50 protein-coding genes and 1 pseudogene (1 of these 51 running past the window's edge) are annotated in these 57,671 nt (G+C 39.4%); 12 read left to right on the forward strand and 39 right to left on the reverse strand.

Annotation, left to right across the window (positions count from 1 at the left end):
• Nucleotides 1–12 precede the first annotated feature (12 nt).
• Entirely contained in the window at nt 13–807 is a 795-nt protein-coding gene (locus IFO69_RS08870) for a LytR/AlgR family response regulator transcription factor (RefSeq protein ID WP_192009702.1), read from the forward strand.
• 74 nt (nt 808–881) lie between these two features.
• Here the strand turns inward: IFO69_RS08870 and IFO69_RS08875 are convergent, their stop codons facing one another.
• The 7 genes from IFO69_RS08875 to IFO69_RS08905 form a co-directional block, all read right to left on the reverse strand.
• The gene (locus tag IFO69_RS08875; RefSeq protein WP_192009703.1) at nt 882–1,211 is read right to left on the reverse strand and encodes a hypothetical protein; all 330 of its coding nucleotides are present in this window, start codon (nt 1,209–1,211) and stop codon (nt 882–884) included.
• A 122-nt stretch (nt 1,212–1,333) separates the two neighbouring features.
• Entirely contained in the window at nt 1,334–2,089 is a 756-nt protein-coding gene (locus IFO69_RS08880; RefSeq protein WP_192009704.1) for a DUF1835 domain-containing protein, read from the reverse strand.
• Nucleotide 2,090: 1 nt separating this feature from the next.
• Nucleotides 2,091–2,435 carry a hypothetical protein gene (locus IFO69_RS08885; RefSeq protein WP_192009705.1) on the reverse strand — a complete coding sequence of 115 codons (345 nt, stop codon included), beginning with the start codon at nt 2,433–2,435 and terminating at the stop codon, nt 2,091–2,093.
• Nucleotides 2,436–2,457: 22 nt separating this feature from the next.
• Complete coding sequence (locus tag IFO69_RS08890; protein WP_192009706.1) at nt 2,458–4,218, reverse strand: arylsulfatase; 1,761 nt, start codon at nt 4,216–4,218, stop codon at nt 2,458–2,460.
• 143 nt (nt 4,219–4,361) lie between these two features.
• The gene (locus IFO69_RS08895; protein WP_192009707.1) at nt 4,362–4,961 is read right to left on the reverse strand and encodes a carboxymuconolactone decarboxylase family protein; all 600 of its coding nucleotides are present in this window, start codon (nt 4,959–4,961) and stop codon (nt 4,362–4,364) included.
• Between the two features lie 34 nt (nt 4,962–4,995).
• Entirely contained in the window at nt 4,996–5,412 is a 417-nt protein-coding gene (locus IFO69_RS08900; RefSeq protein WP_192009708.1) for a response regulator, read from the reverse strand.
• A gap of 147 nt (nt 5,413–5,559) precedes the next feature.
• Nucleotides 5,560–7,350: a PAS domain-containing sensor histidine kinase gene (locus tag IFO69_RS08905; RefSeq protein WP_192009709.1), complete on the reverse strand. Its 1,791-nt coding sequence runs from the start codon at nt 7,348–7,350 to the stop codon at nt 5,560–5,562.
• A 274-nt stretch (nt 7,351–7,624) separates the two neighbouring features.
• On the opposite strand from IFO69_RS08905, the gene IFO69_RS08910 reads away from it, so the two are divergent.
• The 4 genes from IFO69_RS08910 (at nt 7,625) to IFO69_RS08925 (ending at nt 9,520) form a co-directional block, all read left to right on the forward strand.
• The gene (locus tag IFO69_RS08910) at nt 7,625–8,284 is read left to right on the forward strand and encodes a DUF2975 domain-containing protein (RefSeq protein ID WP_192009710.1); all 660 of its coding nucleotides are present in this window, start codon (nt 7,625–7,627) and stop codon (nt 8,282–8,284) included.
• A gap of 1 nt (nt 8,285) precedes the next feature.
• Entirely contained in the window at nt 8,286–8,489 is a 204-nt protein-coding gene (locus IFO69_RS08915; protein WP_192009711.1) for a helix-turn-helix domain-containing protein, read from the forward strand.
• A 160-nt stretch (nt 8,490–8,649) separates the two neighbouring features.
• Nucleotides 8,650–9,066 (forward strand): organic hydroperoxide resistance protein, encoded by a 417-nt coding sequence (locus IFO69_RS08920; RefSeq protein ID WP_192009712.1) that lies wholly within the window; start codon nt 8,650–8,652, stop codon nt 9,064–9,066.
• A 7-nt stretch (nt 9,067–9,073) separates the two neighbouring features.
• Nucleotides 9,074–9,520, forward strand: coding sequence for a MarR family winged helix-turn-helix transcriptional regulator (locus IFO69_RS08925; RefSeq protein ID WP_192009713.1), 447 nt, complete (start codon nt 9,074–9,076; stop codon nt 9,518–9,520).
• Between the two features lie 12 nt (nt 9,521–9,532).
• Here the strand turns inward: IFO69_RS08925 and IFO69_RS08930 are convergent, their stop codons facing one another.
• The 3 genes from IFO69_RS08930 to IFO69_RS08940 form a co-directional block, all read right to left on the reverse strand.
• A complete protein-coding gene (locus IFO69_RS08930; RefSeq protein WP_192009714.1) occupies nt 9,533–9,775 on the reverse strand; it encodes a hypothetical protein in 243 nt (80 codons plus the stop codon).
• 62 nt (nt 9,776–9,837) lie between these two features.
• Nucleotides 9,838–10,689: a metallophosphoesterase family protein gene (locus IFO69_RS08935; RefSeq protein ID WP_225444054.1), complete on the reverse strand. Its 852-nt coding sequence runs from the start codon at nt 10,687–10,689 to the stop codon at nt 9,838–9,840.
• Between the two features lie 144 nt (nt 10,690–10,833).
• Nucleotides 10,834–13,329 (reverse strand): M1 family metallopeptidase, encoded by a 2,496-nt coding sequence (locus IFO69_RS08940; RefSeq protein WP_225444055.1) that lies wholly within the window; start codon nt 13,327–13,329, stop codon nt 10,834–10,836.
• Between the two features lie 277 nt (nt 13,330–13,606).
• On the opposite strand from IFO69_RS08940, the gene IFO69_RS08945 reads away from it, so the two are divergent.
• A complete protein-coding gene (locus IFO69_RS08945; protein WP_192009717.1) occupies nt 13,607–14,941 on the forward strand; it encodes a YfcC family protein in 1,335 nt (444 codons plus the stop codon).
• An 84-nt stretch (nt 14,942–15,025) separates the two neighbouring features.
• Here IFO69_RS08945 and IFO69_RS08950 read toward each other — a convergent pair whose 3' ends face one another.
• The 4 genes from IFO69_RS08950 to IFO69_RS08965 all read right to left on the reverse strand — a co-directional run bounded on the left by IFO69_RS08950 (nt 15,026) and on the right by IFO69_RS08965 (nt 20,038).
• Entirely contained in the window at nt 15,026–17,272 is a 2,247-nt protein-coding gene (locus IFO69_RS08950; protein ID WP_192009718.1) for a S9 family peptidase, read from the reverse strand.
• A 263-nt stretch (nt 17,273–17,535) separates the two neighbouring features.
• A complete protein-coding gene (locus IFO69_RS08955) occupies nt 17,536–17,724 on the reverse strand; it encodes a hypothetical protein (protein WP_192009719.1) in 189 nt (62 codons plus the stop codon).
• Between the two features lie 386 nt (nt 17,725–18,110).
• Complete coding sequence (locus IFO69_RS08960) at nt 18,111–18,488, reverse strand: nuclear transport factor 2 family protein (RefSeq protein WP_192009720.1); 378 nt, start codon at nt 18,486–18,488, stop codon at nt 18,111–18,113.
• Nucleotides 18,485–20,038 (reverse strand): ArnT family glycosyltransferase, encoded by a 1,554-nt coding sequence (locus IFO69_RS08965; protein ID WP_192009721.1) that lies wholly within the window; start codon nt 20,036–20,038, stop codon nt 18,485–18,487. Before IFO69_RS08965 ends, IFO69_RS08960 begins: the two co-directional genes overlap by 4 nt.
• A gap of 122 nt (nt 20,039–20,160) precedes the next feature.
• Between IFO69_RS08965 and IFO69_RS08970 the strand changes: the two genes are divergently transcribed.
• Nucleotides 20,161–21,597, forward strand: a complete 1,437-nt coding sequence (locus IFO69_RS08970) for a cellulase family glycosylhydrolase (protein WP_192009722.1) — start codon at nt 20,161–20,163, stop codon at nt 21,595–21,597.
• Between the two features lie 47 nt (nt 21,598–21,644).
• Here the strand turns inward: IFO69_RS08970 and IFO69_RS08975 are convergent, their stop codons facing one another.
• The 3 genes from IFO69_RS08975 to IFO69_RS08985 all read right to left on the reverse strand — a co-directional run bounded on the left by IFO69_RS08975 (nt 21,645) and on the right by IFO69_RS08985 (nt 26,662).
• Nucleotides 21,645–23,069 carry a DUF5689 domain-containing protein gene (locus tag IFO69_RS08975; RefSeq protein ID WP_192009723.1) on the reverse strand — a complete coding sequence of 475 codons (1,425 nt, stop codon included), beginning with the start codon at nt 23,067–23,069 and terminating at the stop codon, nt 21,645–21,647.
• A 229-nt stretch (nt 23,070–23,298) separates the two neighbouring features.
• The gene (locus tag IFO69_RS08980; RefSeq protein ID WP_192009724.1) at nt 23,299–26,073 is read right to left on the reverse strand and encodes a M16 family metallopeptidase; all 2,775 of its coding nucleotides are present in this window, start codon (nt 26,071–26,073) and stop codon (nt 23,299–23,301) included.
• Between the two features lie 109 nt (nt 26,074–26,182).
• Nucleotides 26,183–26,662: a GyrI-like domain-containing protein gene (locus tag IFO69_RS08985; protein WP_192009725.1), complete on the reverse strand. Its 480-nt coding sequence runs from the start codon at nt 26,660–26,662 to the stop codon at nt 26,183–26,185.
• Nucleotides 26,663–26,824: 162 nt separating this feature from the next.
• On the opposite strand from IFO69_RS08985, the gene IFO69_RS08990 reads away from it, so the two are divergent.
• Complete coding sequence (locus tag IFO69_RS08990; RefSeq protein WP_192009726.1) at nt 26,825–28,486, forward strand: M1 family metallopeptidase; 1,662 nt, start codon at nt 26,825–26,827, stop codon at nt 28,484–28,486.
• Nucleotides 28,487–28,541: 55 nt separating this feature from the next.
• On the opposite strand, the gene IFO69_RS08995 is transcribed toward IFO69_RS08990, so the two are convergent.
• From IFO69_RS08995 to IFO69_RS09095, 21 genes and pseudogenes are all read right to left on the reverse strand, one after another.
• Nucleotides 28,542–28,805 carry a hypothetical protein gene (locus IFO69_RS08995; RefSeq protein WP_192009727.1) on the reverse strand — a complete coding sequence of 88 codons (264 nt, stop codon included), beginning with the start codon at nt 28,803–28,805 and terminating at the stop codon, nt 28,542–28,544.
• A 54-nt stretch (nt 28,806–28,859) separates the two neighbouring features.
• The gene (gene eutB / locus IFO69_RS09000) at nt 28,860–31,175 is read right to left on the reverse strand and encodes an ethanolamine ammonia-lyase subunit EutB (protein WP_192009728.1); all 2,316 of its coding nucleotides are present in this window, start codon (nt 31,173–31,175) and stop codon (nt 28,860–28,862) included.
• Nucleotides 31,176–31,345: 170 nt separating this feature from the next.
• Nucleotides 31,346–32,332: a bestrophin family protein gene (locus IFO69_RS09005; protein WP_192009729.1), complete on the reverse strand. Its 987-nt coding sequence runs from the start codon at nt 32,330–32,332 to the stop codon at nt 31,346–31,348.
• A 155-nt stretch (nt 32,333–32,487) separates the two neighbouring features.
• The gene (locus tag IFO69_RS09010) at nt 32,488–33,648 is read right to left on the reverse strand and encodes an iron-containing alcohol dehydrogenase (protein ID WP_192009854.1); all 1,161 of its coding nucleotides are present in this window, start codon (nt 33,646–33,648) and stop codon (nt 32,488–32,490) included.
• 197 nt (nt 33,649–33,845) lie between these two features.
• Entirely contained in the window at nt 33,846–35,648 is a 1,803-nt protein-coding gene (locus IFO69_RS09015) for an acyl-CoA dehydrogenase family protein (RefSeq protein ID WP_192009730.1), read from the reverse strand.
• Nucleotides 35,649–35,691: 43 nt separating this feature from the next.
• Nucleotides 35,692–36,045: pseudogene (locus tag IFO69_RS09020) on the reverse strand (four helix bundle protein).
• 77 nt (nt 36,046–36,122) lie between these two features.
• Entirely contained in the window at nt 36,123–37,298 is a 1,176-nt protein-coding gene (locus IFO69_RS09025; RefSeq protein ID WP_192009731.1) for a thiolase family protein, read from the reverse strand.
• A gap of 49 nt (nt 37,299–37,347) precedes the next feature.
• Nucleotides 37,348–37,707, reverse strand: coding sequence for a four helix bundle protein (locus IFO69_RS09030; RefSeq protein WP_192009732.1), 360 nt, complete (start codon nt 37,705–37,707; stop codon nt 37,348–37,350).
• Nucleotides 37,708–37,773: 66 nt separating this feature from the next.
• The gene (locus tag IFO69_RS09035) at nt 37,774–40,179 is read right to left on the reverse strand and encodes a 3-hydroxyacyl-CoA dehydrogenase/enoyl-CoA hydratase family protein (RefSeq protein ID WP_192009733.1); all 2,406 of its coding nucleotides are present in this window, start codon (nt 40,177–40,179) and stop codon (nt 37,774–37,776) included.
• Nucleotides 40,180–40,293: 114 nt separating this feature from the next.
• Nucleotides 40,294–40,743, reverse strand: a complete 450-nt coding sequence (locus tag IFO69_RS09040; protein WP_192009734.1) for a MarR family winged helix-turn-helix transcriptional regulator — start codon at nt 40,741–40,743, stop codon at nt 40,294–40,296.
• Between the two features lie 270 nt (nt 40,744–41,013).
• Nucleotides 41,014–41,403, reverse strand: a complete 390-nt coding sequence (locus IFO69_RS09045; protein ID WP_192009735.1) for a DUF1801 domain-containing protein — start codon at nt 41,401–41,403, stop codon at nt 41,014–41,016.
• A gap of 124 nt (nt 41,404–41,527) precedes the next feature.
• On the reverse strand, nt 41,528–42,340 hold the full coding sequence (locus IFO69_RS09050) for an alpha/beta hydrolase (protein WP_192009736.1): 813 nt from the start codon (nt 42,338–42,340) through the stop codon (nt 41,528–41,530).
• Nucleotides 42,341–42,481: 141 nt separating this feature from the next.
• Entirely contained in the window at nt 42,482–43,237 is a 756-nt protein-coding gene (locus IFO69_RS09055) for a hypothetical protein (protein ID WP_225444056.1), read from the reverse strand.
• 655 nt (nt 43,238–43,892) lie between these two features.
• The gene (locus IFO69_RS09060; protein ID WP_225444057.1) at nt 43,893–45,536 is read right to left on the reverse strand and encodes an Ig-like domain-containing domain; all 1,644 of its coding nucleotides are present in this window, start codon (nt 45,534–45,536) and stop codon (nt 43,893–43,895) included.
• A 77-nt stretch (nt 45,537–45,613) separates the two neighbouring features.
• Complete coding sequence (locus IFO69_RS09065; protein WP_192009738.1) at nt 45,614–46,507, reverse strand: class I SAM-dependent methyltransferase; 894 nt, start codon at nt 46,505–46,507, stop codon at nt 45,614–45,616.
• A gap of 1 nt (nt 46,508) precedes the next feature.
• Nucleotides 46,509–48,374 carry a tRNA uridine-5-carboxymethylaminomethyl(34) synthesis enzyme MnmG gene (gene mnmG / locus IFO69_RS09070; RefSeq protein ID WP_192009739.1) on the reverse strand — a complete coding sequence of 622 codons (1,866 nt, stop codon included), beginning with the start codon at nt 48,372–48,374 and terminating at the stop codon, nt 46,509–46,511.
• Between the two features lie 162 nt (nt 48,375–48,536).
• Nucleotides 48,537–48,971, reverse strand: a complete 435-nt coding sequence (gene ybeY / locus IFO69_RS09075; protein WP_192009740.1) for an rRNA maturation RNase YbeY — start codon at nt 48,969–48,971, stop codon at nt 48,537–48,539.
• Nucleotides 48,972–48,974: 3 nt separating this feature from the next.
• Nucleotides 48,975–49,376: an ATP-binding protein gene (locus tag IFO69_RS09080; protein WP_192009741.1), complete on the reverse strand. Its 402-nt coding sequence runs from the start codon at nt 49,374–49,376 to the stop codon at nt 48,975–48,977.
• A 41-nt stretch (nt 49,377–49,417) separates the two neighbouring features.
• Nucleotides 49,418–50,179 (reverse strand): exodeoxyribonuclease III, encoded by a 762-nt coding sequence (locus tag IFO69_RS09085; protein WP_192009742.1) that lies wholly within the window; start codon nt 50,177–50,179, stop codon nt 49,418–49,420.
• An 83-nt stretch (nt 50,180–50,262) separates the two neighbouring features.
• Entirely contained in the window at nt 50,263–50,625 is a 363-nt protein-coding gene (locus IFO69_RS09090; protein ID WP_192009743.1) for a hypothetical protein, read from the reverse strand.
• Nucleotides 50,625–50,972, reverse strand: coding sequence for a carboxymuconolactone decarboxylase family protein (locus tag IFO69_RS09095; protein WP_192009744.1), 348 nt, complete (start codon nt 50,970–50,972; stop codon nt 50,625–50,627). Before IFO69_RS09095 ends, IFO69_RS09090 begins: the two co-directional genes overlap by 1 nt.
• Nucleotides 50,973–51,054: 82 nt before the next feature.
• Between IFO69_RS09095 and IFO69_RS09100 the strand changes: the two genes are divergently transcribed.
• From IFO69_RS09100 to IFO69_RS09115, 4 genes are all read left to right on the forward strand, one after another.
• On the forward strand, nt 51,055–51,747 hold the full coding sequence (locus IFO69_RS09100; protein ID WP_192009745.1) for a ComF family protein: 693 nt from the start codon (nt 51,055–51,057) through the stop codon (nt 51,745–51,747).
• 537 nt (nt 51,748–52,284) lie between these two features.
• Nucleotides 52,285–52,812 (forward strand): hypothetical protein, encoded by a 528-nt coding sequence (locus IFO69_RS09105; protein ID WP_192009746.1) that lies wholly within the window; start codon nt 52,285–52,287, stop codon nt 52,810–52,812.
• Nucleotides 52,813–53,070: 258 nt separating this feature from the next.
• Nucleotides 53,071–53,418, forward strand: coding sequence for a VOC family protein (locus IFO69_RS09110; RefSeq protein ID WP_192009747.1), 348 nt, complete (start codon nt 53,071–53,073; stop codon nt 53,416–53,418).
• A 58-nt stretch (nt 53,419–53,476) separates the two neighbouring features.
• On the forward strand, nt 53,477–54,874 hold the full coding sequence (locus IFO69_RS09115; protein WP_192009748.1) for a sulfatase-like hydrolase/transferase: 1,398 nt from the start codon (nt 53,477–53,479) through the stop codon (nt 54,872–54,874).
• 80 nt (nt 54,875–54,954) lie between these two features.
• Here the strand turns inward: IFO69_RS09115 and IFO69_RS09120 are convergent, their stop codons facing one another.
• Nucleotides 54,955–57,671: the 3' portion of a S41 family peptidase gene (locus IFO69_RS09120; protein ID WP_192009749.1), read on the reverse strand. Its footprint extends 517 nt past the window's final position; the window shows 2,717 of its 3,234 coding nt (coding positions 518–3,234); the start codon falls outside the window, past its right edge — the gene reads right to left on this strand; its stop codon occupies nt 54,955–54,957.

Consider the following 57,671-nt stretch of genomic DNA (forward strand, 5'->3'; position numbering starts at 1 on the left):
CACTTTTAGGATATGGATCCACTTAGCATTATAACTGTAGATGATGACTTGACAGCTCATGTAGTATTCAAAAAACTCTTAAAGAAATGTAATATTCAATTATCAGAATTGAAGCAGTTTTTAAGTCCAGAGTTATTCTTAAAGGACGGGGAAGCGAGAAGGGGTAATTTTGATTTACTATTTCTGGATATAGAAATGAGTCCGGTTAATGGAATTACTTTTTTGGAACAACTTGATGAGCTGATCTCTCATCCAAAATATGAAGTAATTCTATTGACCTCACATGAGAATTTTGCCCTTGAAGCATTCAAACATAATGTGTTCGATTACCTTCTAAAACCCCTTTGTGAGGAAAGCTTGAATAATTGCGTCCAAAAATGGATTTCCCAAAAAAATAAGATCTTAAAATCTGAAGAAGTAACATTGCTCAAGAATCTAATTGATTTGCGAAAACATCATCCCTCAAAGATCGCCATTCCTTGCCTTAAGGGATATGAAATCGTGAATGTCGATGAAATAGTGAGGTGTGAAGCAGACGGCAATTATTCCAAAATTTCAGTACTCAATCACCAAAATAAACTTAACGTGATGCTAGTTTCTCGAAAATTAAAAGACCTTGGTCATATACTTGAAGAAGAAGGTTTTCTAAGGGTTCACAACTCACATCTTATCAATCCAGACCACGTAGTCCGCATTCTAAAAGAACACGGAGGAATATTGGAAATGATAGATGGCACAAAAGTGAGGATCACCAAAAACAAGAATGATGTATTCAATACAATTTTTCAAAAGATTCCAAGACCTTAATTTTCAAGCAAAACTGCTTTAGATATTGACCTTTGCAATACCTTACTATAAATTCATATCATCAGGTTTTTGGTCTATTCGGTAGTTTCCTGGATATTTTGTCCATAAGTATAAGGAGCTGGACTGTCTTCCACTTCCACTTCTATCCCACCTATTTTATCTGAAATAAGATTGTAAATGAGACAACCAATCGCTACAGTAATAAACCCAATCAATCCATAAAAAATAGGCATCATTATAAAGAAAAAACCACCAAGGCCCATACCAGCTATGGGAAAATCAGCAAAGGAAAACATCATCGAAAACAACCCAAATGGCACCAGGAAAATGGCCGATACAATGGCATAAATTAAGCCGGCTACTTTGGCTGTTTGAATAACTCCGAACTTTTTAATTCTTTTCATAAGGTAATATTAATAAAGATCCGTACTAATACTATTCAAGCTCAATATACAACTAAGGCTTAAACAATAGCGAAAATTACAATCAGTTTAATACTATAAATGTGTAAATAAAACCCAAACCATCACGTACTTTCCGTCAATTTTCTCCAAAGCTTCATCACTTGTAAATCCCCAAAACCATAAATACTTTCACGCTTGCAGAACTCTTGGAAAACTGGCCCAAAATCCCTTGTGTCTAAATCCTCCATAATTTTTAGCAAACTCTTTTCAGGTCTCCCCAATTCACCCTCAGAAGACTTTCTGTCTATTTCTGCATTCACAGATGGTTTCAAAAAATCAGCAAAATTGATTGACTCGTTTGCTATTTTCAACAGTTCATTGTCATTTTTGTACTGATAAGCCTTCCATAGCTTACCCAGCACATCAAGTTCACTGTTTTTCAGCTCTTGGCGCCTTTCAAAGTTCGAAATCAATCCTTGTTCATCCAAGCCGGCAAAACCATATTCCAATGATGTAAATGGTCTTACCAAATAAATTTTTCCCTGATGATCCTGTCCCTTCAACCTATCTAAAACATACCAGCAATTAACCTGACAAAACAAGTCATCTTCAAACCATAAATTAACTGTGCTTTGTTTTGGAATATCTTTTATCTTTTCCAATTCTGGAACAGTCATTTCAAAGTAACTCTCAGGTGTAAACTCTCCATATGATCTACTGATAAATGATGCTCGATTTTGGTAAAATTCTTCATCAGATTCCCCGCTTACGTCACCATCTACCAAACATTCTCTAAAAACAATTACATCTCCTTGAAATGCTGAAGGAAATCGGCTCATCAACGCATCCCCATTCAATATATGAAATGTCTTTCCCATTTTATTCCTCCAATGTTTTGATGACTTTACAAGGGTTTTCAAAAGCCAGGACATTATCAGGAATATCTCTAGTCACAACGGAATCAGCCCCAATGGTTACATTACCTCCGATACTTGCCCCTGGCATGATACACACATTTCCTCCTGTCCAAACATTACCTCCTATATCCACTGGCTTGGAAAAAGTTCTGTAAATAGGTTCATTTGGTGATTGCCCTTCAGGTCTTCTAATTCTCTCTGTTGTAAATCTTCTGCGTCCAGATGGATACTTGATCAATCTTCGTGCTTTGTGATATTGTGAGAGCAACTCAGGACTCAAAGTATTGTACAGTTGACCTGCCAGCATCTTTTCTTTTTCTGTTATATTACTAATACGCCATTCTCTCTATTTCCACCCAAAAGGGCATAAGGTTTTTTCCATTGATTGAATAAAATGGTATCAAATCAGCCTCTATAGCATCCAATGGAACTTTTTCCATTACCAAAATATCCTTTTCTTCTCCTATGTGTTTTTGAAAAACATGAGGTCCCAACTCTAAAACCAACTTTCCTCCAGCCGGTACTGGCTTCATAAATTTGAATTTTACACGGTAGTTTCCCGGATTAACCTTTACTGCCCATTTCCCAAAAATTTCCTCTTGATTCCAAATACCCCTTGCCCCACCAGCATCATTTCTATTTAAGAAAGTAATTGGCTCCTTTTCATTCCCTATTTCAATTAAAGGCTGGTTCATTATATTCACTGAATGAACTAAATCCTGATACATTTGATCTAGTTTTACTTTCATGGACCTTACCTGCTCAGGATACTCTTCGCTAAGATCAATTCGCTCAAAAGGATCCTGTTGCTGGTCGAAAAGCTCAAATTCCTTTAAAGGGGCATCATAGGCTGCGTGAGCAACTAAACGGTAATTTCCTTCCTGCAAAGCCATATTTTGGTACAGCTCTGGGTACTTGCGTGTCCAATAAAAGAAAAGTGGCCTGTTGGACCAATCTACTTCTCTTCCTTGCATTAAAGGGACCAAACTCTTCCCATCAATCTGGCGACCCTTAGGCAAATTAGCTTGGCACATTTCAGCCAATGTAGGCATAACATCCATATGAACTGCTGTGATATTGATGTCAACATCACCAAGAAATTTTGCCGGATATTTCACCAATAATGGAACCCTTACCCCACCTCTATACACCTCTCCTTTTTTTCCACGCATACCCGCCAAATACCGCATTTGCTGTGGCCCATTATCTGTCATAAAGACCAAAATCGTATTTTCTGCCAATTCCAACTCCATCAATTTCTGCAATAACTTGCCCACATTGTCATCAATATTGCTTACCATGGCATACACTTTACGGGCATCTCCTTTATCCTTTTGAGTCATCGCTGTGTATGGTTTGACAGATTCATCAAAGCCTACTGAAGGATCTATATCCTTATACTTATTATAATATTCATTTGGAACCTGTAGCGGTGTGTGAGGGGCGTTGAAAGACAAGTAACAGAAAAAGGGTTTATCCGCATTTTTCTCAATGAAATCAATTGCCTCGCCAGCAAAAACATCAGAACAATAACCTTGATAAGCTTCTTGCTCTCCGTTATGCCAAAGTATAGGATCAAAATAACTGCTGTCTCCTCTAAAATAAGTGGTAAAATCACCTACCTGTCCCATGCCCCCTGACAAATGAATTATAGATTCATCAAAGCCCTGATCCATTGGCCTAGAGGGATAATTGTCTCCTAAATGCCACTTTCCAAAAATGCCTGTTTGATAACCTTCTGCTTTCAGCATTTCAGCTATGGTCACTTCTTCAGTGGCCATGATGGCTCCACCATTATAAGTGTCTCTGATGCCCGTGCGGAGAGAATATCTTCCTGTCATCAAACTGGATCGGGTTGGTGCACAAACCGGAGAAACATAGAATTGATTGAAGCGAACGCTTTCAGCGGCCAATCGATCAATATTTGGGGTATTCACATGTGGATTTCCTGTAAAACCAAAGTCACCATAGCCTTGGTCGTCAGTAATAATCAAGATTACATTTGGCCGCTGTGGTGTTTGGCCAATTACATCTACTGAAAAGATTAAGGTGAAAACGCTAAACAATAACAGGTAAGAGGCTTTTTTCATTTGGCTACTCTATTGGGAATCAAATTGATCAGTATCAATTTAAATAAAATCAACCAAAGCCAAAGTAAATCTAAAGACAAACATATAGTAGAAAGGCTCGTATACTTGATTCAGGCCTTTTTCTAAAGTGCTATTGCAAAGTATTATGTTGTTTTCTTTTGCCTTTTTCGGGTGATCATCTTTAGGACAAACTTCCTGAGAAATAAAGGTGGATACTTGTATCCTTTTTTCGCAAGACGCTCTCCCATTGGCAAATACTCCTCTTGATGTGCTGGCAAAGCTGTTCCCAAACCATCCACATAGCGGTTGTACATACAAAAAGCGGCAGCCACCAGTACAGCATCATGAATATCCTCATCGGTGGCCCCTGCCGATTTGGCCAATGCGATATCTTCTGAATTAACCTCCTTGCCACTTTTTTGGACTTTCGCTGCAATCCTCAGGAGTGCTTTCATTTTATTTGAGATGGGAGCAGTTTCTGGGTTTTCAACAAGACAATTTATAGTCTTACCCCCATCCAATAAAATAGCATTGGCTGCAGCACTGTGAGATTGATGGCAAAATTCACAATCATTGAGTTTTGAGACATAGGAAGCAATCATTTCCCGCTCTCCAGATGTCAAGCCTGAAGGTCCTCGCAAAATGGTCTGGGCCAGTTGTGAAAGTGCTTTACCAGTAGGACCTTTATAAAACAGCAATTCAGAAATTCCGGGCAATTCAATTCCTGTATTGAGATAACTCATAGTTAATTGTTTTTAAGTGAAAAAATTTCAATCACTATTCAGATGGATAGCAGTATAAGTTAATGATATTTTGGATCTTATCAGCTGTCAAGGGCTTACTTTCATATCTACAAATCTCCTCGAAAGTTCGAGCCTTAGCATCATCATCCGGATTAAGACTCGTCGTAAGCATAATGATGATATTTTTTACCTTTTGATGTTCGGGAAGTTTTCTATATTCTTCCAAAAATTCCCAACCATTCATTGCAGGCATGTTGATGTCCAAGAATATCAGGTCGGGTTGTAAATTTTTACCTTCTTCAACCCCTATTAGGTAATCTATTGCCGCAAATCCACTTTGCACGGCTACCACATTTTCGGTACACTCCGTCCTCTTGATGATAATCTCATTGATAAAGTTGGTGGGCTCATCGTCATCTACTAATAGAATACATTTTAGCTTATTTTTCATGTTACGTTATCTGATTATCGTCAATATAAGAAGCCTTATTTTACTTATTTAATGGTGATTAGCCCTGATACGTTAATAGGCTTGAATTTAAAACTTTCCTTCAAACTTATTGTTCAATCTTAATACTGGAAAATCATCGTATAGCTTTTAAGTTATCCTTGGTATCGTAAAATAAAATGTACTTCCTTGATTTACTTTTGATTCTACCCAAATATTACCTCCGTGCAATTCAACTATCTTTTGACAATGTGCCAAGCCAATTCCTGTGCCCTCGTATTTGTTTCTTTCATGCAATCGTTGAAATATTATAAAAATCTTTTCTGCATATTTTTCTTCAATGCCAATACCGTTGTCCTTTACAGCAAAAACCCATTCTTCATTTTTACTTTCTGCAGAAATCTGAATCTCTGCCAACACATCTGGCCTTCTAAATTTAATTCCATTGGTAACCAAGTTTTGGAACAGTAATCTCAATTCCGTCTCATAACCTCTTATCTCTGGCAATGGATAAACCGTGAATTGAACCCCTGACTCTTGAATAGTGGAATTCAAATCACTCTGTATCTCTTTCAGTATTTGATTACAGTCTACAGCGTTTAATGCCCGGTCTCTGCCAATTCTACTATAATCCAATAATCCTTGGATCAAATGACGCATTCTCCCAGTTGCTTCTGAGATAAATCGCATGCTCTTTTTTCCTGTTTCATCAAAATGGTGACCGTAGTTCTCAGCCAAAAGTTCCGTAAAACTGGTTACCGTACGTAGTGGCTCCTGCAAATCATGGGATGCCACATAGGCAAACTGCTCCAGTTCTTTGTTCTTAGTTTGAAGCTGTTGGTTGAAAGTTTCCAGCGCCCTTTGGGCTTCCTTTCGATCACTGATATCACGTATCGCAGCACTCACTAAAATCCCTTCTTCTGTTTCCAAGGGGCTAAGGGAAATTTCAACAGGAAACTCTTGGCCATTTTTCCTTAGACCCGCCAATTCCAACCCGGCTCCCATAGGCCTTAATTTGGAGTTGGAAAAGAAACTGTCACGATGCTTAGGGTGCTGAGCTCTAAATCTCTCTGGGATCAATCGCTCGATTCGTTCTCCGATGAGTTCTTCTTTCTCGTAGCCAAATAAGTTTTTTACCTGTGCATTGACGAGCTGGATTTTACCTTCTTCCCCCACGATGACAATGGCATCAGGAGCACTTTCCAATAAACCTTTGAACTTATTTTCTGCCCTTTTTCTATCTGTAATGTTTCGGATAGCAGCTGATACAAATAGTCCCTCTTCTGTATTTAGGGGACTTAATGATATCTCAACAGGAAATGTTTCACCATTCTTTTGCCGTCCACTCAGCTCCATCCCTTTGATCATTTTTCTGCTCTTGGGCTTTTGAATATACTTATCTCTGTATTGCTTATGGTGCTTTAAAAATTTATTGGGAATCAATATTTCTATTTCACTTCCCAGAAGTTCCGTCTTTTTATAGCCAAACATAATTTCTGTTTGTTCATTCACCAAAACAATTTGCCCTACCTCATTGACGATTACCATCGCATCTGGTGCTGTTTCCAATAGAGCCTGGGCTTTATTTCCTGCCTTCTCAAATTGGCTTACTTGTCTTAAAATGGATGAAATACCCAAAATCTTCCCTGCTTCACTCAATATGGGAGAATATTGAACGGAGACAGCCACTTTCGTTTTTTGCTTGCTTAATCGCTCGGTTTGCAGGGGAGCTATGTCTTCATTAAAAAGAATAGCGTCTCTGATTTGATCAAAATTTTCTTCACTATTCGGTGGCAAAAGTATCTTTTGATCTAGGCCTATCAGTTCTTCCTCCCTATATTTTAATAATTTACAGGCAGCAGAATTGCAGTAAGTTATATCGCCTTGCAAATTAAAACAAATAACTGCATCCTTAGCATGGTCAATGATGTCGTTCTTCACTCGTTTGGTCTACATAAATCAAAACTTCATTTCAAAATCAATAATTGAAATATAAATAATTTTCCATTCAATTTAGATCAGCTATTTGATAAAATCATCATATTACTGGGTTCTTTTACAAAATTCATAAAGTGAATCCCGTCTACCAAATGTCCTAAAAAGTACGATGCTTAAAAAAATTTGATCATAAAATTTATTGATTTAAATAAATTATTTATTGATAAACAATAAATAATTACTAAATTTATTTTTATAACCTACAAATCAAACAATTATGAATCAGCAAGACCAAGACCATGGCGTTCAATCCATTGACATATTGATATTCATCTTTCAAGCAATGAAAATACTGATATGGATTTCATTAGTCATGTCTTCCGTTTTAATAATTGTTACATTGATCCCAAATGAAGGAGCGTTGAAAAACATTGTCCCTCCACCCAATTTTGTGGTTTACTTCTCCCTTCCCGAAGAGTTAGGAATTGTGCAGTGGGGAGATGGAAATACTACACCTTTTTCTATTGTATCGGCATTGGGCGTCATCAAAACTTCTTTTGCTCCAAAAGGCTTGGTGCTCTTTTACAGCTTTATGACCATTTTGACCACTTTGTTGATTCTTTTCTCCATTATTTTTACCATTCGAATTTTAAAATCTGTCAAAAAGAAGGCTTTTTTGCTGGTAGAAAATGCTGTCCGGCTAAGGTGGATTGCCCTGCTTGGAATAGGCATTTACTTCACTGATAGGATTACATCTACGGTGACATCTAGCCAATTGAGCAAATACCTTCAGTTTCCCGAAGTGGATTTTACAGGAATCAATTTCTTTGCCTTCCTGAATTTTGAAAGTATTTTCGGCTCAATGTTCCTCCTTGTTATTGCAGAAGTATTTAGAATGGGGGCCCAACTTAAAGAAGAAAACGACTTAACCATTTAAAATGTCCATCATAGTAAATTTGGATGTAATGCTCGCCAAAAGAAAAATGTCTCTCACTGAATTATCAGAAAGAGTTGGAATCACCATGTCCAATTTATCCATTCTCAAAAAAGGTAAAGCCAAAGCTATTCGCTTCAGTACTTTGGAGCTGATCTGTGAAGTCCTTGAATGCCAACCTGGTGATATCTTAGCATACAAAGAATAATAAATTCTCCTCCACTTATAACCAAATTAGTTTTAAAATACTGCAGCCTGAATACGAAAACAATCTGCTAAGAAAAGAAATTTTTATACCCATTCTGAACCAATTTAATATAAATGTGTTTTTATATCGTACACGATTTAATCTTAAAAGATATAATAGCATGAAATTAATGTATGAAGCCGAAGCCAAGGCACAAGGTGGCAGAAATGGACATGTCGTATCTAGTGACAATGTACTGGATTTTGAAGTGAGGGTTCCTAAAAGTATGGGTGGAGAAGGCGGCGCCTACACCAATCCAGAGCAACTTTTCGCAGCTGGATATGCTGCTTGTTTTGACAGTGCCCTCAATTTCATTGCCCAAAAACAAAAGGTAAAAGTTGAAAATACCGAAGTCAATGCCAAAGTAGGAATAGGTCAATTATCAAACGGAGGATTTGGTTTGGCAGTGGAACTATTGGTGAAAATCCCTAACTTGGATAAAGAACAAGCCCAAGCATTAATGGAGGCCGCCCACAAAGCCTGCCCTTATTCCAATGCGATCAGAGGCAATGTGGACGTAAAACTTGAATTAGCTTAAATTAAGCATGAGCCCAGAAGATCATCTAAAGCTGGAAAATCAAATCTGTTTTCCCCTATATGTTACCTCAAGACTGCTAACAAGGGCCTACCAACCCTTGTTAGCAGAACTTGGGATTACCTATCCCCAATACTTGGTACTACTGGTACTATGGGAACAAGATGGCCTAAAAGTAAGTGCTATATCTGAAAAGCTCTTTTTGAACAGTAATACCCTCACTCCTTTGTTAAAGCGAATGGAGCAACTAAATCTACTCACAAGAGTCAGGTCAAAAGAGGATGAAAGACAGGTTGACATTACTTTAACCGAAAAAGGAAAATTAATGCAAAAAAGCGCTAAATGCATCCCCGAAAATCTATTAAAGACCATCAAGCTCCCTGCTGAAGAGCTCATCCAATTTAAAGCAACTCTTCATAAGTTACTGACCACCTTGGAAGAGGCTGACAAGGAATAAATGTACTTTCAGTTAAAGCTTATTGAATTTATTTTGTTTAACTACAAAATCAACTAGCCAAGCGATTCCTGCCAAAACGCCAAACAAAAGGCTGAGTGCATGCAAAATGACCTTATAATTCACCATGTAATAGGTCTCCTTTACTTGAAAATCAATGCTCTTGGTTTCCAATCCTGAGATCAAGGAAACTATCCAACTTAACACACAAAGGATCAAAAAATATAAGTAAGGTTTATTCCAGCTTATCTTGTTCATTTTTTTGCCAATTTTTATTCTTGGTCTTTAACCCAAATTTTCACCTTTTAGTTTAACCTCGATTATACTTGAGCAGCAAACTTAACAGAAGAAGCTCTTTTATATCCCAGTACTTCAATACCGCCATGATCTATTTCAATAATCGAAAAACTACTATTATCTGATCCACTACCATCCACCATAGCATACTGCGTGACATAGTGAATCCCATGTTCTTGTGCAAAACTTTCTTCATGGACATGTCCCTGGAAAACAGCCATCACCTTCCCTGGTTCAACCAGCAGTTTACTTACCTCTTGATAATTGCTTACATGCATTTGACTCCCTCCATGGTCATATCTAAAAAGAGGATGGTGACAAAATACAACAGTGGGGAGCTGGGTAGCTTGAAGATCTGACTTAAGCCATTCCAACTCCGTTTCTGGAATATTTGGGTCTTGCCAATCTGCTCCTTCTTTATAATAATGGTCCCTCCCATCACGGTGGAAATTGGCATCCAAAACTATAAAATGGACACCTTTGTGATCAAAAGAATAATAACTCTTTCCGCTCTGCACCCCAGTATTTTCCACATGCGCTAAAAATTGTTCCTTTCGAATGCTGTCCACATCATGGTTCCCCAAACAATGGTACCTAGGTCCATCAAACTTAGCATAGACTTGCTCTAGGTCTTTCAAAAACTTTAATGTATCCTCCTCACGCTGTTGCTCATCTTGGTCTTTGAAATCTCCTAAGTGAATTACAAAATCCACCTTTTCCTGATTCATCACCTCAACAAACTCTTGCATCTTAGCCAATGATTCCCGGTAATATCTTGTACCTTTTGGAGCTGCATCAGCATAATGTGAGTCTGTCACTAAACCGATTCTTAACTTTGAACTGTTTATCAGAGGGGAAAATGATGTAAGCAGCATACCTCCTGTATAAGGCCTGAAAGTTGAAGAAACTTTCGTCTGTCAAGGTAGTAGGTCGGATTTTTCATGAACAAACTTTTTGCGCTTGGATAAATATAACTAGAATCTGCTCAAGATTTCAGGATCGAGCAATGAATCGGCCATTTACAGATTTTCATTTTCCCGCATCATGTGGGCCCTAAGCAACCCATCGGATGCCTGCATCAATTTCTTCATCAAAACTGGATTAAGTTTAGGGTTGGCAGCCAAAAACTCTTGTAAAATGTCATAGGCTTCCTCTGAACTGTATTGCCCAATACTATTGCTCAACCAGGCCTTTGGAAAAAAGATATCCCCAGTCCGTTGAACTTCATCAAGTAAGTCCAAGTTCATCCGCAAATGCTTGATCCCGCTTTGCTGTCTCACAGGATGGTGAATATAGCCAAGAGCTGAACTAACCCAAGACTCTTTCTCCCTATTTACTGCCTCGGCAAAACTACTTGCCAATTGATCTCTTACGGCCTCATTGGAGGAGAGCGCTGGAAGAAGAAACTCAAACCGTTCTCTTTTGTCAGGATTACTGATATTATCCTTAGTCTGCTTAATAATCTCCAAGGAGGCAGGATGGTCAAAAAGCAGCAGTTTCATAGCCATATGGGTAAAGTCATCCTCATTAAGCTTCAATCCAGGGATGATGGCTTCCTTTTTCCAAACCCTGAATAACTGTTCCCTTTCTGGGTCTTTATAAGCCAATGAAGAATATAGGTCAAACAAGGTCTTTTTGACATTGGACGGAAAATCTCCTTGTAACCTTTCGTAGAGTACCTTTTCTATTCTTGATTGAAGGCTTTCTTGTTTTTCTTCCGAAAGGTAGTTCCAAAATAAATTACCCATTTGTCCGCTGATATTTCGAATGATGAGTTCATTTTCTTCCTGCTGGAGTCCATTAAGGCACATTTCCAATGCCTGATCTGGGGAAATCTTTCCTGTCAATGTATTCTCATAAACATTGATATAACCTTGTGCACGAGCCACTTCATCCTCCAGATGGGGAATATAAGCCAATTCATACTCATGAACTGGAAAAACGCCATACCCAAATCCATTGGAATTATACAAGATGGCTTTAGGTTTAAAAAGTCCCTTTGCTTCATCAACATCCATCTGCGGCTTATCCATATCCACAGTAATAACCTTCACTTCACCTTCAAAGACAAACGCCAACTCAAACACCTGCGGCCAAAAGTTATTGCTTCCATCTTCCGCCGATTGAGCAATTTTCATAGAAGAAATCTTTCCTTGATCCTCGTAATGGATAGTTTCGGAAAATACTGGCCTCCCTATTTGATTTACCCAAACATCACTCCATTTTCCCAAGTCAATCGCTGTACCTTTGTCCAAAATACTCACCAAGTCCGCCCAGGTAGCATTTCCATATTGATAGGTTTGCATGTATTCTTGAATTCCCTTCTGAAAAGCTTCAACTCCCATGACTGTTTCCAATTGACGCATCATGATAGGGGCCTTATGATAAATAATATTCCCGTACAAGGTGCCCGAATATTTCAGGTTTTCCAATGGTTGTTTGATGGGATTAGTACCTTGGGTCCTATCCTCTCCATATGCTGCAGGATAATGACTGACCAAAAACAATAAGTCATGGTTGATCTCTGGAAAGGAGGGATTGACGATTTTATCCGCCATGAAATTAGCAAAGACTTCTTTTAGCCATACATCTTCAAACCAGTCCATGGTCACCAAATCTCCAAACCACATATGGGCCGTCTCATGGGCGATCAATTTGGCCCTTCCCAAAAGCTGGCTATCCGTAGCAGTGGCATCCAAAAACAAACTAGGTTCTTTATATTGAATGGCTCCTACATGTTCCATCCCACCATATTGGAAAATCGGTATTGTGGCAAAATCCAACTTCTGGAAAGGAAAAGGAAATGCTGTATATTCTGCCAAATAATCCATTGACTTTTCATGGAGCTCAAAAATAGCGGGAACACTTTGTTCTACTTTTTCTTTATTGGTTTCTCTATAAAACAATTCCATATCCAAACCAGCTCGATTTTCTTGTGCCACTTGAAATTTCCCTGCAACAAAGGAAAAAAGATAGGTGCTCATCTGATCCGTCTCTCCAAACTGATGAATGATTTTTTCAGCCTTCTCCACTCGATTCAACTCTGATGCTCCACACATTACTTTCCAGTCTTTTGGTGCTGTTATGTTGAGTTGGTAAATGGCTTTAATATTCGGTTGATCAAAACAAGGAAAAAGTGAACGTGCCCTGTCTGGCACCAACAAGGTATAGAGGTATTCCTCATTGCGATTCAAAGAAGTTTCTCCAGCTACAAACTCAATTTGTACTTCATTATCTCCTGATTTAAGACTTTCGGCAGGCAATAAAATGTGCTCCAATTCATGTATTATTTCAGAAGTGTCTCCATTGATCATCATGGTTAGCAGGTGATCCGAAGGAGCACTAAAATCAAGGTAGATGTCCTGATTGCTTTTTGACAACTGAAAACTCAAATCCAAAGTAGCTGGTATTGGGAGTTGCTTTTCACTAGGAATATCAAAACTCATGGTATACTTTACTTCGCTGATTCGCTCTTTTCGGAAATCTGCCAGATTTTTAGCAACACCATCTTCCATAGGAATTTCGGTTTTTTGTGGCTCACAAGATAATAATCCAGTCAATAAGCACAATCCAAATAATATTCTTGGAGTAAACAGGTTCATATAAACAGACTAAAGTTTGATTTGGAATATTCGATCCCGAACTTATTAATTTCTGTCAACTTTCCTTTTACCATCAATCAAAAACGCTTGGAACTTCTCCCTAATTTTTCAAAAAGCCATTATTTAAAACTTTCACCTGTAGCGATTTATACCAATTATCCTTAATTTATAATACACTTAGCTCTCACCTATGCGAAAATTCCCCAATGCCTTGGTCATCATGTTGGGCTTTATTCTTTTTGTAAGCTTGCTGACTTATGTTCTTCCAAAAGGCGAATACCAACGTGTTCATAATCCAGACCTTGGGTATGTTACGGTCGTTCCAAACTCCTATTCTCAGATCGAAGCACCATCCATTACTGTTGGGCAAATCCTACTTTCAATTCCCGAAGGCATTACTGGAAGGGCAGAATTAATCGCTTTGATATTCCTGTTGGGAGGCGCTTTCTTTGTAGTAGATAGAACAGGAGCATTTAAGGATGGCATCCAATTCATAACCGATAAACTACAGGGAAAGGAATCCGTTGCGCTGGCCATCGTCTCCTTACTGTTTACCACAGGTGGTGCTCTTAATGGCCTTCAAGAAGAAATCATTGCCATGGTTCCGGTTTTATTGTTTTTTGCAAACCGGCTGGGTTATAATTCATTAGTCGCAGTTGGAATCAGCTATGGTGCAGCCGTGGTAGGTTCTTCCTTTAGCCCAATGAATCCCTTTGGTGTGGCTGTAGCCCAAAAAGCAGCTGAAATCCCTCTCTTTTCTGGTAGTATCTATCGCATTGTAATTTTAATTCTAGCCTACCTGCTGTGGACCACTCTGATCATCCGTTATGCACAAAAAAACCGGGTTGAAAAAGTAAAAAAAGAACAAGCCGAAAAACATCAGATGGATGGAAAAAGTATCCTGATCCTCTGCCTTACCGCCCTTGCCTTTGTGATTGTAATTTATGGATTAGTGGTCTTGGAATGGGGGTTCAATGAAATGTCAGCTGAGTTTTTTCTTTTAGGAATCATAGCTGGCTTAGTAGGAAAACTGGGACTCAATGGTACTGCCGAATCCTTCATTCAAGGTTTTAAAGAAATGACTTTTGCGGCCATCATCATTGGTTTGGCCAATAGTATCACTTTAATCTTGCAACAGGGAATGATTATCGACACCATTATTTATGGATTATTTACCCCCTTGCAGTATTTACCCAAGAGTATCGCAACCCTATTTATGATGGCCGCACAGGCCTTGCTGCATTTTCCCGTTCCGAGTTATTCTGCCCAAGCCATCATGACCATGCCTATCTTAGCACCTTTGGCAGATCTCATGGGCATTTCAAGACAAGTCTGTGTCCTCGCCTATCAATATGGAGCTATTATGATGGACATGCTTATCCCCACCAATGGAGCACTAATGGCTGTCATCAGCATTGCCGGTATTTCCTTTAACAAATGGTTTGCTTTTGCGCTTAAGCTTACTTTGATACTCATGGGCTTGGGGATTGTAGCAATTATTATTGCCATCAATATTGGATACTGAAGAGACTTTACCTAAAAAACAGGTAGAGGATTTATGCTTAGATTCCCCTACCTGTTTATTCAATACCAAGTCATTTCTTTAAGATCAATCATTCACAGGAACATGCTCCATTAAATAATTGGTCAATAGTGTGTAAAGGTGCCTTCTCGTGTTTGGCCCCTCATAAATCCCATGGCTTCTGTTTGGATAGGCCATCATATCGAATTGCTTGTTATAGCGGATTAATTCATTGACTAACAATTCCTGGCTTTGGTAATGTACATTGTCATCATTGGTTCCATGAACCAATAGCAAATCACCCTGTAAGTTTTTGGCATAGGTGATAGGTGAACCCTTGATGAAATCTTGCAAATTTTCCTGTGGCAATCCCATGTAACGTTCTTGATAAATATTGTCATAGATCAATTGCATGGACACCCCTGCCACAGCCATACCCACTTTATAAATCTCTGGGTGCTTGAATAGCAGGTTTTGGGTCATGGAACCTCCTCCGCTCCAGCCCCACACCGCTACACGCTCAGGATCAATAAAGCTATATTTGCTCAAAACCTTCTTGCCCGCCATGGCCTGATCCTCTGCATTGATAACACCTACTTTTCGGTAAATACTTTTACGCCACTCACTGCCTTTTAAGCATGGCGTTCCGCGATTATCCATATCGATGATGATATAACCCTTTTGTGCTAACATGATATTCCACAATCCCACAAAATTGTCTGTGGCTACCGCTCCCCATGGCTCACCATAAACATGAAAGAGCACTGGGTATTTTTTTGATGCATCAAAACCTACTGGCTTGATCATTCTTCCATCCACTTGTACACCCTCATCTGTAGTCACTCGAAAAAACTCCACCTCTGGCAATGCCAAATTAGCCAATTGATGTTTGTAGGTTGCATTATCTTCCAATGTCCTTACTTCTTCATGCTTCTCTAAATCGATCAAATGATAGGTATTTGGAGACAAGGCTTTACTATGGGTAAGTATGGCAAACTCCCCATTGGGTGAGCAATTGTACAAATTGATCCCAGCCAGCTCATCTGGCGTCAACCTGCTGATTTTACCTTTGCCTTTTAGGTCTGTTTTATACAGATATCTTTGGGTGGTATTCTCTGGTGAAGCGTGAAAGAAAAGCTCTTTCTCGGTCATACCTGCAATGGAAGCCACATCAAATTCCGATGGAGTAAGTAAAGTTTTATCTCCGCTCATGATGTCCACCTTGTATACATGTCGCCATCCATCATTTTCTGTCATTCTCAGAAAAGCAGTGCCATTATCCACCAGCTTCAAATCATTCTCTTCCCAACCTCCCGCAGAAACATCGGGATAATAAATATCCACCCAAGTATCTTCTGTCTCTACATATACTTCTTTTAGTTCTTCAGAAATGACATTGTAACGCCACACCGTCAGCTTACTTTGATGACGGTTCAATTGCTGGATCAAAAGTGTTTCAGCATCCACCCACTGCATCCCAGGAATATAATTTTGGATGCTGGAACCAGGAATGGGAATCCACTGGACTTCCTCTCCAGACAAGCCAACAAGACCAATTTTCACTGAAGAAGGATCCTGACCTACCTTAGGATACTGCAATGGAATCAATTCGGAGTAAACGGAATCGATATTATTGATCATATAAAAAGTACCCACTTTGGAAATATCAAAATTCCAAAATGCCAATTGCTGGCCAGAAGGGCTCCACCTAAAACCATCCCGAGCCCCAAACTCCTCTTCATATGCCCAGTCAAAGGTGCCATTGATAATTTCCTCTCCACCACTTTTTGTCAGCTGCGTAACAGAACCCGTTTCCAAATCCTCCACATAAAGGTTAAAATTATAAACATAGGCAGCTTTCTTTTGGTCCTCAGAAAACTTAGCAAACATCAATGAAGAAGCAGGAAAGTCAGAGCCTAATTGACTCAATTCACCACTTTCCAAATCCAGCACCCAGTAATCCCCTTTCGTATTAGCTCTCCAAACCCGGGAAGAGTTGGTAAAAATCATCAGTTTGGTTTTATCGGGGGAAAAATCAAAACTTTCCACGCCTATGGAGCTATTTTTCCCATTTGGAAAAAGTTGGTTTCCCTCCACTAATAGGCTTCTTTCTCCTGAGGATGTGGTGTATTTGGCAATTTCCGGCAACCCTTCTGTATTTTGCTCCACCACTGCATAGGCCTCTCCTCCATCTACCCATTGCAGGGCAGGCAAACCTGATTGTCTAAATTCATTGGAATAAATGCGGTCCAAAGTCAGTTGGGCATCTTGACCTGAAACCAGCAAAGGCACACAGCTTATCACCCAAGCCACAAGAATTAATCTCTTTTTCATAGGTATATTTGATCATATTGAAATTGGCAATATCAGCCAATTTGAAAATAACCATAATAATCAGAAGTTTCCAGCTGACTCTTGACCATTTGGGGATTTGGTCAATCCTGTACCAATAATCGCTAATTTGGTTTTACCCAAAAAGATGCTTCTTAACGCTACCTAAAAAGTTTCGAAAAATTCGACTATAAAAATTAGCGCAGTACCCAGCATACTCAAAAAACTTTATAGTAGCTATGCCATGAATCACCACCTTTGATGTGCTACTTGCTCAACTTGTTAAAGATCTTTTTATCTTCTCTTAAAATCTTATTAAGCCGATGTGTAAAGCGCAAAAGCTTTGTTTTGTTTTTCTTCTGGCTATTAACCACATCATCTAGCCCTTCAAAAATCTCGTCAGGTATTTTATCAACGATTTTGTGAATCTCGGAATTAATTTCTTCTCTATCCATAAGTGCAAATATAACATTTTTCAGATAAACCTTGAAGTATTCAGCAACTTATACTTCTGTACTTATAAAATATTAAAATATAATTTATACTTAAAACAGTCTAATATTCTGTAAATTGAAAATAAAACAAAATATTACACATACCAAATCTACTTCCATTTACTTCAATATTTATATTACTTTACCAATAATATTTATACTTATTAATATTTTAAACTTAATAAAAAATTAATTTTATCTAAATAGACAACTATATTCCGCTTTGGTTTCAAAGTATACTTGATTCTATTTTTGTCTCAAAATGACCTTATTAAGCAAGTACGCCAAAATTATATTTTTTAATAAAATTGTTTAAAATCCTTATTCCTTGTTTCGTTTCCACTCACTCAAAACATGCCATTTTCATTAGGCATATCCTTTGGAACAGGTTGGGAAAAATCCCATAGTTCTAGGATTTTTTCACCTTCAAATCTGAAAATATGCATTACGGCTGCACCCAAATCTTTAGAATCCTGACGAAAGTGTGAATGGACAGCCACCAATTCACCATCTTCCAAAACTCTTTTGATCTCGAAAATCTTATGGGGCATCTGCTGTGCATTTTCCTCCATGGCCACCATCAACGTTTCAGCATCTCCTTTGAAATAGGCATTATGATGGATAAAGTTCTTTGAAGCATATTGATCAAAGGCCTTTCTTGAATCACCTTTGGCACATAAGGTTAAAAATTCCTGGGCTATTTGTTTTTTTTGTTTCTGACTCATCTTTTATACTTTCCCTTTTCTACTCCCATAAGTTTTTTATAATGTTCCTTTACCACTACTGTAGGATGCTGGCAAAGATAAATATTGGTGCCATTTTCCCGGAAATAAGGATTGTCAATGGTCTTCACCAACTCTACCTTTTTAAAAAATACAGGTAACATTTCATTGCTACCGTCTTCATCACCCGGATCATGATCCACCAAGATAAAGTATTCCTTGGACAAACTATCCGGTGACCAAAACACAAAACTTCCATTGGTAGAAATGGGCTGGGGAACATTAACACTTTTTCCATAGAACATCACTGCACCAGCTTGACCATAATTATTGCAAAATATATCTACATTATCCTTATTCTCCGGCCCCAAATCTTTATAGACACTTGCTACAGCTTCTCCCAATTCCTTCCATCCTGTCATATCGGCCATATCCTGTGGAATTTTATGGTAATTGCCATCTTCCCAGCGATGAGATGATTTGCCCGCGATATTTTCAGCACGCACTAATGGAATACCATCATAGGGAATCGATAAATAAAGTCCAGCAAACATTAAGACAAGCAAAAACACGGTAGTAGGTATTGCCCATTTTCCAGTATATTTTTCTACATGGTAAGCCCCAAAAGCAAAAAGCATCGGATAAGCGCCCAGCGTGTAGTAAGCCTTTCCGCTTCCAGCAATTTGCAAGAACACTACAATTAGAAATGTCAAACCAAACACTTGGAAAGTTCTTTCTTTAGGGTGAAAAAGTAACAGTATTAAAGCCATCAGCCAAAGCAGCAATGCTTGTGCATTCATTATCAATTGGGCAATCAAAAAATCAGAAATCCTCACATTGACCAGCTGGGTCTCCCTCAATGCTTTCATATGCATCATCACGGGCCAGGTGTGTTGATATTGCCAAATCAAATTAGGCAAAATAATAGCAATGGCCAGCAAGCAAGCCCAGAGAAAGTACTTGTTCAGGTAAAGCTGACGATGTTTGCTGAAGGCCAAGGCTAGCAGAAAGCCTGCAAAGAAAAATACGATGGAATATTTATTCAAAAAACCCAAACCAAAGGTCATTGCCAACCAAAACCAGTATTTTGGATCATTTCGATGAATCAACCTCAAAACAAAATAAGCTGACCAAAGCCAAAAAAAGTGATTAAAACTCACTGGTTGAAACAGGGAGTTGGTATGCAAATAAGCTGGAGAAAGCAGATAGGCCAGACAAGCCAAGCTCACGGCTTTCCATTTACCTCTCAGCTCTACTACCATCAAGCCAACCAAAAAAACATTCAAAGCACCAATCAACGCTGGAAAGAACCGCAAAGCAAAAGTAGTGTGACCAAAGATTGTAGTGGCCAATTTTCCTATTGCTCCCACTAGGGGAGGAACGGCAATAAATCCCCAGTCTAAATGCTCACTCTGTGCATAATACAGATAAGCATCTCGATGCAACTCATAATGATCATAGGTCATAAAGTGCACCAATAGCTTTAGCAGTGCAAAAGACGCGATAAGGTAGATCAGGTTTTTCCTGTTGGAAAGGAAAGTTGTTTTTGTCATATAAGGTTAGAAAAGCCTTCTATTTGGCAATGCATTACAAATCAACCCCCAATCTAAAACATATGCTCCAGTTATAAGCGCTTGATAATAAATAAATTTAACCATTCAATTTGCCCAAAATCATGAAAAAGCCTCATCATTCTATAAGCCATTTTCTGTTGGCTTTGCTCTTATTTGGAACATTATCTGCTTGCTCGGATCAAGCTGACCAAAAGCCTGTTGAACTGACATTGTCCTCTTCCCAACTTGATTATGATGCAGATGGAGGTTCCAAAGAAATTGCACTTACTTCGAATTCACCTTGGGAAGCCCAAACTACCGTCAATTGGCTCTCTCTTCAACCGAGCAGCGGAGATGGAAATGCCATGCTCACATTTACATCCACCAATAATGCTGAAACCTCCCCACGATCCACCACTTTGGAGATCAAGGCTGGAAGTATCACCAAAAGCGTCTCCATTTACCAAGCAGCTTATGAACCTAAATTTCCTGATAATTATATTCCCGCAGACGCCAGTCAAATGCGCGACATCAGTAGTTTGGAACTAGCGCAGGAAATGGGCTTAGGCTGGAATTTGGGCAATTCCTTGGAGGCCATCGGCGGAGAAACTGCCTGGGGAAACCCATTGGTCACCAAAAGCTTGATAGATGCGGTCAAAGCTGCTGGTTTTGAGGCGGTGCGAATACCTGTCGCTTGGAGTAAATTTTCTGATGAAGCAAACTATACCATTGATGAAACATGGATGAACCGGGTCGAAGAAGTGGTCAATTATGTATTGGATAATGAACTTTACGCCATCATCAATATCCATTGGGATGGAGGTTGGATGCAGCCCACCTATGCCCAGCAGGATCAAGTAAACGAAAGGCTTTCTGCCATGTGGATTCAAATTGCCTTGCATTTCAGGAATTATGATGACCACCTTCTGTTTGCTGGCAGCAATGAAGTACTGGTGGAAGGAGAATATGGCACGCCTAGTCCTGAAAACTATATGGTCCAAAATGGATTTAACCAAACTTTTGTGGATGCGGTTCGGTCTACTGGAGGTAGAAATACCTACCGTAACCTGGTCGTTCAAGGATACAATACCAATATTGACCATACGGTCAATTTTTTAGAAATACCTGAAGACAATACAACTGATCGATTGATGGTAGAAGTACATTATTATGATCCCTATGAATTTGCCTTAGATGAAAACAGCATGATCAGCCAGTGGGGACCAAATGCTACGGATCCCTCTCTAACTGCCAGTTGGGGCAATGAAGCTCATGCCGATAGTCAATTCTTAAAAATGAAAACCAAGTTTATTGATCAGGGTATTCCGGTCATTCTTGGAGAATATGGAGCAATTACTAAAATGGACTTCAAAGACCATGAAAAATACAGAGAAGACTATATCCAGTACCTGACACAATCTATGGTCAACCATGGCTTGGTTCCTTTTTATTGGGACAATGGCTTTACAGGAAACCATGGCTTCGGTCTCTTCAATAGAGCAACCGGAGAAACAATTTATGAGGAACTGGTCCAAAACATCATGTTGGCCAAAAAATGACCACAGGCTGCATATTTAGCAATACACAGCCCATGGAAAACCTGAGGTTATTTGATTACATCCAAGGAATAATTTTGGATTTGAAGCCTATTCCATGGCCCTACAATGCCCACCAAAGTTACCTTGACACTTGGAAGAATCTGTAGCGCAAACTCTGCCCGCTCATGGGTAAACACAGTACCTCCTGTTCCAGCCTTTATACTTTCTATCTGCTTGGCCCCATTCCAAGTTATGACACCATTGGCTGTTTTGAAGCGAACATCCTCTATCCTCACTTTCTTTCCTTGGTAGTGGCCTGATCCTAATTGTTCCAAACTGATCGTTTCCGCAGGAACATCAACCATTTCGCCCAACTGAATACCCAATCGATCAATCACGCCATGAATGGCCTTCTGACCATCAATGATTTTTCCGCTAGCATCTTTTAGGTTTAGTTGAACCTTATCTCCTTGCTTCAAAAGCTTTTCCAAATGAAACACCAACATGATTCCACCTGTTTGATCTTGGATGTAAATGGTTTTCTCATTAGTGACATTTTCACTGGAAGTCACCACTCCTTCCACATAATAATCTTCAGATATATGCCACTCTCCTTCATGTCCATCAAATTCAGCCCTAAGATCAGCAATGCTGTGGATCATTGAGGGATCAATGAGGTCATCCTCCTCAATGAGCACTTCTAATTGCTTTTCTTCCCCTAATATTACTCCATCTGTGGTGGAGACCAACTCAAAATATACAGTAAATCCGCCTTCTAGAACCCGGTCATTAATGGGATAAACCTGAAACTGTAGACGCTCCGAACCTGGGTAAATATCAAGCATCATTTCATTTTGGATAAATGCAGGATAGGTATAAAAATCTTTGCCATACACCATTCCAGGCGAACTGTTCAATTGTAAGGTTACTTTACCACTTTGGATGACCTCACCCACTATGGGCAGCACTACTTCCATACCTGCTGCAAAATTCTCCTTCATTTCCAATGTGTTACTTTCAAAGGATACAATCGCCAACTCGTTTTCAGAAGATGGATCCATTTGTAGAATTTTCAAAGCGAACTTGTTCTTCTTCCCAGCTACCAGTTTTTCAGACAACTCATCTAAAGAAAAATAAACTGACTTTGAACCACTATCTCCTGGTTTTTCCAATGGCAATACTAAAAAGGAGGAGGACGATCTTCCCTTTTGTACCTTTATGTTGATAATGCCATCAACAGCCTCTGGATAAGTGGTAAAGTGCTGGGCGTATATGGCCTCCCCTGTAAGTTTAATGTTAAAAGAAGCATCCTCAGTTAGTGGAGAATTAAACGAAACCAGCACTTCCGCTGGATCATCATAACTCATCATCGTTTTTGATGTAGCAGAAAAATTCAATTCATTTTTGGTGATTACTTCATAAGGTTGATCGTCTGTGTCAGCACATCCCAGTCCCAGAGCAACAATGGGCAATAAGAATATTTTGGTTTTCATACATTTGTTAATTAGTGTTGTTTTACCAGCACCTATCTAAAACAAATGCCAAATCTCGGAAACCCCAAAATTAGCTTGCTTTGGCCTGAAGACTACTTTTCAATGTTCATAAATGGACATGATGAGATTTGAATATGTCCATTTTCCTACTGTTTGATAATAGAAAAAGCGCCTGATTCTTGAGGGAATTCAGACGCTTGATAAAAGTTATGGAGACATTAAGGGTTTATCAATTTTCACCTTCTTTTTTAATCTTAGGCAATTCCTTTTTGATAGGGTTACCATCAGTATCTATTTCTATGATTTGATCAAAGCCCAAGCTGTCTAATTTATCAATGATCTTAGCCTTATCACCCACCACAAACCAGTTTACATTTTCAGGTTTGACCACCTCTTCACTTACCTTTTTCACATCAGACAAATCCAAATTACGCACATTGGCATCATATTTTTGATAGTAATCATCAGGCAAATTGTATTTCACCATATTATACAACGAGCTGTTTACAGATGAATTGGTTTCCCACTGGCCAGGCAAGCCCAACACTTGATTGTTTTTGACTTTTTCCAACTCCTCCTCAGTGGCCGGTCGGGATGTTACAAACTCCGAAAGTTCCTTTTGCAATTCTTGGATAGACTCTGCTGATTTATCTGTTTGAACTGGAGCATAAACCAGGAACGGTCGCTCATGTTCTGCATTCAAAACCAGACCAAAGGCTCCATAAGCCCAATGCTTGTCTTCTCTCAAATTCATATTGATTCTGGAGGTAAATTCACCGCCTAAAATGTTGATCATCTGTTCTCGGGCGATTTCTGAAATATCGCCATATTTATCGATAAGGTTACCCGCAATGATCACAGATTGTTGGGATTCTGGTCTGTCCATCAAATACAAGGTGTTTTTGGTATCTGTCTTTGGCTTATTGAAAGCAATATTAGGAATATCCCCTTTTTTCCAATCTTTAAAAGCACTTTCCAATTTGGCCTTCAACTCACTCATTTCCACATCACCAGTGATTACCAAAGTCGCATTATTCGGCCTAATCCATGTATCATAGAAATTCACCATATCATCTCTGGTCAATTCAGATACGGTATTTTCGTACCCTGTTCCTGTATAAGGGTTGCTGTAGGGGTGGTTTTCTCCATAAAGAAACTTATTCATGACCCTTAAGGCCATCGGAACAGGTTGTGATTTCTCACGCATGATATTATTCAACTGTTCTTGCTTCAATCTTTCAAACTCATTCTCAGAAAAAGCAGGATGTAATACTACATCCGAAAAGAGGCTTAAGCTTTCATCCAATGCAGGCTTTAAAGTGGTCATACTGACACTGGAGATATCCGTATCAGAGCCGGTTCCCAAACTAGCCCCCAACATTTGTAGCTTTTCGCTGATCTCAAGCGTGTTCATATTGGTGGTTCCTTCATCCAGCAAGTTCATGGCTAAGGCCGCTGTTCCAGCTTTAGCGAGATAATCTGCTTTATATCCTGCATCAAACATCAAGTTCATGGCCACAGTAGGCACTCCTTCTCGCTTGGCCAAAATAATCTTCATGCCATTGGACAATTCCGCCTTTTCCAAATCAGGGAATTTGGAACTCTTAGGTTCTCCCAAAGGCGGCAAAGATGAGCGATCAACAGATCCTTCACTGACCGTATAATCCGGAAATGGATTACAGACCAAAACATGTTTTCCTTGGGTTAGCCACTTTTGAGCGGTGGCCTGTACATCTTCCACTGTTGCCTCTTCTACATATTGCAAAACAGTTTTGTAGTAGGAAGCATCTCCAAAATAAGTTTCATTGGAAGCCAGCACGTCAGACACACCACCAAAGCCTCCTATCCTTTCCAAACCTTTGATAAAATCGGCGAAATAAGCGGCCTTCACCCGTTTCAGTTCTTCTTCGGTAGGCCCTTCCTCCACCAATCGATTGATTTCTTCCAACATCACTTTGCGAACTTCCTGTACATCCTTTCCTGGTCTGACATTGGCATAAGCTACAAAGCGGCTGGCTATTTCAGAAGATGCCTGAAAAGCTTGCACCTGACTAGCCGTTTGATCATCATATACCAACCTTTTGTAAAGTCGACTGCTTTTTCCACTGCTCAGAACAGCAGCAATCAAATCGAAATGGATGTCTTCACGATCTCCAAACTGCGGGGTGTTCCAAACAAAAAGTACACGGCTTTCGGGAACCCTGTCCTCATAAACTTGGTAGGAATCTCTTGGATGAACTGGAATATTCACTTCCTGACGCTCTACTGTTTGTCCTGCTGGAATATCTCCAAAATACTTCAATACCCTTTGATAAATATCATCTGGTTCGACATCCCCAGCAATGGCAATCACGGCATTGGCCGCACCATAATAAGCCTTAAACCACTCATGCACATCCTCTACCGATGCCGCATTCAAATCCTCCATTTCACCAATCACCGTCCATGAATAAGGGTGGCCCTTTGGATACATGGCTTTGGTCAGATAGTTCCACTGCTGCCCGTATGGTTGATTTTCCCCTTGTCTTTTTTCATTTTGCACCACCCCTCTTTGTTCATCCAACACTTCTTGGTCAATCACACCCAATAAGTGTCCCATTCGGTCAGACTCTAGAAAAAGCACCTGATCCAAAGCGGCAACTGGGACATTTTGAAAGTAATTGGTCCGGTCCGTATTGGTAGTGCCATTCACATCTGTACCGCCAATCCGCTCAATGGCCTGGAAATAGTCGTCATCAAAGTTCTCAGAACCATTGAACATCAAATGCTCAAAAAGGTGGGCAAAACCGCTCTTGCCAGGCTTTTCATTTTTGGAGCCCACATGGTACCAGACATTCACTGCCACAATGGGTGCTTTGTGGTCTTCATAAACCAAAAGTTTGAGTCCATTCGGCAAAACATACCGTTCATATTCGATGTCAATATCTTCTGCTTTAAAGGTCTGGGCCGAGGAAGTAATAATCAAGCCCATGAAAAGTAATAGGGGTAAAATTGATTTTCTCATCTTTAGAAAAGGTTATGGTTATCAATGGCATAGGTAAACCTAATATAAAGAATAAGACGCTTGAAATCAGATTTTTACAGAAAAAATATTACTAGTTAATACGTGAATATTACTTTTTAATGGGAATCCAAATTTCTTCTTCAGACTCAGGATCGTCATTTTTATATTTTTCTCCCATCACTGCAAAATGGGGACGATCATCGATTTGGTATCCAGAGTTTGGTAGCCATTTCTGGAAGATATATTGATAGGTCTTTGGGGCTTCACTGGCTGGGCCACGATGGATAAAAATCGCATAGTTTCCTTCAGGTACCGCCAAGTATTCCATTCCATCGGAGGCTTTTGCTTCAGCATTTACCTTAACAGCTGCCCATTTCTCATAATGGACTATTGGGTCAAAGGCCTCGAAAAATCCATTGGGGAAAACCTCCAAAGAGTAAAGGGCTTCATCAAGAACTCCTTCGATTTCCATTTTTCTTGGCATAAAGGATTTCCAAAGCTTTGCCGTCTGATTATTGGAAAAACTCATTTCCACACGCATTCCAATAAAATGACTTTTGGAAATGTTTATGATTCTTGGTGCATGCATGGTTTAAAACAGTGAAATTCTTATTAAAACTAAAAGATTTCGAACAATCACAAAACCTAAATCAGATATCCATTTTTCCATTTATAAAAATCACTTGAGTCTTTTCAGCTAGATGACTTAACTTGTAAATTGAAAAAGAATAAAACCCCAATTTTAATAATTATGAAATTGATGAAAATGCTGCCATTGGCAGTTTTGTTACTTTGTAATGTTTCTGCCTATGCCCAACTTTTTCCTCATGGAGAAGGATTTACCAGACAGGATACCCTCCGCGGAAGCATCACGCCTGAGCGGGCCTGGTGGGATTTGCAACATTATTCCCTCGATATCAAAGTAGTACCTGAGCAACAATTTATCTCCGGTACCAATACCATCACCTATAAAGTCACTCAGCAAGCCAACCGTTTTCAAGTTGATCTGCAAGCTCCCATGAAATTGGAAAAGGCTGTTCAGAATGGTGAAGAACTAAAAATTGAACATGATGGCAATGCCCACTTTGTCACTATAAAAGCTGATCAAAACATTGGTGAATCTTATGAAATCACGATTTATTTTTCCGGAAAGCCTATTGTGGCACAGCGACCTCCTTGGGATGGTGGACTGACTTGGACCAAGGACAGTAACGGCCTTCCCTTCATTGCCAACGCCAACCAAGGTATCGGCTCCAGTGTCTGGTGGCCCAATAAGGACCATCCTTCCGATGAACCGGATGAGGGCGCCATCATCAAAGTAGAAGTACCCGAGAACTTAATGGATGTTTCCAATGGTCGACTGATCAAAACAGAGCGAAACCGAAAAGCAAAAACCAAAACCTATACTTGGGAAGTTAAAAACCCTATCAATAATTACGGGATTAATATCAATATTGGTGATTATGTGCATTTCTCGGAAAAGTACCAAGGAGAAAAAGGTGAATTGGACATGGACTACTATGTTCTACGTGAAAATCTGGAAAAAGCCAAAGAGCAGTTCAAGGATGCGGTAAGAATGATGGAAGCATTTGAGCATTGGTTTGGGCCTTATCCCTTTTATGAAGATGGTTATAAATTGGTGGAAGTTCCTTACTTGGGCATGGAACACCAAAGCTCTGTCACTTATGGCAACAAATATGGGAATGGCTACCTTGGCCGTGACTTGAGCGGTACAGGTTGGGGACTGAAGTTTGATTTTATCATCATCCACGAATCAGGTCACGAGTGGTTTGCCAATAACATCACGAACAAGGATGTGGCCGATATGTGGGTGCACGAAGGATTTACAGCTTATTCAGAAAATCTTTTCTTGGACTATTTTTATGGCAAAGAAGCTTCCAGTGAATACGTAATGGGAACAAGAATGGCCATCAACAATGATCGACCAGTCATAGGCACTTATGATGTTAATTACGAAGGCTCAGGTGACATGTATTATAAAGGAGCCAATTTGCTCCACACCATTCGTCAGATTATCAATGATGATGAAAAATGGCGTGGAATCCTTAGAGGGCTGAACAAGGAATTTTATCACCAAACAGTCACGACCAAGCAAGTTGAAAACTATATCAGTACCCAGGCAGGAATTGATTTATCTCCTGTGTTTGACCAGTATCTTAGAGATACTAGAATTCCGATATTTAGTTATACCGTAAAAAATGGTGCGCTGGCTTATCGATGGGAAAATACTGTCAACACTTTTAATATGTCCCTAAAGATATGGGTCAATGGCCAAGAAAAATGGTTGAAACCAAGCACCCAGTGGCAAACAGTCAAACTAGAAACTGCTGAAGCAAAAATAATTGTGGATAAAAACTTCTATGTGGCCAAGATGAATGTCATGGGTGAGTAATAAATTCAAATGATCTCAAGCAAAAACAGTCGGTGTAATCTATACCGGCTGTTATTTAGAATATCAAAGTCAAAAGGTAGGTCACCAACGCCATAGCCAGCAATCCCCCTACAACTAGCTTCACTTTTCTCAATTCCTGATTTTCCTGAGCTTTTCTCCATTGTCTGAGCTCTTTGAAATTCTTTGCTGCCTCATCTTTATTTCCATTGAATCCACCAGCATAGGGGTTTTCACTCATAGTTTTACGCTGAGTTCTTAGGTCCCTGTTATTTTGGAAAGATGCCTGACCTGATCTGGAAAATCCTGCTCCACCTGTCATAAAATAGTAATTTGATTGCTTGGATTAAGATACTAAAAAATCTGCATTAACCTTTTAAGAAGCCCATTTCTGGAAAAGCTGTCCAAGAATATTAACTGTTTCTTTGGAGGCAAGATTAGGCTTCAGCGCTGTATCGGATATTCCGGAAACAACCCTCGAAATATTGTGGTCTACTTCACCTTTTTTTGCCCAAGTGGTGGATTTGGCAGCGGTGAGGTAAACGGAAAAATTATGATGCCCTGAACCAGGTCTTTCCCCGATAATGTGCAAAATACTCTTGCAGGTATCATCTTGCTCACCAAATAGCACTTCACCACAGGCATATCCTGCCCGCACCCGACCATGGCGGATCACGATATTTTGATCTGCAACCTGATAACCATTAGCGGTTAAGTCTTGCTTGAGTTGTTTCAAAAAAGCATCCAGATGTCCCTGATCCATTAAGGCTCTTGCATTGAGCCCATCAGAAATAACAATCTGCACATTGGGTACATTTTTATCCCATGAAGATTTCAAAGCGCCCAGCTGCGATAAAGCCTTCTTACTTAATTCTTCGCCGGACTCAGGATGATATACATAATCCTTTCGGTCTTTGGAAAGGGTGATAATTGGTATGGCAGCAGGAATTCCCTTTACAAAGCTGTCTGGCATCTCGGTCCACAAACTGACTTTGGCATCTTCATATAAACTGACGACTTGATTGGCCAGTTGTGGCTCTAACTCCCAAATATTTTCTCCATAACCTTCGGCAATGGGAACTCCCCTTTCGCGTATGGCTACAATCGTCCTTTTTCCATCCGCAAAGATCTCTTCACGACTTCTCAAATCTCCTTTGGCCAAACAATACTGATAATATACCCAAACGGGATCCCCAAAATGTACTGTGGGTTGATTATCGGAACCAATCACGCCAATGCGTTTAAAGAAATCCCACATCGCATCATTTACCTTATAGCCAAACTTCTCCCTGACCCGAACATGATCACTAAATGAAGTGGTTAAATAGCTAAGCATGGGATCATTTTTTGTAGGCAAAGCCATCAAATAGGCAGGATTGGCCGGCATAATCTCATCAATACACCATTCTAGATCTTCTAGATCCACATCCATATGCAAAGTGGAACACACATCCAAACCAATGCACAGCCCATGCAGTTTCCCCATCAATGTATCCTCCAAACAACAGCGTACCAGTTGTTCCTTCGATTTAAAAACTTCCGGACCGATAAACCCTGCCACATCATTCACATGTACCCAAGGCTGCTGCTCAGCTGTTTTTCCTTCACCCAATTTTTCTTTTAATGCCCTTACAAAACCGTATTTTCTGGATTCATGGAGCACCATATCGAAGCCTTTCCCATGACCATTGGTAAAATCTGCCCCTTGTCCCGTTTCTGCATACAGCCCATATCGGCCATCTCTCTTGGACATATGCTCCAGCATCTTATCGATGGTCACATCAAAAGTGCGGTTGGCATCATCCGTCCCCGCCAGACTTTGAAACCAAATGCCGGTGGTGCCGGGTTGTTGTTCTTCCACTTCGGCTTGTACATCGATATGAGAAAGCACGCAATTGGACATGGTATGCTCCAAACCAAAAGTGACCAATATATCAAATAAAGCCTTTTCGATCTTGGCTACAGAATCTACCTCACTGGAAACAGGGTTTGTCCCCAGCACCAAATCTCCCACACCATAGGACCAAGCATCAAAAACCTGCCAAATAATATCTTCAGGATTATCGGTTGGAGAATTGGGTTGAACACGGGCACTCATATAACCTTTACTCCCAATCTTGCTATTTGGAAGGGGATTGAAAATTTTCTGGCTTGCCTGTATCAGTTCTTCATTATTCATCAATTTCACCACACAGCCAATAACATCACTGGTCAACCCTGTCATGATGGCTTTAATATCCTCTTCATTGGCCGTAAGTAAAAATTCCTTCAGATCACCCAATGTCCAATCCTCCAAGGATTGCTTTTGACCCTCTTCAGTAGTTTCCAAAATCAAATTGTAAAGTTCATCTTGGTAGATACTATGGGCATTGATATCCTGAAGTCGTGTATTGGCCAAGAGCTGTCGGGCATGTTTTCTACTGTCCTCATCTTTGGCCGCAATGCCCAAAGTAAGATCACCTTCTTTGAACTCATTGGCAGCTCCGATCAGTTTTAGATAAAGATCAAGGTCAAAATTTCCTTTTTTTCGAATGATATAGCCCAAAAGGTCCTCTTCACTTTTGGGGGGTGAAACCTTTACAGAAAGGGGTGAAATTTTAGTATTGTCCGAAGCAAAAGCATCCATGCCTCCAAAAATCAAAATGGATGAACTTAACATTCCCGATCTTTTCAAAAACTCTTTTCTAGTCATACCAGCTATACTTGTTTATTGTGTATGGCAAATCCAGGAATTTCGGGCAAAGGGAATTTATATATCCCTTTTGGATACTTAATATAAACATATTAGATATCAGAGCATAGAATAAAAGTATAAAAACTGATATTTGCGGCAATTGATGCAAAACAGGTTAAAAATTAAACTTACAATAAAAATCCGTTTTCATCCTTTATGGCTGATGGAATATCAATGTCATCAATCATCTCTCTAAGGTCAATTTCTATTCCGCGGGAAATAGAAGTAATCGGTACATCATTATAGGTTCCTTCAAAAGGATTTTCAGAGTAATCCCCTATTTTTTCCATCAAGAAGAAAACCCAAATCAATAACCCTGAGATAAAAGGTCCAGCCCAATAAATCCAAGATTCACTCTGATTGAAGACATTGAGCAATCCAAAAGGTACAAAGGCGCAAAAAACAAATGTGAGCCAAACCGCAGTAGAAGCATATTGTCGGGGAAATGGGAAATTTTTGATCCTTTCAGACTTTCCCTGATCTTCATAAAAGCTTCTCAACAAATGGTGGAACTCCATGTGTCTAAAATCTTCAAAATAATTTAAATCTTTTAACTGCTGAAGTCTTTCTGCCTGAATAAGCATTATCTGGGTGGCTGTATTGGTTTTTCCTTGCACCCTGTCCATTTCCGCTTTTGAAATATATTTGGAGAGCTCTGATTCCAGCTTATCCGTATAATCTTCACAAACTGTGGGAGCATAAAGTTCATTCAACCGCTGCCGTTGATGCTCCCATTCTTTGCTCAGGCGAAGCTGATGTCTCAAAGCAACCAACCAAGCAATATGTCGATAGATTAATTCTTTTTTTATTTTTTCATCACCTTCTCCTTGCACAAAAGCAACAGCCGCTGCACCAAAAGTCCTACTATTATTGACGATGCTGCCCCAGATTTTTCTTGCTTCCCAAGTTCTATCATAAGAACTGTTGTTTTTAAAACCTAAATAAAAAGCCACGGCTATACCAATAATGCTGATAGGCTGCCAAGGAATGGCAATATCCACTTGCAGAAAATAAAAAAGTACGTAAATGACCATCGAATAGATAAATCCTAAGATAAATGGCTTTTTGGACCAGTTGAAGGTCATCCAAAAGCTATAGTTCCTTTTTATATACATCGCATTTTAATTTTATCGTTAGCTCATTTACCTCAATAATAATAACCATAAATCCTAAATTTTCAGTCATTTAAGCTTTGATATCTAGATACAAAAAAGCTTGCCCCGATTGAAGGCAAGCACTGTTTAAAAATCTATTTATTTTCTTCAAGAATCTAATAAGCCATTTCCACGATTTTCTCTACATCCTCAGGATTCAGGTCTTTATGTTCACCAAGACCTAGCCAACCTCTTTCCGAGAACCGACTAGCTATCTCTTTTGCTGTATTTTCATAATCAGAAACATATGCGGAGAGTTTGGTATCAATACCTAAAGACTGAAAGAATTCATCAGTTTTGGTGATACCTACCTTGGCTTTTTCTTCCAATGTTCCTTCTGTGATGCCCCAAACCCGCTCCGCATATTGGGCTAATTTCTCTTTTTTCCGCTCAAACCCATACTTATAGTGACTAGATGCCAAGATGGCCAAAGTCCTTGCATGGTCAATGCCATACAAGGCGGTCAATTCATGCCCCATTGCATGGATGGCCCAATCAGTAGGTACTCCTTTTTGAATCAATCCGTTTAAGGCCATGGTACAGCACCACATAAAGTTAGAAGCCGCTTCATAATCATTTGGATCTTTCATCACTCTAGGTGCCACTTCTATCAAAGTTTGCATGATTCCCTCTGCAAATCTGTCCTGCAAATACGCTCCTGCAGGATAGGTCATGTACTGCTCCAAAACATGTGTGAAAGCATCTGTAAGACCATTGGCAATTTGTCTTTCCGGAAGTGACTTTATCACACTTGGATCAAGAATGGAAAACTGTGGGAAAAGACCAGGGCCCCCCATACTCAGTTTTTCTTTGGTTTCTTTATTGGAAATCACCGAACCGGAATTGGATTCCGAACCTGTTGCCGGAATGGTCAATACGGTACCAAATGGCAAACCTTTTTCAGTTCTAATTTTACTAGCCAAAATATCCCAAGGCTCATTTCCATCATACAAAGCAGCTGAGCTTAAAAACTTGGTCGCATCTATCACTGACCCTCCTCCTACGGCCAGCATAAAAGTGATTCTTTCTTTCTTGATCAGCTCCAATGCGGGCAACAGTCCATGATATTCTGGATTGGCAGGAATGCCTCCAAATTCAACTACCTCAAAACCTTTCAAGGCCTCCAAGACACTTTGGTAAATACCATTCTTTTTGATACTTCCTCCTCCATAGGTCATTAAAACCTTTGCTCCTTCTGGAATTTCACCAGACAGCTTGTTGATTTGGTCCTTTCCAAAAATGACTTTCGTTGGATTTTTAAATTCAAAATTCTGCATTTCTGTTGCTTTCAATTATATGATAACTTGATCTTGATACATGATCATAATAGTCCTTTTAGAACAAAAGACATGATAGATAGTTCAATTAATTTGCATACCTCAAAGCAGATTGGCTTTCCAAAATAGAGATGCAAAACAACCCGCACTTTCGATGCGGGTTGAAATTTTACTTGATACTTACATCTTCTTAATTACTACTCAAAATAAGGATACTTGCCCCTACTGATCATATCATCGGCAATTTCTCTTCTTAGTTCCTTGGTATTGATAGGGTCTACCTTTGTGAACCGTTTTAAGCCCATTAGCATGACTTTTTGTTCATCTCCGGAAGTGAAAGAGGCTATGGCTTCTTTTCCTGCAGCAGTAACCCTGTCCACCGCTTCAGATAAATACACCTGCACCATGGCAATTTGATGTTTGCAAGCGGCTTCACCCTTTATACCCACACGTTTTTCTGTCCTTAGTAAGGCCGATTCCACTGCATAAATTTCAATCATGATATCAGCCAAGTTCATCATGATCTCCTGCTCTTCTTCAATCTTGGCTTGTAAAGTCATCGCTGCTTTGCCCCCTATCATCAAGAATACTTTTTTCAACTTTCTCAAAGCATCTTTTTCCGCTGTAAATAATTCGGTTGTATCAATCATCTCAAAAGAAGGTACAGAAGTCAATTCCTCTCCTACGGCTTTTGCAGGCTCAAAAAGATTGATTTCGCCTTTCATAGCCCGCTTCAAAAGCATCCCTACCATCAACATGCGATTGATTTCGTTGGTACCTTCATAAATTCTGGAAATCCTCGCATCCCGATAAGCCCGTTCCATCGGCGCATCTGCTGAATAGCCCATGCCTCCATATACCTGAACACCTTCATCTACCACATAATCCAATACTTCAGAACCATGAATTTTCGCAATGGCACACTCCATGGCAAACTGCTCCACTCCTTTCAATTTGGCTTGGTTCACCTCCATGCCATCACCTATCAGCGCGTCGATACGGTCTTCTATGTCTTGCCCCAATCGATAACACAACGATTCACTGACGTAGGTCCTGATCGCCATTTCTGCCAATTTGGACTTCATCGCCCCGAATGTATTGATGGACACACCAAACTGTTTTCTTTCTGAGGAATAGGTCAGCGCATTTTTGATCACTTGTCTACAACCTCCCAACACACCAGCTCCCAGTTTTACCCTGCCAATGTTAAGGATATTCACCGCGATCTTAAATCCGTTTTGGCGGTCAGATAGCATGTTCTCCACTGGCACTTTACAATCATTAAAGAAGACCTGACGCGTTGAAGAACCTTTGATACCCATCTTCTTCTCTTCTTCATTCATGGTGATCCCACCAAAGTCCTTTTCCACGATAAAAGCAGTCAGATTTTTATCATCCTCAATCTTGGCGAAAACAATAAACAAGTCCGCAAAACCTCCATTGGAAATCCACATCTTTTGTCCATTCAGCAGATAATGCTGACCATCAGCAGTCAAAGTGGCTTTGGTCTTGCCACTATTCGCATCAGAACCTGCATCTGGCTCCGTCAGACAATAACAAGCAGCCCATTCGCCAGTGGCCAGTTTGGGCAAGTACTTTTGCTTTTGCTCTTCCGTTCCGTAAAAGAGAATGGGCAAAGTCCCGATCCCAGTATGTGCACCATAAGTGGTGGAAAATGATCCCGCAGCACCAATAATATCCGCTATCAACATGGAGGTATTGAAACTCATCCCCAAACCTTGATAAGCTTCTGGCACAGAAATGCCCAACAGTCCAAGTTCACCAGCCTTTTTCAAAATACCAGGAACCAAGTCCGGATTTTTCATGCTGTCAATTTCCTCTATGTGCGGCAATATCTCCGTATCAATAAAATCCTGACAAGCCTGTGCCATCATGCGTTGCTCTTCCGAGAATTCTGCCGGAATAAAAATGTCCTTGGCAGCTGTGTCCCTAACGAGAAACTCCCCACCATTTATGCTGTCTTTTTTTGTTGTTTCCATTGTATTTTAGATTTTAGATATAAGACTTTAGACACTAGACCAATTAGTTTTCAAACTTTAGAATCAGTGTATAAAGCATCCTTTGTAATTCATTGACTTCTTCTGATAGAATATTAAAATCATTACTTTCAATAAATTTGAGTTCTTTTGCAACAATTAGTTGAGTTTCCAACTCACAAATAGATCCGTGAGAAACAGCCAAAAATTGAGCAAACTCCCTATCACTTTTTCAACCCTCTCCCTCTGATATATTGGAAGGGACTGAAATTGCACATCTTCTAATTTGAGATGTTAAACCAAACTTTTCTTCAGAAGGAAAAAATGCTGAAATCCTGTATATTTCTACGGTCAATTTCATTGATCTTTGCCATACTTTAAACTCTTTGTAGTTATGCATAACACAATTGTTTTAGTTAAAAAATAAGGTATCCTGTTTGAAAATTTATCTGAAGTCAATCATCTCGAGTCTAGTATCTATTTTAACAATTCAACCACTCCAGCTACGCCTTGGCCGCCACCTACACAGGCAGTCACTAAACCATATTTTTGTTTTCTTCTGCGGAGTTCATTGATCATTTGCACGGTGAGCTTGGCACCTGTACAACCCAGTGGGTGTCCCAGCGCAACCGCTCCTCCGTTGACATTCACTATGTCCGGATCCATGTCCAATGAGCGGATCACTGCCAAGGCCTGAGCAGCAAATGCCTCATTCAATTCCACCAGACTGATATCATTCATGCTCATTCCTGCTTGCTTCAAGGCTTTGGGTACCGCTTCTTTTGGACCTATGCCCATAATCCTTGGATCAACACCTGCCACAGAATAGCTTGCCAATCTGGCCACAGGCTCCAAATTCAGTTCCTTCACCATGCGTTCAGACATCACCAAGGCAAAAGAAGCTCCATCAGAAGTTTGGGAAGAATTACCCGCTGTGACCTGACCTCCTTGTTTGAATGCTGGCTTTAGCTTGGACAAAGCTTCCATATTTGTTCCAGGCCGCGGACCTTCATCCGTATCCACTGTATAGGTCTTTTTCTTTCTTTTTCCAGATTCATCCACATAGGTTTCTTCTACTTGGATTGGCACAATTTCATCTTTGAACCTGCCTTCCTTGATGGCACTGATCGCCCGTTCGTGTGAGGTAACCGCAAATTGATCAGCATCTTCTCTTGAAATATCATAATCCTTGGCCAACTCTTCGGCAGTCAAGCCCATACTGAGGTAATAATCAGGGTGCTCGGTAGCAATTTTCCAGTTAAGGGCGGTTTTGTAACCCATCATGGGTACCATGGACATGGACTCTGTTCCACCAGCAATGATACAATCGGCCATTCCTGCTTTAATTTTGGCCGTGGCCAGAGCAATGGCTTCCAAGCCTGATCCGCAATAACGATTAATGATAAAACCCGGCACCACTTTTCCCAAGGCCATCAGGGAAATCATCCTTCCCATCTGCATGCCCTGTTCTGCCTCAGGCACGGCATTACCCACGATCAAATCATCCACGCGGCTGGGTTCCAAACCAGGTGTTTCCGCTAATAAATGTTTGATTACATCCGTGGCCATATCATCTGGCCGATAAAAGCGGAATCCACCCTTTTTGGCTTTTCCCACTGCTGTCCTATATCCATTTACTATGTATGCTTCCATGTCGTTTTGTTTTAAATTTTATTCGTTTTAAAGAATAAAGACGAAAGAATCAAGATTGAGATTCTACCTTCGATTTCAGTCCGTTAATCATTCTTTGAATTTCTATAAGATTGTTTTCAAGGGAAGAAGATTTCTCTTCAGATATAAGCCCTACCCTTTTACTTATTTCTAATTGAGTTTCGAGTTCGTAACTCTCACCTAAACTTGTTTCCAATGATTTGCAAAAAACTTTCTTAGATGACTTTGCACTGCCTTCCGCAATGTTGGAAGGAATAGAAACACTTGCTCTTCTCATTTGAGAAACTAATCCATACTTCTCCTCATTCGGAAGTTCATCCGTTGAAAAGTATATCATTGCTGCAAAATCTACTGACTTCTGCCAAACTTTTAGATTTCTAAAATTGTGCATTTCATCTATTGTTTTGGTTAAAAAATTGTCTTGTCTTTTTCTCTATTCTTGGCTCTTTAATCTTCTTTAATTCCTTAGAGGTTTCCCCTTAAACAGAATGCTGTGGATTCTTTCCAAAGTCTTTTTCTCTCCGGTCAAGCTCAAGAAAGCTTCTCTTTCCAGGTCCAACAAGTATTGTTCTGAAACTTCGGTAGGCTGTGAAAGATCACCACCACTCATCACCCAAGCCAGTTTTCTGGCAATTTTAGCATCATGATCAGAGATATAGTCCCCATATTGCATCCCGGTTATGCCTGCCTCAAAGTATGCCAGTGAAGTTTTACCAAGCACCTTAATATTGCTTTGCTGTGCGGGCTGCGTATACCCTTCATCATACAACTCAATAACTTTGGCTTTGGCTTCTGCCAACTGTCGTTTGCGGTTGATGGTAATGTCATCTTTATCTTGCAAGTAACCCAATGCTTTGGCTTCGTGGGCGGAAGTGGATACTTTCGCCGTAGCGATATTCATAAAGGCTTCCTGCAATCTATTCAACTCCACATCTCCATCATGAATATTATTGGAAAAGCGTAGGGTCATTTCTTTGGTTCCTCCACCCGCAGGAATAACGCCTACGCCAAATTCCACCAAACCCATATACAATTCTGCATGAGCCTGTACCGAATCTGCATGAAGTGACATTTCACATCCACCTCCCAGAGCCATATTATGAGGGGCTACAACTACTGGCACGGCACTGTACCTTACCCGCATCATGGTTTTCTGGAATTGGGCAATCATCATATTGATTTCGTCAAATTCCTGGTCCCCAGCATACATAAAAATCATGGCCAGATTGGCACCGGCTGAGAAGTTTGCTCCCTCATTACCGATCACCAAACCTTTGAAATCTTTTTCCGCCATGGTGATGGCTGTATTCATCCCTTCAATGACTTCTGCACCGAGGGAATTCATTTTGGTATGGAATTCCAAACCGATCACGCCGTCGCCCATATCATAAATGGTCGATCCAGCATTGCCCCAAATCTTCTTATTTCCTGATTTTAGGGTATCCAATAAAATCAATTCTTGCTGTCCAGGAATATCTTTATAGGATTTGGAAGGAATGTCATAATACTGGCGGTTGCCTTTTTCTACCCGATAGAAACTGTCATGCCCTGCTTCCAACATTTCATACACCCACTCGGCGGGCTTTTGACCAGCAGCTTCCATCTTCGCAACAGTATCCTTGACACCAAGAATATCCCAATTTTCAAAAGGGCCATATTCCCATCCAAAACCTGCACATACTGCTTGGTCAATAAGGTAAAGTTCATCGGCTATCTCTGGAATCCTCTTGGAACAATAACGGAAGAGGTCATAGAAAGTAGCTCGGTAAAACTCTCCAGCCTTATCATCAAAGTTCACCAAGAATTTGATTCGCTTTTTTAGGTCATGAATATCTTTAGATCCTTCAAGGGCTTTAAATTTCGGCTTCTCTACCGGCTTATATTCCTGAGTCTCAAAATCAATTTCTTTCAACTCTTTGCTGCCATCCTTATGCCGAATCATATGGAAAAAACCTTGTCCTGTCTTATCACCCAACCATTTCTGATCACTCAAAAACTGGACAATCTTCGGCAGCCTAAATTGATCTTTTGATTCATCATTTTCTAAGGCTTTATTGAGGTTATTGGCCACATTGACCATGGTATCCAAACCTACGACATCCATGGTTCGGAAGGTGGCGGACTTGGCTCTTCCTATGACAGTTCCAGTAAGTTTATCTACTTCAGATACACCCAAGCCCATTTTTTCTATGGTATGCATGCTTGACATAATCGCATAAACACCTATTCGGTTGGCAATAAATGCCGGCGTATCTTTACAAAGCACCGTTTCTTTGCCCAAATATCGGTCCCCATATTCCATCAAGAAATCGATGATTTCAGGATTGGTTTTGGGTCCAGGAATAATTTCCAACAATCGCAAGTACCTAGGGGGATTGAAAAAGTGTGTCCCACAGAAGTTGCTTTGAAAATCCTCACTTCTGCCTTGACACAACATTTGCATGGGAATACCAGATGTGTTCGAAGTGATCAAAGTACCTGGTTTACGGTGCAGTTCCACCTTTTCGTACAAAGATTGCTTGATATCCAATCTTTCCACCACCACTTCGATTATCCAATCATAATCTTTGATTTTGGCAAGATCATCTTCAAAATTGCCTGTGGTAATTCTCGAAGCAAAATCCTGATCATAAATGGCAGATGGTTTGGCTTTCAAGGTCTTTTCCAAAGCCTCATTGACCAAGCGGTTGCGGACAGCCTTATCTTCCAAGGTCAATCCTTTTTTGGCTTCGGCTTCATTGGGTTCTTTGGGCAAAATATCCAGCAAAAGTACCTGAACGCCAATGTTGGCAAAATGACAGGCTATTCTGGATCCCATAACTCCTGAACCTAAAATAGCTACTTTCTGAATGGCTCTTTTCATTTGATTTTAGTTTATTTTCAATGGTCAAATGGAACCTCGCAAATTACAGCTGCTCTTCAAGAAATGGTCAGCATTATGCTTGGTTACATAGAAATGATTTTTTTTTTAAACCCTCTATTGAGGGTGTATTGACTTAAGTTGTTCTTTTTCGATGATTTGATTGATTTTCTGAAACACATCGAAGAATTTTTCCAGTTCTCGCTCACTGACCACTTCCCGTATGGAGTGGTTAAAAGCTTGAATGGTTTCGATGGATTTTTCTTTTTTCCGCTTGCCTTCAGGGGTCAAAAAAATGCGGACCGATCGCTTATCAGAAATGTCAGGCTTTCTACAAATCAGGCCTTTTTCTTCCATGGATTTAAGCATGCGGGTAAGGCTCCTGGCTTCCAAGCCCATCAATGGGGCAATTTTGGTTGCCGGCGTACCTTCCTTAGAATTGATATTGATGAGTACAAAACCAATCGATGTGGTGAAGCCCTCATCAGCTGCCTTTTGGTTATACATGCGTGAAATGGCATGCCAGGCAGTCTTGATATGGAAATCGACGGTTTCTTCAGGTTTCATACTTTTGGGTTATGCTTTACTAGCTTAACGTAAGATAGAAAAAATTTCGTATGCATGCATACTATTTATTGTAAAAATATTCCGAGAAGAATTTTATTAATCTTAAGGCAAATTCTGGGTATGTTTAACCTGGGAAGGCTCGCTAAACAGGCCTGTTTATCAGAAAGAGCCCCAGACATTTTTAATGCTTGAAAATTTGATTGCTGTGTCTGGCGAAGTACCAAAGCTTAAACTCTTTAAAGTGACCTATCCTAAAATAGGTTGAGCATATCAAAGCAACCTTTCTAGTCTTCCTTTTCGCTTAACAATGTTTTTGTAATCCCATTGAATTTTTTGGGATTTTTCAAGCCATCGCTTCAGGTCTTCATGATTGATTTCTTCTAAGGAGTTATATCTAATTTCAGCTGCTTTAAATTTTCCCTCAGGAGTCAACTTCAATTCATCAAAAGACTGCCCACTCCAAAACAATAATCGAATTCCTCCTTTCAGCTTGCTGTAACCCACAATGGGATTGCCGTCCAAAAACCAAACTGGATGCCGGTGCCAAATTTTACTTTCTGCTTTGGGAAGATTGGCTTCGATAATTTCAAACAAACAGTCACAAATGGCTTGGTCCTCTTGGGTCTGAGCGCGATGATAAACTTTGATGTCACTATTCATACCGCTGACAGTTACAATTTCACTCAAAATCTATTCAAAACTATCCTATAGAGCAAGTAAAAACGAATATAGCGTTTTAATCTCCTATCCCAGATCCTATCAAAAAGTAGTCAAGCACTAAAACTTACTTCCTACTTTCAAACTTTGAATGCATAAACAAAAGCTGATAAGCAATGGAGTTTTTCCAATAGTCTCCATTGTGTACACCTGGTCTGGCTGTAAAATCATGGGGAATATTGCGTTGCTCCAGTTTCTCATGTAACCGCACATTGGCATCATAAAAGAAGTCATGTACCCCGCAATCGATGATGATGTCCAAGCTTCTTCCATCCAGCAAATAAAGCATATTGATCACGGTATTTTCTTCCCAAACCTCTTTGTTTTCCGCATAGGATCCTAGTCTTTTGGCAATATCCCAGTTCATAGGAAAAGGCCGGATATCTACTCCACCACTTGTGCTCCCAGCTACACTGAAAGTCTCCTGATGTTTAAAACCCAGGTATAAGCCTCCATGGCCTCCCATACTCAAACCAGTAATCCCTCGATAGTTTCTATCTGCTTTGGTGGAATAGTGTTCATCCACCCAATTAACCAACTCCATAGACACAAAAGTCTCATACTGCATTTTAGGGTCTATAGGACTGTCGTAATACCAACTGGTGACTCCTGCATCAGGGCAGACTATGATCATGCCGTAGAGGTCCGCAAAATACTGTAAATCGGCAATCCCTGACCAAGATGTATAGTTGCCACCAGCTCCATGCAAAAGATAGACAGTGGGATAAGTGAGCGACTCATCATAAACAGAAGGAGTAAAAAGTAAATTGGGAATGGTCTTGTTCATTTTTTGGCTATAAACCTGGATGGTATCTGTCTTGGCTAAAACCAAGCTACTAAAGCCCAAAATAAAACTAAAAATAAGCGATATCTTTTTCATGCTGGGAAAATTTATTCAAGGTTAATTGATTTGTTAATCTTCCTTGCAATTAAAAGAAACTTTAGAGAACATATAGGAAAAAATTTTAGAATGGTAAATAAAATCAATTCAGCACTGTTTTTCAATCAGGATTTCTCTACCTCATTCACTTTCTTTTTCAAACTTCCCAATTGCAAAATTCAATTTGATGTAGAAAGCACTGGGATCAAATTTCGGGGCATTCGTAATGATCAGGTCTTTCCGAAGGTCTGGATTGAAATTGCGACGCAACTTGGTCACACTAGAATAAACATTCAACATATAGCCTACCTGAAGGCCCATTCGCGAATAAACTCCTATTTGGGTAGTGGGCTTCAAAAAGGCTCCTAAAATTTTATCCGCATTGATGCTAAAATTCAATCCGATGTTACGCTGATACATAAAGCTGGTATTCATTCCGCCCATTAAGTTCTCACCGAAATCTGTATTGAGATCTGTAACGATCATGTCCAAAGAAGTAGATCCATAATACACGCCGATTTTAGGGTAAAATCTCCAATCCTTGATGTTGCTATTCTTCCAATGATATTGAAAGCCTCCAGTGACATGGATGGGCAAATAACGATAATTCACAAAATCATTGCTGTATCTTTTTTTGTTCAAGTTAAATTCTGTCTCTGCAAAAAAGCCCATTCCTGACATAGCCACGTAAGAAACCCCTCCTCCCAAAGTAGCTGTTTGCTTTTCAAAAGTTTGGTAACCTGCATCAGCAAAGTATTGATTCAATTCCGTGTAAGGTTGATTTTTGAAACCTGCAGAAATGTAAAAGTCTGTAAAGTATATTTTATCCTGGGCCATTGATGAAGCTTGTATGGCCAACACCAAGATCAACATAAAGAATAATCGCTTTGTCATCATATTTTTATTTCTAAAGGGCATCGCTCAGATCTAGTTTCACCTCAAATCTTCGGCCATCCTTAAGGCACAAATTTAAATTTATCTAATTTTATTTGTTTTCAGCATCTTTCTTATTGATTTCATCAGAAGCTTTTTTAAAGTTTCTCTAAAAGTAATGAAATGATGATCTAAGCAATCTATCTGGTTGTTTGAGTAACTTGATAAACTCTTTACCTCATTAGGATTTGGATGAAATGGTGTGTTTCCCATCAACTTCATAATTCATCCACATCCTATATAGTTATATTATATTCTTTTTTAAATAAAAAACTATTACAGTTATTAAGGTGTGGATTTGTGGGTAAGTTTTTGGTATTTATTTACCCACACGGTTTCAATCTCTTTTCCATAGTTAATTCACTTCCTATTCACAATTTATCAACTTGTAACTTGTTATGAATTAGGTGCTTTTATAAATCTGTTCATTTTTGTGCATAAATGACTATGTGGTAAAATGTGTATGAATTCCTGTGTGTATAAATGTGGATAGACGTTTATAAATTTGGGGTTATCCATGGGGGTAAAAAAATTATCCCAAAAGCGAATTTACTTTTGGGATAACTCTGAATTTGTCCATAAGTTATAGACAGTTATTCACACTATATTCCATAGTTATCTACATCTCATTTGGACTGATTTCTTCTACTTCTTTCGGTTCTTCAATAGGTGTTTGTGGTAGGCCTGTTTCTCTTCTGGCATCTATATTTACATCATTATTGGTCCATTTTCCTCTTAAGAGCACCTTGTATGATTTGCTTTCTTGATTGAAATAATAATAGACTGGTTCAGGCTGTCTTTTGTCTTGATAATTACCTGGGTCCCATTTTTTATTTCCATTCCTATCAATAATAGCTCTAATTTTATATTCTCCTGCTTTGATTTTTTTAAAGCTATAATCAAAGTTTTCTGTTAGATAGATTTCTTTTACTACTGTCTCATCTGTGTTTAATAACTGGACGATGATAGGTAATTCGTCCGTTAGGATTTTACCAGATACTTCGTCTGCTAGATCATCTGTATTCTGTTTTTTGAAATTGGTTTTGATGGACTTTTTGTTGTACTGCCCTTCTACGTCTTCAAAGGTGGAGTCGGCAGCTAGAAGATTATAATTGCTGATGGAGAGTGTGTCATTGATAGGAACTGTCAATACCAGTTCCGTCCTTCTTGCACTGTCTTTAAAGCTCAAATGTTCTGGCTTAATTTGGATAAATGAAGCTGAATCGTATTGGATATAAAGTGAATCATAATGGATCACATTTACAGGTTTGTTAAAGCTGAAGTCTGTGTTGATACTTTGATTAAACTCTTTGTTTTTTCCCAATGTGACTTCCAAAAGTTGCGCTTTTCTATCACTGTTCATAAATGATGCATAAAGAGTGGTATCTATTTTGAATCCTACCGAGTCCTGAACAATTAGTTTTACTTGTGTACTGTCATCTCTTATTTCAGTGTGATAGAACCTGATTTGTTTTTCATCAAGTCGATAGAATAGCTTTTGACCAATATCTGGATGTTCCACTCGTAGAGATGCCGGAGATTTGCTAAGCACCACATCAAAGTTGCTTCCGATAGCTGAGGTCCTGTTGACCTTAAAGTCTGATAGGTCACCTCTATAAAGACTAAAGTGGGCATTGGTAACATCTTCCATGATAGAGACGGTATCAGTTATAAAAGAATATTGTTCACTCTTAAACTCAGCTTTGGAGGTATTGTTATTATCTTGAAAAGCGTAGGCTCTGTATTTTCCTCCTTTGATATTAGTTATTTCAAAGTTCCCTGATGAATCTGCTTGAGTTAAGTAATAGGGAGGATCGCTAAACACATCCATAGTATCATCTTGTATTCGGTATAGACCTACAAGAACATCTTTGATTTCTTGGGTTTTGGGAGGAAATATAAAATCTACCTTTCCTGAAAAGCTAAGGCTATCAATCATTCTTCCAGTCGAAAAAACCAATTTTAGGTTTTCAGCGGGGTTATTTTCTGATATATCCTGGATACTTTTTTGAAAGTTAAACACATAAGTAGTGCTATCTTCCAATTCCTGATTGAGTTTGATTTTCAAAGTATTCTTGATGGGAAGGATTTCCATCTTATCTTTCTCCAAACTTGGAGTGATAATAATATTTCGAATGGGGTTATCTGCCTTAATGTATTCGTTGAATTCCAAGATGATTTGCTCTGGCTTGATATTGAGCGATTGGTCCTTAGGATTGGATGATAAAAGTTGTGGTGGGGCCTCATCCTTTGGTCCACCCATAGGAGAACTTTGTTTTGCGCATGCGTAACAAAAGATGATGGCTATAGTAGCAAGAACTATTTGGTAAAATCTTTTATTCATTTCTTCTTTAATATAAACAGTATGCTTGAATAGTTATTGTTATTTATTTTAGCATTTTTATTTGACTTATATCCTGTCAAAAAGGAATTAATTAGATTTTTCTTGTTATATTTTATACTGTTGGATAGAATTGATACATAATAACTGTCGAAGGGCATAGGTTCTTTTGCACTTATTCGAAGGTCATATTCTTCAGCTAAGTATTGCATGGTCTCCTGAGTGAAATGATAAAGATGTCTAGGTACATCCAATGCTGCCCAATTTTCCTTGAATAATGATGAATCATAGGAGTCGTAATTGGGAACAGCTAAGAATAAAGTGCCTCTTTTTTTGAGCTTACTGAGCAAGAATTCCATTGTTCCTTTAAGATCATGAACGTGTTCTAAAACGTGAAAGAGTGTAATGGCATCGAATTTTTTTTCCTTATCCAATTCTTTTATTTCCGAACAGACATTCAGATCAAAATTATCCTTTGCAATTTTAGCGGCTTCTTTGCTTGGCTCTAATCCACAACAGTCCCATCCATTGGTTTTTGCTTGATTTAGGAGATGACCAGTTCCAGATCCAAAGTCCAGAAGTCTGCCCTTTTGCGCTGTATGTTTATTGATCCAATTTACCTTTTGCTGTAGAGTATATTTCCTTACCTGTTTGTAAATGAAATTGACAATGTTGTTGGATTTATCAGTATGGGATATGTAATCTTCCGACTTGTAGTATTCCCCGATATGTTCCTGATCTGGACGTGGGTTTGTGAATAAAAAATGGCATTTGTCACATTTGCAAATAGTAAAGGATTCATGGGAAACACTATGATCTTTCACCACCAAATGATTAAGAAAAAGTCCACTCTGGTTTTGACAAAGTGGACATTTGGTTAATCTTTCGTACATGTTATCTTCCTAAATAAACAGTGAGTATAGATAAATCTGCTGGGGAAACACCACTGATTCTTGATGCTTGGCCCAAAGTTTCTGGTTTAATCTTATGTAGTTTTTGTTTTCCTTCTGCAGAAAGTGCTGGAACAGATAAGTAATCAAAATTTAATGGAATTTTGAAGTTTTCCATATTATTAAGCTTCTCTACCATTTGTTGTTCCTTCTCAATATAACTATTGTACTTGACCTGAATTTCTGCTTGTTCTAAGACATCTTTAGGATATTTGGTGAGATAGGATTTGATATCACGATCTAAATTCATAATGGATTGTAGGCCCAATTGTGGCCTTTTAAGAAGTTTCTCCACTGTTATTTTTTCTTTAATAGTGGCTGTTTCCATATCTTCCAATCCTGTATTGATGTCCTCAGGACTTAGTTTTTTCTGTTTGAGATCATTAATCAGTTTGGCTGTATCATTCTTCTTATCGATCATTTTTTCTAATCTCTCATCAGATGCCAAGCCAACGGCATGACCCATTTGGGTTAAGCGGAGATCTGCATTGTCTTGTCTCAGTAAGAGTCTGAATTCAGCCCTGGAGGTAAACATACGATAAGGTTCTTCGGTCCCTTTATTGATAAGGTCATCTATCAATACTCCAATATAGGCATCTGATCTTTTAAGGATAAAAGGTGATTCTTCTAGAACTTTTCTAGCAGCATTCATTCCGGCAATTAGACCTTGAGAGGCCGCTTCTTCATAACCTGTGGTTCCATTGATTTGGCCTGCGAAAAACAGGTTTTCTACCAATTGTGTTTCCAAGGTTAGTTTCAATTGAGTTGGAGGGAAGAAGTCATATTCTATGGCGTAGCCTGGTCTGAACATTTTACAGTTTTCGAAACCAGCTATTTTTCTGATCGCTTTATATTGTACATCTTCCGGTAAAGAAGTGGAAAATCCATTGACATAGATTTCTACTGTATCCCATCCTTCTGGTTCTACAAATATTTGATGTCGATCTCTTTCAGCAAATCGATTGATTTTATCTTCAATTGATGGACAATAACGTGGACCTAAGCCCTGAATTCTTCCATTAAACATAGGGGATCTATCGAAACCCGTTTCTAATGTTTCATGAACTTCCTTGTTAGTGTAAGTAATCCAACAAGTTCTTTGTTCTTTGAGAGGTGTTGTTTCATCGGAGAAAGAGAACTTTTCAGGGTTTTCATCGCCATACTGAACCTCCATTTTTGAATAGTCAAGGCTTCTTCCATCGACTCTTGGAGGTGTACCCGTTTTCATTCTTCCTGCTTCGAAACCCAGTTCCACCAACTGCTCTGTAATTCCTCGTGCAGCTGATTCACCTGTACGACCTCCTCCAAATTGTTTTTCTCCAATATGGATTAAGCCATTGAGGAAAGTACCGTTCGTTAGAACAACAGATTTGGCCTTGATTTCAAGCCCTATACTGGTTTTTACCCCTACTACCCTTTTGTCTTTCACGACTAAACCAGTGACCATTTCTTGCCAAAAATCAACGTTGGGCGTTTTTTCCAAGGCTAATCTCCACTCTTCTGCAAATCTCATTCGGTCATTTTGTGATCTTGGAGACCACATAGCAGGACCTTTTGATCGGTTTAGCATTCTGAATTGAATCATGGACTTATCAGAAATGATACCAGATTGCCCACCAAGAGCATCAATTTCCCTAACGATCTGTCCTTTTGCTACACCTCCCATTGCTGGATTACATGACATTTGGGCAATAGTATTCATGTTCATGGTACATAACAGTACCGAACTTCCCATCTTTGCTGCTGCGTGAGCTGCTTCACAGCCAGCATGCCCTGCCCCAACTACTATTACGTCATATTCTGGAAACATATTATTTGTATTTATGAGTGTTCCACGTGGAACACTTTTATGTCAATTATTTTGTTTTCACTGTTTCACGTGGAACAGTGAGAGTGTTTTGTTGTTGAGTGTTTCACGTGGAACGTTTTATTGGATTATGTGTTTTGTAGTGTTTCACGTGGAACAGTGGTTTTATTGTTTTGTTAGTTCTGAATAACTGTCTAATGAAGCGTTTTCTTTTTGTCTCATTAAATGTGCTTCCTCTTTGCTTTTGTCTTTGTAGCCGCAGAGATGAAGAAGTCCATGGCTAAGAACGCGCAAAGCTTCATGATGAAAGTCTTGGTTTTCAGTTTTGGCGTTGTCCTTTACTCTTTCGATACTTATAAAGATATCTCCTTCAATGGTGTTTTCTTCTTCTGAGTTGTCAAAAGTAATAATATCGGTATAAGTGTCATGATCTAAGTAATCAACGTTGATTTTATATAAATATTCGTCTGAGCAGAATATATAGTTTAGATCAGTTATTATAAATCCTTCTCTTTTGGCAACTTCCCTTAACCATTTTTTGGTTAGGTTCTTTTGAGGGAGGTTGTATATAATGTCTTCCTGAAAGAAATTGATTGCCATAGGTTAATTCATGTAGAAAGTTAGGACGGTTTTCTTGCCTTCATTTTCAAAATCAACTTCATCGCAAAGGTTCTTCATGATAAAGACACCACGGCCACCGGATTTTTCGATATTTTCTGGAGCAGTAGGGTCTTTTAGGTTTTCGTAATCAAACCCTTGGCCTTCGTCTTCAATAATAAACTTTAACTGGTTCTCCAGGAAATTGAGTTCAAGGTTGACTGATTTTGAAGCGTCATTCCTATTGCCATGAATGATAGCGTTACTGACACACTCCGTTACTGAAATCATAATGTTTCCATAGATATCATCATTGATCTGGAATTTTTCCTTAGCGTTATCAATGAAACTTTCTATGATCTTGATGTTCTCAATAAGAGAAGGAATAGTAATTTTGATAGATTTCATTAAGTCTTTATGGTTATTATTCTTCTGCTTAAATTTTCTATTTAATCAATTTCCAATAGAATAGGACAATGATCAGAGTGTATTACTTCTGGCAATATGCATGCTCTCTTTACTTTTTCTTTCATGGATGAGCTTGTCATATGGTAATCTATACGCCAGCCTTTGTTATTGTTTCTGGCATTGGCGCGATAACTCCACCATGTGTATTGGTGGGGTGTTGGATTGACCAATCTAAAGCTGTCATCAAAACCAGATGAAGTGAATTTATCCATCCAGGCCCTTTCTTCTGGTAAAAAACCAGAGGAATTCTTGTTCGCAACAGGATTATGAATATCTATGGCTTTGTGACAGATATTATAGTCGCCACTAAGTATTAGATTAGGAAAATCCCTGTTCAAGTCCTGCGAATACCCATAAATATCGTCCAAAAAGGCATATTTGAAGTCTTGCCGAGGACCTCCGGTAGTGCCAGAAGGAAAATAAGCACTGATAAATGAGAAGTTATCATAATCAGCACGGATCATTCTCCCCTCATCATCGTAAGCGTCTAAACCCATTCCATATTTAATGTGTTTGGGTTTTTCTTTGCTCAAGATGGCTACACCACTATATCCTTTTTTTACGGCAGGGTACCAATAAGTATGATAACCCAAGTCTTCAAATACACTGATCTCAATCTGATCAGTGTTGGCCTTTATTTCCTGTAAGCCGATGATATCCGGTGAACATGCTGCCAACCATTCCGAAAATCCTTTCCTCATGGCTGCCCGAATACCGTTGACATTATAGGATACGATATTCATATATATAAGATTTAATTTGTTTAGTCTTTAGATTTTATTTTATCCTTTTAGACTAATTAATATTTCTATTTAAAGTGAAATTTCTATTTTATGTCTATTTCAAATTCTTTTTCGAAGTATTCTAATACTTGGATCTTTAGTAATTTCTCCTGCTCTAAGATATCAAAATGAGGTAGTTCTTTTACTAAATTCCAGTGAGGCCAGCCATCTTGATCGATAGAATCAAGTTCATAGAAACCAGCCAAGCTTAAAACTTTGCAAATGGCAATGTGCATTAAGTCCTGCTTTTGCTCTTTGCTGAAGTTTTTCATGCCTTTGCCTAATTCTTGGACACCGATGATAAAAAGCACCCCATTTAGATCTGCGGGCTTTTTACCAATCAAATCCTGAATACCCACCAAGAGCTTGGACCACCTTTTTTCTATATCTAAATCTTTCTTTAGCATTATCCAGCTTTATTTTCCAATTCCTCCCAGTATTCCACGGCTTTTCGTAAGTGAGGAATTACGATGGTTCCACCAATAAGGTTGGCGATAGAAAATACTTCAAACACCTGTTCTTTGGTCAGACCAACCTCATGGCATTTTCCTAAGTGATAGCGAACACAGTCATCGCAACGCAGCACCATGGAACAGGCTAGGCCAATCATTTCCTTTGATTGGATGTCAACGGCCCCTGGTGTGAAGGCATTTGTGTCCAGATTGAAAATACGTTTGAGCACTTTATTGTCTTCTCCAAGAATCTTCTCGTTCATCTTGGCACGATACTCGTTGAATTCGTCTACTAAATTCATTAACTTATAGGATAGTTTTTATCTAATTAGCAAATATAGCAGGTATTTTCCTGTCAATTAGAACTAACAAGCCTTTTTCCTAATGCGTTTCACTTTTTTCAATGATTTTTTGGCTTTGGTATTTCCAGAGACCTGCTGCATGTGCAAACGGAGCCTGTTTGATTTCGAAAATCAACTTTGTCGGGTATGTCAGGGCAAATTGCCCCTTACTACTTACCATTTACGTCCTCAAAATAATGATTTGGCCATAAAAATCATGGGATTGACCAAGGCTGGGAATGTAATGGCCTTTTTAAGATTTACCAAAAAAGGAATGAGCCAAAGATTACTACACCAATTGAAATACCGTAATAAACCTGAGTTAGGTCAGGTTTTGGGTAAGCTTTATGGTCAAAGATTAAAGCAAAGTGGGATTGAAATCAGGTGGGACTTTATCATTGCTGTTCCCTTACATCCATTAAAGGAAAAGCGACGCGGGTACAATCAAAGTTTGCAGTTTGCCTTAGGGTTAGCTTCAACTTTAGACATACTTATTGACCAATCTTTGGTGAGAACCAAGTTTACGGTGACGCAGACCAAAAAGTCAAGAATAGCAAGGATTGAGAATGTAGAAAAGGTTTTTGGTTTGACGGGCAAAACTAATTTGGAGGGAAAGTCTATTTTATTGGTTGATGATGTGATGACCACCGGTGCCACCCTATCTGCCTGTGCCAATGTATTATTAGATGCTGGTGCAAGACAGGTGGATTTGGCGGTAATCGCAGCAGGTAGATAAGCAGTTACATGAATTGATTGTGATTATTTTTTAATCTGATTATCCGCAATGATGCCAGTAACCAAACATACTTTGCTTGAGTGGTCGGAAGCCTGTCTAACTGCCAGGTAGAATTGAAGTCTGAAGACCGAAGCAGTTGATATTTTAATCAAAAGGGTCGTTTCTACTCGCTTTTAATCTCTACTGTTAGAATTGCGGATATACATCTTTTTTAGTGTATTGGACTGTTGTTTTTCTGATTTTAAACTAACCATTTACTTTTTGGGTAAATAAGAGTTAAGGAGAAATGATTAAAGTAGTTTCAACGAAAATGTTTTTTCGTAATATGACACCTTGATTTATCAATAATTACCGCTGCTATACATAATCTTTTCAATCTACTTTTTCGAAAGAAAATTTACTTAATTTAATCATGTTATCATTACTTATTTGTATTTGAAATTATAATATTCAGTTTTTATAATATTCACTTAGAGACTGAGTGGTGAGGTTTAAGTTGAGTAATTTCCATTCATTTCCCAAAACCTATTCTTTTTAATGAAAAAGGCCTTATCCTTATTTTTAATCAGCTTTGCTTTGATCAATTTGGCTGTGGCACAAATCACGCCTAAGATTAGGCAGTACGATATGTGGTTGACTTCAAATGCCTCTAACCAGAGCATGAAGGGGTATTTATTTGAGGTTAGGCCGTCTTCCATTTTAACTACTGAGTCATTTCCCGAAGCATCTTCAGTACATTCCAGAATAAATGAACATGATATCGAAGATATTCGCACTTTGGAATTCAGAAAGCAGGGAAAGCTGGGTAAATCCATCATATTTGGGGCTATCATCGGAACTGCTGTTGGCTTGGCGGTTGGCAAAGTGGATGATCCAAACTGTGATGATGCTAATGGAATGTGTACCAGAACCAATATCAACGTGGTCTTAGGTGGAATGGCTTTGGGAGGTGGAATAGGAGCTTTATTGGGTTCCAGAAAAATCAAAATTCCTCTAAATGGCAAGAAAGAAAATTATAGGTTACAGCAACTGATTAAATATCAATTGGCTGATATTGAAAATTAGGAAAGAATCCATCGAATTGTCAACGCGTAAATCACAGTTCACCTTGCCAATATTACAGTTGTTGCTCTTATTTTGAAAATCATCAAATATAAGGGGTAATTGACTTTGCCCTCACCACCCCCATTTTGATCCGTCTACATTGCGATTTTTTCACTGATCAAATGCTTATTTGATTTACTTTCAAAAAGTACTTCTTTTCATATAAAGCTTTGTAAATTAAAAGCAGAATGAATCCCTCAATTAAATCAAACCCTTACCATGGCCGCTAAAAACAACCATATCAATTACCTAGAATTTAAGGCTTCTGACCTGGAAGCTATCAAGCAATTTTATCATAAAGCTTTCGGTTGGAAGTTTACCGATTACGGACCGGAATACGTGGCTTTTTCTGAGAGTGGTTTGGAAGGTGGTTTTATGAAGACTGATGAAACTGTTGTCAACGGCACCTTGGTAGTACTTTATCATGAAGACTTAGAGGGGATAAAGAAAACGGTAGAAGATTGTGGGGAAAAAATATCGGTTGACATTTTTTCATTTCCGGGAGGCAGAAGATTTCATTTTTTAGATCCTGCTGGGAATGAATTGGCGGTATGGTCTGACCGTTAAAACTACTACTGTTGTTATTTCAGCATCATTCAATTAAACCTAATAAATCCATAACACTATGATCAGAATAGTATTGTCCTTGTTGTTGCTAGCCACTTTTTCCTGCAATCAAAAGGCCAACCAATCCGAAACACTTAAAAAGCCCCATATCATCATTATATATACCGATGATATGGGAGTGGGTGATTTATCTTGCTACAATAGCGGCTGGGTGGAAACCCCCCATATCGATCAACTGGCTGCAAATGGCATTAAGTTTAACCACTATTATTCAGCAGCGCCCGTTTGCTCACCTTCGAGAGTGGGGATTACGACAGGAATGTTTCCTACGGAATGGGGCATCAATACATTTTTGCACAGCAGAAAGGGCAACACTAATTGTGAGCAGTTTGATTTTCTGGATCCTGCCGCACCTTCCATGGCCAAGGTGCTCAAGACAGCCGGTTATAAAACCAGCCACATTGGTAAGTGGCATATGGGAGGTGGCCGTGATGTGGACGATGCACCCCAAATCACGGAATATGGTTTTGATGAATATACCACCACCTATGAAGGTCCCGATCCGGATAAGCTGATCACTGCTTCCAACTGGATCTGGAGTGAACAAGATAGCATTGAAAGATGGGAAAGGACTGGTTATTTTGTAGATAAGACCTTGGACTTCCTTGCCCGAAACAAAGAAGTCCCTTGTTTTGTGAATTTTTGGCCTGATGATATGCACGACCCATGGATTCCCAATGAAGAATTTTACAATCAGCGAGATACTTGGCCCAGTAAACCTAATTTTATTCCTGTATTGGAGGAATATGACCGCCAAATTGGTCGATTGATGGCGGGTTTGGATGATTTGGGCATAGCTGAAAATACGATGATCATCTTCACCAGTGACAATGGAGCCGCACCCACTTACGAGCAGATCAGGACCAATAGCCAGAGAGGAGCCAAAAACAGTTTATATGAGGGAGGTATTCGTATGCCGTTTATTGTGAGCTGGCCAGCTATGGTTCAGCCTGGACAGACCAATAATCAAACCATCATAGGCGCAGTGGACTTATTACCGAGCTTGGCAGTGATTACTGGAGCAAAAGTTCCTGAAGAATACCAGCCTGCTGGAGAAGATTTGAGTGAGGCTTTATTAGGAAATTTGACCGTAGAACGGAAAAAAGACCTTCTATGGGATTTTGGGAGAAATGAGCATTTCAACCATCCCCGGCAGGAACATCATCGGAGCCCCCATTTGGCCATTCGTCACGAAAACTGGAAGCTTTTGGTCAATGGTGACAGTACGCATGTAGAACTTTATGATTTGGAAAAGGACTGGAATGAAACCACCAATCTCGCCAGTCAAAACACAGAATTAGCAGGTCAGCTAAGCCACAAAGTGATACAGTGGTACTGGGAAAATCGGAAAGTCCGTGACGATATTGACCGTCATGGTCTGCATTCAGGCATGTAATAGTATCGATGGTTAAGTAAAAGGAGGCAGTTATGTTATTTGTGCTGCCTCCTTAGCTAGATATGTTCAGTAAAGAATTTTTACTCTGATGTTTCTTTCAATAGAACTTCAATGGCTTTTTCCAATTGTTGGTCTCTTCCTTTATCAATAATGCCTGGGATATTTTTGACTCTTATGGCAGGTTCGGTCTGGTTGTTTTCCATCCATTCACCTGATTTATCTTTGGCACTGATAGGAACTGTTCCCCAGACCGTACCGTCTGGAAGCATTTCCCAACCTGCGAAACTGCAGGTCCCAGGCACAGGCATGCCAATGGTAGTGCCAATATTTAAATCAGTGTAACCACAGGCATAACAATGGCCATCAGAATACATACTTTCATTAAATAAAGATACAGTGGGTTTGGTCCATCTGGAAGTTGGCTCCCCACCTACCACTTTATCTTCAGTGGCATAGGTAATGAAATGCGTTCCTGTGAAGAAAGTTGCAAGATCAGCAACTAGGTCCCCGCCACTATTGAACCGAGTATCCACTACCACGCCTTTGGAATCAAAGTATTTGCCCATCATATCTTCATAGATGGAACGGTAGGGCTCATCACTCATACCCGGAATATGGACGTAACCCAACTGACCATTGCTTTTTTCTTCCACCTCTTTTCTATTGATCCTGACGAATCTTTTGTAAAACAAGCTTGACTCTTCAGAAAGGCTTATCGGTTTGACTGTGATTTGCTTGGTATTTGTTCCCTCGGCATCTGAGATATCCAACAGTAAAAACTTTCCTTCCTTATGATTGAGATAAGAGGCGATGTCCTTGTCAGGAGAAATGGGAACTCCATCAATGGATTGAATAACCATTCCTGGCTCAATGTCAAAGCCTGCCTTATCTAGCGGTCCTCCTTGAATCACCTCAGTGATCTTGATGCCTTCTCCTTCAAAATCATAATCCATAAATATGCCCAATGAAGCTGTTTTGTCCCCCTCTTTTGAAGGATTTCTGTATCGGGCGCCGGTATGGGAGACATTTAATTCTCCAAGCATTTCAGATACCATCTCGGCAAATTCGAAAGAGTTGCCCAAGTGAGGCAAGTATTTTTTATATTGTGCATACAAGGTGTCGAGGTTATTTCCATGATAAGTAGGTTCATAAAATATATTTTTAGTGCGGATGTAAACATGATCAAACATGCTTTTTCTTTCTAAGTCCTCATCCAGGTACATATCTCCGGCGATTTTAATGCTTTCCGACTTGCCCTCTTTGACATTTAGCTTTGAAATATTGCCGCTGGCCAAGAGATAAAGGTTTTCCATTTTTTTGTCCCAAAGCAAGCTACCTCCTCCGGTATTGAGTTTGATGGCCATTTTGGTTTCTCCATTGCGTAGGTTTCCTTCCCATAGGTTGTTTTTGTCTTCAAAACTAGAAAGATAGTAGATTTTTTCATTGTCTTTGGAAAGCACGGCATCACTGAGATTACTGGAATGTGTGGTTAATCTAGCTTTTCGCTCCCTGATTCCTACCCAGTCGAATTGAATTGGTTCTATTTGTTCCTCTTCTTTTGCATCTTCCTTACTTTTTTTATCCTTCTCTTCTTCTTTGGAATCTTCCTTTTTAGCTTCTTTCAGTGCCTTTTTTAGTTTATAGTCCTCTTCAGAAAGCCTAAATTCATCATAAGCATCTTGGCCAAAGAACATGGCATATACATCATCTTCGCTGCGGCCGCTGGTAGCATAGCTTTTCAGGCCATTGCGGTTGCTAAACCAGATCATTTGTTTTCCATCATTGACCCATTTGGGACTTGAATCATAGTAGCCACTCTCAGTGAGGTTTTCTTTTTTGCTCCCATCAGCTGCCATCAGTAAGATTTCACTATTGCTCAAAGTTTTTCCCCATCCCACCAGAAGCCATTTACTGTCGGGGCTCCAAGTAAAGTATTTGTCCCCATCTCTCATATGGAATAGCTCTTGTCTAGAAAGTAGTTCCACCTCATTTTTGCTTTCTAGATTTCTCACTTTGAGTGTTCTTCTGTCAGACACATAAGCCAATTGCTTGCCATCTGGTGAAAAAGAAGGTAAATAGCTATCTGTATTGCTACTGATTAAAGTATCCTCCCTTAAAAGGGTTGATGCATAGAAAAAAGGTTCATCATTGCGGGTTTTTTCGGTTTTGAAAATGCTCCATTTTCCATCACGTTCGCTCGAATAAACTACCCCTTTTCCGTTAGGAGTAAAAGATACAAACCTTTCTGCTTCAGGTGTATTGGTGATTCTCTTGGTTAGTGAACCGTCCACAGAAGTGACAAAAACCTCTCCTCGAGCGATAAAAGCGATTTCCTTTCCGTTGGGTGAAATGGACATTTCTTGGACACCTCCTTGTATGGTGATATAGCTGTCCGTGTTTTGACTATCTTGGGTCCGGATATTTACTTGTACCTTTTTTGGTGCCGCACCTGCTTGAAGTGTGTAAAGCTCACCATCATAGCCAAAAGATAGGGTGCCTCCTCCAAAACTTAAAAACCTCACTGGAAATGTATCAAAGTCAGTGACTTGAGTATTGTTCTCCGGCTGGGATAAGTTCAGTTGATGGACATTGAAATTTCCACTTTCTTCGCTTAAGTAATAGATATTTTCCTCATTTTCATCAAAAACAGGTTGTCTGTCTTCTCCTTTAAAAGTGGTAATCATTTGATGTTTTTGACTTTCCACATCATATTTCCAAATATCCCGAGTAACAGCAGAAATGTGATGCTTTCTCCATTCATCCTCTCTTCCCGGACGATCATGATAGAGCATGGTTT

Origin of the sequence: Echinicola arenosa, from assembly GCF_014841125.1 — a bacterium.
Taxonomy (GTDB): Bacteria; Bacteroidota; Bacteroidia; order Cytophagales; family Cyclobacteriaceae; genus Echinicola; species Echinicola arenosa.

Coding starts and splice junctions, on each gene's coding strand:
- IFO69_RS08935 (WP_225444054.1), bottom strand. CDS start 10,689: ATGCTGCTTACATCATTTTCCCCTCTGATAAACAGTTCAAAGTTAAGA.
- IFO69_RS08940 (WP_225444055.1), bottom strand. CDS start 13,329: ATGGAAGATGGTGTTGCTAAAAATCTGGCAGATTTCCGAAAAGAGCGA.
- IFO69_RS08870 (WP_192009702.1), top strand. CDS start 13: ATGGATCCACTTAGCATTATAACTGTAGATGATGACTTGACAGCTCAT.
- IFO69_RS08970 (WP_192009722.1), top strand. CDS start 20,161: ATGAAAAAGCCTCATCATTCTATAAGCCATTTTCTGTTGGCTTTGCTC.
- IFO69_RS09105 (WP_192009746.1), top strand. CDS start 52,285: ATGAAAAAGGCCTTATCCTTATTTTTAATCAGCTTTGCTTTGATCAAT.
- IFO69_RS08880 (WP_192009704.1), bottom strand. CDS start 2,089: ATGGGAAAGACATTTCATATATTGAATGGGGATGCGTTGATGAGCCGA.
- IFO69_RS08980 (WP_192009724.1), bottom strand. CDS start 26,073: ATGAGAAAATCAATTTTACCCCTATTACTTTTCATGGGCTTGATTATT.
- IFO69_RS09030 (WP_192009732.1), bottom strand. CDS start 37,707: ATGCACAATTTTAGAAATCTAAAAGTTTGGCAGAAGTCAGTAGATTTT.
- IFO69_RS08945 (WP_192009717.1), top strand. CDS start 13,607: ATGCGAAAATTCCCCAATGCCTTGGTCATCATGTTGGGCTTTATTCTT.
- IFO69_RS08960 (WP_192009720.1), bottom strand. CDS start 18,488: ATGAGTCAGAAACAAAAAAAACAAATAGCCCAGGAATTTTTAACCTTA.
- IFO69_RS09100 (WP_192009745.1), top strand. CDS start 51,055: ATGCGTTTCACTTTTTTCAATGATTTTTTGGCTTTGGTATTTCCAGAG.
- IFO69_RS08915 (WP_192009711.1), top strand. CDS start 8,286: ATGTCCATCATAGTAAATTTGGATGTAATGCTCGCCAAAAGAAAAATG.
- IFO69_RS08965 (WP_192009721.1), bottom strand. CDS start 20,038: ATGACAAAAACAACTTTCCTTTCCAACAGGAAAAACCTGATCTACCTT.
- IFO69_RS09115 (WP_192009748.1), top strand. CDS start 53,477: ATGATCAGAATAGTATTGTCCTTGTTGTTGCTAGCCACTTTTTCCTGC.
- IFO69_RS09010 (WP_192009854.1), bottom strand. CDS start 33,648: ATGCAGAATTTTGAATTTAAAAATCCAACGAAAGTCATTTTTGGAAAG.
- IFO69_RS08925 (WP_192009713.1), top strand. CDS start 9,074: ATGAGCCCAGAAGATCATCTAAAGCTGGAAAATCAAATCTGTTTTCCC.
- IFO69_RS08895 (WP_192009707.1), bottom strand. CDS start 4,961: ATGAGTTATCTCAATACAGGAATTGAATTGCCCGGAATTTCTGAATTG.
- IFO69_RS09005 (WP_192009729.1), bottom strand. CDS start 32,332: ATGTATATAAAAAGGAACTATAGCTTTTGGATGACCTTCAACTGGTCC.
- eutB (WP_192009728.1), bottom strand. CDS start 31,175: ATGACTAGAAAAGAGTTTTTGAAAAGATCGGGAATGTTAAGTTCATCC.
- IFO69_RS09090 (WP_192009743.1), bottom strand. CDS start 50,625: ATGCTAAAGAAAGATTTAGATATAGAAAAAAGGTGGTCCAAGCTCTTG.
- IFO69_RS09015 (WP_192009730.1), bottom strand. CDS start 35,648: ATGGAAACAACAAAAAAAGACAGCATAAATGGTGGGGAGTTTCTCGTT.
- IFO69_RS08990 (WP_192009726.1), top strand. CDS start 26,825: ATGAAATTGATGAAAATGCTGCCATTGGCAGTTTTGTTACTTTGTAAT.
- IFO69_RS08890 (WP_192009706.1), bottom strand. CDS start 4,218: ATGAAAAAAGCCTCTTACCTGTTATTGTTTAGCGTTTTCACCTTAATC.
- IFO69_RS08950 (WP_192009718.1), bottom strand. CDS start 17,272: ATGAAAAAGAGATTAATTCTTGTGGCTTGGGTGATAAGCTGTGTGCCT.
- IFO69_RS09080 (WP_192009741.1), bottom strand. CDS start 49,376: ATGAAATCTATCAAAATTACTATTCCTTCTCTTATTGAGAACATCAAG.
- IFO69_RS08885 (WP_192009705.1), bottom strand. CDS start 2,435: ATGCTGGCAGGTCAACTGTACAATACTTTGAGTCCTGAGTTGCTCTCA.
- IFO69_RS09040 (WP_192009734.1), bottom strand. CDS start 40,743: ATGAAACCTGAAGAAACCGTCGATTTCCATATCAAGACTGCCTGGCAT.
- IFO69_RS08955 (WP_192009719.1), bottom strand. CDS start 17,724: ATGGATAGAGAAGAAATTAATTCCGAGATTCACAAAATCGTTGATAAA.
- ybeY (WP_192009740.1), bottom strand. CDS start 48,971: ATGGCAATCAATTTCTTTCAGGAAGACATTATATACAACCTCCCTCAA.
- IFO69_RS09045 (WP_192009735.1), bottom strand. CDS start 41,403: ATGAATAGTGACATCAAAGTTTATCATCGCGCTCAGACCCAAGAGGAC.
- IFO69_RS09065 (WP_192009738.1), bottom strand. CDS start 46,507: ATGTACGAAAGATTAACCAAATGTCCACTTTGTCAAAACCAGAGTGGA.
- IFO69_RS08975 (WP_192009723.1), bottom strand. CDS start 23,069: ATGAAAACCAAAATATTCTTATTGCCCATTGTTGCTCTGGGACTGGGA.
- IFO69_RS08875 (WP_192009703.1), bottom strand. CDS start 1,211: ATGAAAAGAATTAAAAAGTTCGGAGTTATTCAAACAGCCAAAGTAGCC.
- mnmG (WP_192009739.1), bottom strand. CDS start 48,374: ATGTTTCCAGAATATGACGTAATAGTAGTTGGGGCAGGGCATGCTGGC.
- IFO69_RS09060 (WP_225444057.1), bottom strand. CDS start 45,536: ATGGGTGGACCAAAGGATGAGGCCCCACCACAACTTTTATCATCCAAT.
- IFO69_RS08995 (WP_192009727.1), bottom strand. CDS start 28,805: ATGACAGGTGGAGCAGGATTTTCCAGATCAGGTCAGGCATCTTTCCAA.
- IFO69_RS09110 (WP_192009747.1), top strand. CDS start 53,071: ATGGCCGCTAAAAACAACCATATCAATTACCTAGAATTTAAGGCTTCT.
- IFO69_RS08920 (WP_192009712.1), top strand. CDS start 8,650: ATGAAATTAATGTATGAAGCCGAAGCCAAGGCACAAGGTGGCAGAAAT.
- IFO69_RS09095 (WP_192009744.1), bottom strand. CDS start 50,972: ATGAATTTAGTAGACGAATTCAACGAGTATCGTGCCAAGATGAACGAG.
- IFO69_RS08985 (WP_192009725.1), bottom strand. CDS start 26,662: ATGCATGCACCAAGAATCATAAACATTTCCAAAAGTCATTTTATTGGA.
- IFO69_RS09050 (WP_192009736.1), bottom strand. CDS start 42,340: ATGAAAAAGATATCGCTTATTTTTAGTTTTATTTTGGGCTTTAGTAGC.
- IFO69_RS08930 (WP_192009714.1), bottom strand. CDS start 9,775: ATGAACAAGATAAGCTGGAATAAACCTTACTTATATTTTTTGATCCTT.
- IFO69_RS08900 (WP_192009708.1), bottom strand. CDS start 5,412: ATGAAAAATAAGCTAAAATGTATTCTATTAGTAGATGACGATGAGCCC.
- IFO69_RS09085 (WP_192009742.1), bottom strand. CDS start 50,179: ATGAATATCGTATCCTATAATGTCAACGGTATTCGGGCAGCCATGAGG.
- IFO69_RS09055 (WP_225444056.1), bottom strand. CDS start 43,237: ATGATGACAAAGCGATTATTCTTTATGTTGATCTTGGTGTTGGCCATA.
- IFO69_RS08910 (WP_192009710.1), top strand. CDS start 7,625: ATGAATCAGCAAGACCAAGACCATGGCGTTCAATCCATTGACATATTG.
- IFO69_RS09025 (WP_192009731.1), bottom strand. CDS start 37,298: ATGGAAGCATACATAGTAAATGGATATAGGACAGCAGTGGGAAAAGCC.
- IFO69_RS09035 (WP_192009733.1), bottom strand. CDS start 40,179: ATGAAAAGAGCCATTCAGAAAGTAGCTATTTTAGGTTCAGGAGTTATG.